The sequence below is a fragment of the Moraxella sp. CTOTU48717 genome (assembly GCF_032057165.1).
Taxonomy (GTDB): Bacteria; Pseudomonadota; Gammaproteobacteria; order Pseudomonadales; family Moraxellaceae; genus Faucicola; species Faucicola tetraodonis.
Genome location: NZ_DAMBBC010000003.1, coordinates 57,672 through 115,342, shown reverse-complemented (window position 1 = coordinate 115,342; position 57,671 = coordinate 57,672). Strand labels below are relative to the sequence as shown.

The following is a 57,671-nucleotide window of genomic DNA, read 5'->3' as shown; positions in this document are numbered from 1 at the left end:
ATACAAGTACCTGACCGTTTTCTACTTGAGCCTGAGTGACTTTGGTATCAATACGGATGTCCATACCTTGGGCTTTTAGTAGTTTTGCCGCTTCTTTGCTCACGGCTTTGTCTGCCGCTGCCAAGAATTCTGGCATGGCTTCAAATACCACCACTTCACTACCCAAACGACGCCATACCGAACCCAGTTCAAGACCGATTACACCCCCACCAATGACGCCTAGACGCGCAGGCACTTCGGTAAAGTCTAACGCACCGGTTGAATCAACGATATATTCGTTATCAATCGGGGCAACAGGGATATCAATGGGCACAGAACCAGACGCTAAAATCACATTTTTAGCGGTAATAGTGGTAGGCGCAGAACCATCTAATGGGGTAAATTCAACTTGTTTATCCGCACCTTTACCATCAAGTAATTTACCTGTACCTTGCAGCCAGTCAGCACCATTACCTTTTAACAATGCAGCCACACCACCGGTTAATTGTTTAACGATAGCGTCTTTACGACTTAACATTTTGCTGATGTCAATCGCCACTTCACCTGTGGTGATACCGTGGTCGGCTAAATCATGTTTGGTTGCTTCATAACGATGTGAACTGTCTAGCAATGCTTTTGAAGGAATACAACCGACGTTCAAACAAGTACCGCCTAACGCTGGCTCGCCTTTATTAATACGTTTTTCGATACAAGCCACGCTCATACCCAATTGGCCTGCACGGATTGCGGCTTCGTAGCCACCAGGGCCACCACCGATAATTACCAAATCATAGCTTTCTTTCATAATCTTCACCAAAAATTTGAGTTGTTATTGTTAAAGTTGTTAAACAAAAAAGCCTGTATCAACCTTTGCCAATACAGGCTTTTTTCATTATAAATCGAGAAGTAGCATCGCTGGGTTTTCAACCAATTCTTTGATAGTGACCAAGAATTGTACGGCTTCTTTACCATCAATTAAACGATGGTCATACGACAATGCCAAGTACATCATAGGTAGAATTACTACTTCACCATTAACAGCCATTGGGCGTTCTTTTGTCGCATGCATACCCAAAATCGCTGTTTGTGGTGGATTGATGATTGGGGTTGACATCAATGAACCAAATACCCCACCATTGGTAATGGTGAATGTACCACCCGTCATGTCTTCAATGCCTAATTTACCTTCACGCGCTTTTGATGCATAGTTACCAATCGCACGTTCGATATCTGCCATACCCATTTGATCAGTGTCACGTAATACCGGCACCACAAGACCACGGTCGCTAGATACCGCAACACCCACATCATAATAACCATGATAAACGATATCGCTGCCATCAATAGAGGCATTTACCGCTGGAAAACGTTTTAACGCTTCAGTAGCAGCTTTTACAAACAATGACATAAAACCTAGTTTTACACCGTGACGTTTTTCAAAACGCTCTTTGAACTCACTACGTAAGTCCATGATAGGTTTCATGTTCACTTCGTTAAACGTGGTCAACATCGCAGTTTCTTGGGTAGCGGCTAACAGACGCTCAGCAACACGGGCGCGTAAACGTGTCATTGGCACACGTTTGTCTGCCCGTTGACCGACGGCATTGGCAACCACTTGACCGTTGTCTGCTTTAATTGCATTGTTGGCTTTCAAGGTTGGGTTTGCCATGTCTTCTTTAGTCACACGACCGCCACGACCTGAACCTTCAACATCTGCAGGATTGACGCCTGTGGTATTCGCTGCTTTACGAACCGCTGGACTTTGGTCTTTATAATCTGCTTCAGCAGTCGCTTGAGCGGTAGGCGCTTGTTGTGCAGCTGCAGGCGCGGCTTCAGCTTGGGCAGCCGGTGCTTGGGTTTCAGCAGGTTGGCTTGCTGGTGCAGCCGCGGTTGCGCCTTCAGTCAGCTCACCGATGACTTCAGCAGAAAGCACTGTGTCATCAACTTGTTTGAGAATTTTGCTAAGCACGCCGTCAGCTTGTGCCACCACTTCCATCACAACTTTATCGGTTTCGATTTCACACAATACAGCGTCACGGCTTACTTGATCGCCTTCATTAAAATTCCAAGCAACAATTGTACCGTCAGCAACGGATTCTGGGAAAACGGGGACTTTAATCTCACTCATGGAAAACTCCTAGTTAATTTCACATTCTTTCATTTTTAATGGGTTAAATTCATTGTTGTCTTAGCACTCGGCGCAATTGCCTATACCAAAAACCAAGAAGGATTAGTACGCATCTATTAAGTACTAATCCTTTAAAACGCTTAGTCAGTCGCTTGTTTTTCTGCGATTTCCGCTTTAGCTTCTAGCTTATCTTCGGTTGAATCTTCATTCTTTGGCAAACCCAATGCTTCGTTGATAACTTTTTGTTGTTGGGCAACGTGCATTTGCATCGAACCTGCGGCAGGTGCTGCTGATGAAGGGCGAGCTACTGGCTCAAGCAAGTAGGCTTTAGTCGGACGAGTCGCGGGTTTTGGCGGTGCAATCAAACGGAATAAGTGCGGTGCTAGATAGTACCAAGCACCTTGGTTACGTGGCTCTTCTTGTGTCCAGACAATGCCTTCAAGGTTTGGATATTTTGCCACTTCTTCCAAAATACGCGCTTCAGGTAATGGATAAAGCTGCTCGATACGTACAATCGCCACATGGTTGAGACCCAATTCACGACGTTTTTCAAGCAAGTCATAATATACTTTACCGCCACACAACACTAAACGCGTCACTTGGTTATTATCAAGTTGGTCAATCTCTGGAATCACGGTTTGGAACTGACCTTGCGCAAGCTCTTCAAGCGTTGACACTGCCAATTTATGACGTAGCAGTGATTTTGGTGACATCACAATCAGCGGTTTACGCGCTGGGCGAACCACTTGTCGACGCAGGGCATGGAAAATCTGTGCAGGTGTAGTTGGGGTCATCACTTGCATGTTGTCTTCGGCACATAGCTGCAAAAAACGCTCTAGGCGCGCTGATGAGTGCTCAGGACCTTGACCTTCATAGCCGTGTGGTAACAGCATGGTCAGACCACATAGACGTTGCCATTTGGTTTCACCTGAAGAAATAAATTGGTCAATGACCACTTGTGCCCCATTGACAAAGTCACCAAACTGCGCCTCCCAGATCACTAGCGCATTAGGTACCGTCGTTGCGTAACCATATTCAAACGCCAACACTGCTTCTTCTGACAACAATGAGTTAAAGGTGTCAAAGCGTGCTTGGTTAGGGCTCATGTTGGCAAGTGGGACATACATACTGCCGTCTTTCATGTTGAAAATTTCTGAATGGCGATGTGAGAAAGTACCACGACCCACGTCTTCACCCGTAATACGGACAGGATAGCCTTCTTCGACCAGTGACGCATAAGCCAAGGTTTCTGCTGCACCCCAGTTCAATGGCTCTTGACCGGTTTGCATGGCTTTGCGCTGTTCAACCACTTTTTGCACTTGGCGTTGTAGCTCATAGCCTTCCGGCATTTGCGCCATTTTTTCACCATAAGCTTTTAATTGATTGATATCAACGCTCGTATCCCAATTGTCTTCAAGCTTATGACCAATATAGGGTGTCCAATCTACATACAGCGTTTTATTTGGCTCACGCACGAGTGCGCTAGCAACATATTCGCCTTTATCGAGTGACTCACGGTAGTCATCTTCAAATGCCACACTTTCAGCTTTGCTAATAACGCCTTCAGCAACCAATTTATTGGCAAATAGCTCACGAGTACTTGGCAGTTTTTTGATGACCGAATACATAAGTGGCTGAGTGGCGGAAGGCTCATCCGCTTCATTGTGACCGTTACGACGGTAACAGTACATATCAATCACGATATCTTTATGGAAAGTTTGGCGATAGTCGTGGGCAAGCTGTGCCATAAATACCACGGCTTCTGGATCGTCACCGTTTACATGAAAAATCGGTGCGTGTACCATCTTGGCGATGTCGGTACAGTATTCAGTTGAACGCGCATCTTCTAAGCGGCTGGTGGTAAAACCCACTTGGTTATTGATAATAATATGCAGCGTACCACCTGTTGAGTAGGCACGGGTTTGTGACATTTGGAAGGTTTCTTGGTTGACACCTTGACCGGCGAACGCGGCGTCACCGTGTACCACGATTGGCAAAACGGCATCACCCGTCTTATCTTGACGGCGTACTTGGCGGGCACGCACTGAACCAATCAATACAGGCGATACAATCTCAAGATGCGAGGGGTTAAATGCCAAGGCTAAGTGTGCTTCGCCGCCCGGTGTCATTACGTTAGATGAATAACCATTGTGGTATTTTACGTCACCTGAACCCACGGTCGGTTGTTTTTTACCATCAAACTCATCAAACAAATCTTTAGGGTTTTTACCTAAGATATTCACTAATAAATTTAAACGCCCACGGTGTGCCATACCGATAACCATTTCTTTGGTACCGTTTTCACCCGCACGCTGAATTATCTCATTGACCATCGGGATAAAGCTCTCGCCACCCTCAAGACCAAAACGTTTCACACCGGTATATTTACGCGCTAAGTATTTTTCTAACCCTTCCGCTGCTGTCAAACGCTCAAGGATAGATTTACGTTTTTCGTTGTCAAATTTGACATAGCCAAGATTTTGTTCAAGGTATTTTTCAATCCAGCGTTTTTCTTTGGCGGTGGTCACATGGAAATATTCTGCACCGATGCTGCTACAATAAACTCGCTCTAACACTTGGATAATTTCACGCAGTGTGGCTTTTTCTTTACCGATATTTAGGTCACTGACAGGGTATACAGTGTCTAAATCCGCTTCAGAAAGACCATAATACGCCAAAGTCAATTCTTCAACTTCTGGACGTGGCATGAGTCCTAAAGGATCTAGATTAGCAATACGATGACCACGACGGCGGTAACTGGTAATCAGTTTTTGCACGCCCATTTGGTTGTCCGCAAATTCGCGAATTTCAGAAGGGCTGACGGTGCCTGCCGCTGATTGACCGGTAACTTTGTGGGCAGTGGTGTTGCGAGCTAATAGCAAAAATTGGTCTTGGATAGTATGGTGAAGGGCGTTTTTATCATCATCTTTGGCAAACTGCGCAAAATAAGGAATGTATTTTTCATCAACGCTTTGTGGATCTTGAAGATACTGTTCATAGAGTGATTCAAGATAGACTGCGTTATCTGCTGACAGTTCAGTAAACTGAGCAGATGAGACAGAAGTTTGGTTTTGGTTAGCCATGATTCTTTCTACTGTAGTATTTAAAGGTGGAAATAAAAATTTTAGGGAATAGCCTAGCATTTTTATAATTAACAAAAAATTTTGTTAAGGTAATAGTTACCATTCATTTACTAAATATAGCAACTCACGCCGCTTGGCGTGTGGAGAAATAGCTATCAAATGGTAGTAAAAGAAGAGTAATGTGAAAGTTAGTTTTCTCCTTCCTTAGAAAATCTAAATGAATATTCCCTATAGATACCTATCGTATATTATACAAAATTCATGATAATTTATCTCATTCATTAGGCTGAAAAGGTATAAAAAATATTATGATATTGGGATATGATTTATTACTTTAATTAATAGATAGCCAATTACTATGAATTTATCACATCTCAATAAAAAAAGCCCTGTCGATACAGAGCTTTTTTGTCACCAAACTGTGGTACTAACCTGCTTGGTCTAACAGCATGTTACGTAAGTGACCAATCGCTTTGGTAGGATTCAAGCCTTTTGGACAAACCGACACACAGTTCATGATGCCACGGCAACGGAACAAGCTAAATGGGTCGTCTAAACGTGCTAAACGCTCCTGTGTGCTAGTATCACGGCTATCTGCCACAAAGCGGTAGCCATTCAACAAGGCTGATGGACCTAAGAACTTATCTGGGTTCCACCAGAATGATGGACAGCTGGTTGAACAACACGCACATAAAATACATTCATATAGACCGTTTAACTTTTCGCGGTCTTCAGGTGATTGTAGACGTTCAGTCGGTGGTGCTGGCTGGTCATTGATCAAGTAAGGATGAACTTTTTCATATTGCTCATAGAATTGGTTCATATCTACCACTAAGTCGCGCACCACAGGTAAACCAGGTAGCGGGCGTAAAGTAATTTTTTGTGGTAGCGTGTTCATGTTAATAAGACATGATAGACCGTTTTTACCATTGATGTTCATACCGTCAGAGCCACAAATACCTTCGCGACACGAACGGCGGAAACTGATGGTTTCGTCCATTTTTTTCAAACGGACAAGTACGTCTAATAACATACGGTCAGAGTCTAAAAGCTCAATTTGGTATGTCTGCATACGGGGTGCTGCGTCTTTATCTGGATCGTAGCGGAAAATCTCGATGGTGCGAGTACCTCTGCTCATAATGCTAAACTCCACACGTTTATGGTATTGGTTTATAGGGTCTTTACAACAGTTTGCAAAGACCAAAAAATATTAATTAGAATGTACGCACTTTTGGCTCAACATAGTCTACAGTCAGTGGGCTCTTACGAACAGGTTTATAGATAACACGGTTACCTTCAGAGAACCAAAGGGTATGTTTCATCCATTCGTGGTCATTACGACCAAGCGGCGCATACGAATCATCTGCCGCACGTTCGTAGTCAACGACGGTGTGCGCGCCACGACATTCTTGACGCAGGGAAGCTGAAATCATTGTCGCTTTGGCAACTTCATAGAGATTCGCCACTTCAAGCGCTTCAATACGGGCGGTATTAAACACTTGCGATTTATCAGCTAGGTGAAGACTATTGACCTTACTTTCAAGTGCCAAGATTTTTTGTACGCCTTCATTCATTGACGCTTGGGTACGGAATACACCTGCATGTTGCTGCATGGTACGACGGATTTCGTCAGCCACATCTTGCGCATTGAGACCTTGCGTAGATTGCTGTAACACATTCAAACGCGCCAAGGTTTTGTCAAGAACACGCGGTGATAGTGGCTCATAGTCATGACGGTCAGCGGCGTGGAACTCATCAATGATATGCTGACCCGCTGCACGACCAAATACTACCAAGTCGAGTAGTGAGTTTGTACCTAGACGGTTGGCGCCGTGAACGGATACACATGAACATTCGCCGATTGCATATAAGCCTTTCACGATTTTTTGCTGGGCGTATAAACCTTCCGCATCCGTACCTGCCTCAAGATCTGGCATGACAACCTGACCATGAATATTGGTCGGGATGCCGCCCATTTGGTAATGGATAGTCGGTACAACTGGGATTGGCTCTTTGGTAATATCAACGTTCGCGAAGTTTTTACCAATTTCATAAACCGATGGTAAACGCTTCATGATGGTATCCACACCTAAGTGCGTCATATCAAGTACTACGTAATCACCCTGTGGACCACAACCACGACCTTCTTTGATCTCTTGGTCCATTGAACGTGATACAAAGTCACGCGGTGCCAAATCTTTTAGGGTTGGTGCATAACGCTCCATAAAGGCTTCGCCATCTTTATTACGAAGTAACGCACCTTCACCACGACAACCTTCGGTCAATAATACGCCCGCACCTGCGACGCCTGTTGGGTGAAATTGCCAAAATTCCATATCTTGTAGTGGAATACCGGCACGCACTGCCATACCTAGACCGTCACCGGTGTTAATAAAGGCATTAGTAGATGCAGCGAAAATACGACCTGCACCCCCCGTTGCTAGGACAGTTGTTTTTGCTTGAAATACCGCAACACGACCTGTTTCTTGCTCCAGCGCGATAACGCCGTTAATGTCGCCTTTGCTATCTTTGACCAAATCTAGCGCAATCCACTCGATAAAAAACTCTGTACCTTGCTCAAGATTTTTTTGATATAAGGTATGCAATAATGCATGACCTGTACGGTCAGCTGCCGCACACGCACGTTGTACCGCTTTTTCACCATAGTTGGCAGTATGACCACCAAAGGGACGCTGATAAATCGTACCATCCGCGTTACGGTCAAATGGCATACCCATATGCTCAAGTTCATAGACTACTTTTGGTGCTTCACGGCACATGTATTCGATGGCGTCTTGGTCACCTAACCAGTCAGAACCTTTGATGGTGTCATAAAAGTGAAAGTGCCAGTTATCATCACTCATGTTACCCAAACTTGCGCCAATACCACCTTGCGCAGCAACCGTGTGAGAACGCGTTGGGAACACTTTGGTTAATACCGCAACATTCATACCGCCACGCGCCAATTGTAACGACGCACGCATACCAGAGCCACCGCCGCCAACGATAACCGCATCGAAGGTTAAGGTTTGAATATTGCTAATGGTGTTGTCTTGTTTTGTTGCCATTGCTTTAATTTCCTAAATGATGGTTCGATTTTATCCCCATAAATGCTTAAAAGCCCTGAGGTAGAAATCGATAAATACGTTAACAAAATTTATCTAACAGGATGTTTAGAAGAAAATCATCACGCCCCAAAATAAATAAACCAAGACTGCAAGAATCATGGCAGATTGCAGCACAAAACGTAAACCATTTGACTTAACGTAGTCTGTTAATACAGTCCACATCCCTACCCACGCATGACCCACTAATGCTAGTATCATCAATAGCGTAAATAAGCGCATCGGTAGGCTTAGCATAAAGCCTTGCCATAATTCAAACGTTGGTTGGTGGGTTAAGAACCAGCCCAACATCACCAATGAATAAACTGCCAATACAACCGCACTAATACGTTGTACCACCCAATCGCGAGAGCCTGAGCCTGTTAAACCTGTTGCACTTTTCATTAGAACATCACCCATACAAATGAACCCACAACCCAAAGCGCTGCAAGTACAAAGCCAATGAATGTCGCAGTGCGACCACTGTTTAATTCTTCATTCATGCCCATGTCGGCAAATAAATGTTTGAAACCCATCACAAAATGGTAGCCTAATGCAGCCACAAAGATCCAAGCCAAAAACTTCACCAATGGGTTGGTGAAAATATCTGCAAAGCCTTCAGCACTGGCAAGCGACGTTTGAAAAATCCATAACATCACAGGAATTAGGAGAAATAGCACCACACCAGAAACACGGTGGGTAATTGAAGCCAAAGCAATTGGGTTTTTTGAATTAACATTAATTACTTGGCTTAAAGGAAGGTCAATCGGTCGGTTGCTTTTCACAGCGGGCATCCTTTATTCGCAGTTATAACTTACCTGTGTTATCGCTATGCCAATATCCAAAATATCAAGCACGAACTTCAAATCACTTGCAGGGTTTGATGAATCACATAGCCTGTCAAAAAAACAGGTAAATCGAAGATAAGGAATAGCTAGCGTACTTTGGATTATTCACATAATAAATAGTTATTAGCCGCAAACCTAATCGTATCTCACAATTAAAAACTAATAAATTACAAACTAATAATCGACAAAAAGCCACCCACAATTTACTTTTTAATTTTGTTAAATCACAAAGCTAAAAAGTAAATTATGTTTAGCAAATATTAATAATACAAAGCTAGCCACCAGTAAAATTTTTATAATTATAAGAGTCTTTGATTACAAATACAAACAAAAACAGAAAAAAAACCATCTTTTATCAAACCACTGTAGCGCACTATTAAAATTCAGAAATAATTTGATAAGATTCAGCGTTTTGCCACCCACTCTTCTAGATAGTTAACCGTATCAAGGGTTGATAGAATGTCAGTAGCAGAGAGCATAGTTTTAGCTAACTCCTGTTAATTATAACTAACTGTTTGTACGCGTAAGGCGTAAATTTACTTTCATTTTTGGCAAAAATGCTGTTAATATAGATATGTTTTAGTTTTGGGTTTTCGCTATTTTTTCGCTATTAAAGTCGCCCTGCACGTCTCTGTGTGGCGGGGCAGTCACCTATCCTTGTCATTGCGCCAATGCATTTGAGCAAGTATAGGTCTTCTTTTTTTTACACGTCTGAGAGGATTTTATGTCAGAGAAAGACAATATTGCAACCTTGCACGTCAATGGCCAGGACTATGAGCTTCCTATCATTGAAGGAACATTAGGCGATCCTGTACTCGATATTAAGGCCGTACCCCAAGCTGGTTTTTGGACATACGATCCAGGTTTCATGTCAACCGCTTCCACTGAATCAAAAATCACCTTCATTGATGGTGACAAAGGTATCTTATTACACCGTGGTTACCCAATTGACCAATTAGCTGATAAAGCAGAATACTTAGAAGTTGCGTATGCACTCATTCATGGTGAACTACCCAATGCTGAGCAAAAAGCTGACTTCTACGAAAAAGTTCGTAAACATTCAATGGTGAATGACCAATTACGTCGTTTCTTTGAAGGTTTCCGCCGTGACGCTCATCCGATGGCGATTATGGTTGGTGTGATGGGTGCATTATCTGCGTTCTACCACAACAATCTTGATGTCAGCAAACAAGACCATCGTGAAATCACCGCGATTCGCTTGATTGCAAAAGTCCCTACCATCGCCGCCATGTGCTACAAATATAGCAATGGTCAACCATTTATGTATCCGCGTAATGATTTAAACTACGCTGAAAACTTCTTACACATGATGTTTGCAACCCCAGCGGATGTCAACTATCAAGTCAATCCAATCCTGGCAAAAGCGATGGATAAAATCTTTACCTTACATGCTGACCACGAACAAAATGCCTCGACCTCAACTGTACGTCTAGCAGGCTCTACGGGCGCTAACCCATACGCTTGTATTGCGGCAGGTATTGCGGCTCTTTGGGGACCTGCACACGGTGGCGCCAACGAAGCTGTACTTAAAATGCTTGATGAAATCGGCAGCGTAGACAACGTTGACGAATTCATGGAAAAAGTCAAACGTAAAGAAGTGAAATTAATGGGCTTTGGTCACCGTGTTTATAAAAACTTTGACCCACGCGCCAAAGTGATGAAAGAAACTTGTGACGAAGTATTAGGCGAGCTTGGCATCAAAGATCCACAACTTGAACTAGCGATGAAACTTGAACAAATCGCCTTGAATGACCCGTACTTTAAAGAGCGTAACCTATATCCAAATGTTGACTTCTACTCAGGTATCATCCTAAAAGCCATCGGTATTCCAACCTCTATGTTTACCGTAATCTTTGCTTTAGCACGTACTTCTGGTTGGATCAGCCACTGGTTAGAAATGCACTCTGCACCTTACAAAATCGGTCGTCCACGTCAGTTATATACTGGCTATACCCAGCGTGATTTTGTGGCTGTTGAAGACCGCGACTAAGCCAATGCTTCAAAAATGCTTCGAACCAAAACCCAGTGTTACACTGGGTTTTTTATTATTAGATGTTAATCAATAAAAAAGGACGTTTTGCAACGCCCTTTTCATTTAACTATAACTTGCTAATCACTTCACCTTACTTATAAAACGCATTGGCAGTATACGTATGGTCGGTCTCATCAATCACTTGGGTTAATTCTGGTATTTGCTGTTTTAGCGAGACTTCAACCCCTTGTTTTAGCGTCATATCAACTGCAGAGCAGCCCTGACAGCCGCCGCCAAATTTAAGCACTGCGGTGATACCAACCCCTTCTTCATGTACCAAATCCACCAATTGCACGTTACCCCCATGCGCCGCTAGATTTGGATTGATTTCCGAAGACAACACGTAATTGATACGCTCCTCTAGGCTCGCATTTTCACCCAGTTTTGGCACTTTTGAGTTGGGCGCACGAAATGTCAATTGACCGCCAAAACGGTCTTTATTGTAATCAATCACCGCATCTTCAAGATAAGGAATAGATGGGGTGTCTATATAAGCAGTGAATGTCTCATAATCCAATTTTAAATCATCAGGATTGTGTTCATCTGGCTGGCTGTATGACATACAGCATTCTGCTCGCGGCGTGCCTGGATGTTCAACAAAAATACGTACGCCGATGCCGTCAGTATTTTGTTTTGCCAACAACTCAGTCAGATACCCTTGCGCTGAATCGGTAATTTTGATATTTGTGCTTTTTTCTGTATCGCTCATATGTCACCCTAACTTGTCATCAATTTTTACCCATATTTTAGCATAAACTTGAGTAATTTACTCGGATTTTATTGGGGGTCGTTGTTTGGCTTATCAAGGGTCGTCACAATATTTTTTAGTCAAGCTAAAAATTGAATCTAGCCATTATCTTTAACCAAAAATCTTTAACCAAAAATAACTTGGCATTGGTTGAAAGTTTAGGCAAGATAGTTAAAAAAACATGCTTTATCACCGAACTTTATCACCAAAACGCTATTGGATAGACCGAGGGCGTTATCATTCGCAAGGAGTTTGCGTCATGCCAAATAACACGACTGACACTATCACGGTTACTAAAAACGACTTTAACGAGGATAAAGGGCGTTTTAGCACACCCAAAAATAAAAAAGGTTATCAATATGATTATTTGGTATTTATCGGGCGTTTTCAGCCGTTTCATTTAGGTCATAAATCGGTTGTCGATGAAGCATTAAAGCTTGCTGAAAATGTGATTATGCTCATTGGCTCTGCCAATTTGCCAAGTAGTATCCGCAATAGCTTTAGTGTCGAAGCACGTAGCCAAATGATTTTGGGCGCCTTTGACAAAAAAGATACCAAACGCATCCATTGTGTCGGTTTGGATGATGCCTTATACAATGACACAAAATGGCTTCAATACGTGCAGCAGTGCGTGAAGTCGGTTACCGGCGATTTAAACGCCAATATTGGTCTAATTGGACATTCAAAAGACAGCTCATCATATTACTTGTCACTTTTTCCAAATTGGCAGTCAGTGGCTGTGCCCAATTTTCATGAGTTGTCTGCCACGCCAATTCGCGAAGGCTTTTTGCTGGGTGCCGATCCGCTAACCGACGCGGTACCGCAATCGACAACCGATGTCATGAAGGCATTTAAAAAGACCGAAGCATTTAAACGCCTACACGATGAGGCTGGCTTCATCGATAAATACAAAAAACAATGGGAATCAAGCCCCTATCCACCCACCTTTATGACGGTTGATGCCGTGGTCATTCAATCAGGACACATTTTATTGGTGGAGCGTCGTGGTATGCCAGGTCAAGGGCTATGGGCATTGCCTGGTGGCTTTATTGACCCTAAAGAGACGCTATTTGACGCCTGTATTCGTGAGCTACGTGAGGAGACACGGTTAAAAGTGCCTGAAGCGGTTCTGCGCGGTTCGCGCCATAGTCAACATACCTTTGATGACCCGTATCGCTCGGCTCGTGGTCGTACCATCACCCAAGCGTTTTACTTTATGCTCAAAAATGACCCCAAAGGCTTACCGTCGGTGAAAGGTGGCGATGATGCCAAAAAAGCGTTTTGGCTACCCTTGGCTGAATTAAGAGCCGATAAACTGTTTGAAGACCATTATGCCATTATTTGCAAAATGGTCGGTCTCTGATTTTTTCCCGCCAAACTGATAGACGGTTTGGTTTTAACCTGCGCAAGCAATCACCAGAGGAGTTCTGTGATGTTTAGTCAAAATTTTGACAATTTTATTTTAAATACCGATAGCTATAAGACGTCGCATTGGCTGCAATATCCGCCAAACACCGAGTATGTATCTAGCTATATTGAAGCGCGTGGCGGCAATAGTAACTTTGAAAATGTGCTATTTTTTGGTCTACAAGCTTTTTTAAAACAGTATCTTACCAAACCCATTACTCACGCTGATATAGACGAAGCCAAAGTGCTACTTGCGGCTCATGGCGTACCGTTTAATGAAGCAGGCTGGCGACAATTAGTCGCCAAACATGGCGGTCTATTACCGCTGCGCATTCAAGCGATACCAGAAGGCATGGTGGTACCAACGGGTCAAGTATTGTGTCAGGTGGTGAATACCGACCCTGAGTTTTACTGGTTGACGAGCTATATCGAAACCACGCTATTGCGCGCTATTTGGTATCCTAGCACTGTGGCAAGCCTTTCTTATTATTGTAAACAAATCATCAAAGCAGGCTTGGAAAAATCGGCCGATAACTTGAATAATCTACCGTTTAAATTGCATGATTTTGGCGCCCGTGGGGTGTCTAGCCTTGAATCGGCTGCGATTGGCGCTCTTGCCCACTTGGTAAATTTTTCCGGTACGGATACCTTAAGCGCGATTGTGGCTGCCAATCGTTGGTATGGTATGCAAAATGACATGACGGCTTTTTCCATTCCCGCAGCAGAACATAGCACCATGACCACTTGGGGTCGTGAGCATGAGGCGGATGCCTATGGCAATATGATTGCCAAATTTGGCGGTGAAGGTAAAACCTTTGCGGTGGTGAGTGATAGTTACGATTTATGGAATGCCATTGATAATATTTGGGGCGGTGAGCTAAAAGAAAAAGTAGCGCAAACAGGCGGCACGTTGGTCATTCGTCCTGATAGTGGCGATCCGATTAAAGTGGTGCGTGAAGCCCTGCAGCGCCTTGCAGCAAAATTTGGTACCACCACCAACTCAAAAGGCTATAAATTACTGCCGAGCTATGTGCGACTCATCCAAGGGGATGGTATTAATCCCACCAGCATGGGTAAGATTATTGATGCGGTGATTAAAGCAGGCTTTAGTAGTGACAATATTACCTTTGGTATGGGTGGCGGGCTACTGCAACAAGTCAACCGCGATACTTTGAATTTTGCGATGAAGACCAGCAGCGCACGGGTGGACGGTTTTTGGCGAGATGTGTATAAAGACCCAATTACCAGTGTGAGTAAACGCAGCAAACGCGGGCGTTTAGCCTTGGTCAAACATCAGGGTAGTTATATGACGCTGCGTGAAGATGAGCTTGCTGAGCAAAATAATTTGTTGCAAGATGTATTTTTGAACGGTGATTTATTAGTTGATGATACACTGACTGCGATTCGTCAACGCTCGTCGGTAAAATCATAATTTAACTTGTCGCAATCTCAACAGCCGTCTTTATCAGACGGCTTGTTATCGTTAAAGCTAATTAACCCCTGCCATTGCCAAATATTTTTGGTGCAACTGTTCAAGTTTTAAATACAAATCGTCTAAGCTACCATTGTTGTCGACAATGTCATCGGCTTGTCTGAGCCTATCATGACGCGACAGTTGATTTGCCATAATATTTTGAATACGTTCAGGTGTTTGACCATCACGCTGACTGGCGCGCTCAATCTGCAAGGACTCATGACTATCGACCACCAATACTCGCTCACACAGATTGGCTAATCCTGCTTCGGAGGCTTCTAGCAGTAAGGGTGCTACCAAAATTACATAGGGCGACTGGGCAGCTCTTAGTAATTCTTTGGCACGGCTGCGAATGGCAGGATGGGTGATTTGTTCCAAATCCATTAACGCTTGCGCACTGCCAAATACATGCTCTCGCATAGCACGGCGATTAAGCTCACCTGCCTCATCAATCACCCAGTCACCAAATTTGGCGACAATTTTTTTTAGCGTTGGCGAACCTTTGGCAACGACTTCACGTGCCAATACATCGGCATCAATAATAACAATTCCATGCTCAGCAAACCAACGGCTCACTTGTGATTTGCCGCTACCGATGCCACCTGTAAGCCCCACTACCAACATCGCAATCCCTCCTTGATTCACGGATAATTGACCCATAAATGACTTCACGACATTTTGCCTAGATACCACGACATTATTGATTGCCCATACAACAGGGCTATCATGCCAGCAATGGCGATATAGGGTCCAAAAGCAAAAGGTTTGCTTTCACCTGAGCGCTTCATCAATATTACACCCACAACCGAGCCGACAAACGCAGATAAAAGCACAATTAAGGGTAGCATCAAAGGCCCTAGCCAAGCCCCCAAAGCCGCTAATAATTTAAAATCGCCATGCCCCATCCCGTGCTTGCCCGTAATCAGCAAAAACAGTTGATAGACAATCCACAAGCATAAAAACCCAAACACATAGCCAAAAATAGCCGCTGTGGGACTGACAAACAAGCCAAAGGCATTGACGAATAATCCTAATCCCGCTAACGGCAATGTAAATCGGTCAGGCAACAATTGGGTATCAAAATCAATGCCTGTCAAAGCCACTAATGTCCATGTGAGTGCTAATCCTGCCAGCGCTTGCCAAGTAACACCAAATTTCATCACCACCAGTACAGACAAAATAGCGGTGATGATTTCTACAAGCGGATAACGATAACTAATGGCGTGATGACACTGACTACATTTTCCTTTTAGCAGTAGCCAGCTAATAACAGGCATATTTTCAAACCAACGTATTGAATGCCCACAATGCGGGCAACGAGAAGCAGGACGGCTTAAGGTAATGGATTCATGATGGTCAACAATGGTTTCTGGATGGAGCAATAGCTGGCATTCGTTCTTCCACTGCTGCTCCATCATCAAAGGCGTGCGATAAATCACCACATTGAGAAAACTGCCCACGCATAATCCCAATAAAGCTACGATAATCAACGTCAGCCATTGTGACTGTTGTAACAACAACATAAAATCTGAAAAAATCCCCATCGTATTTAGCCCACCACCGAGCCCATTTGGAAAATTGGTAGATACATGGCAATCACCAGACCCCCTACCAGCACCCCCAAAATAGCCATAATCATCGGTTCCATCAGACTTGTTAACCCATCTACGGCGTTGTCTACTTCATTTTCATAATAAGTCGCCACTTTATCAAGCATCTCCTCTAGACTACCTGACTCCTCACCAATACCGACCATTTGGATAGCCATACTGGGGAAAAGATTGGTAGAACGCATCGCAAACTGCAGCTGTTGACCCGTCGCAACATCGCCTTTAATTTTTTGCGTGGCATTATAAAATACCACATTGTTGGTTGCCCCAGCGGTTGAATCTAACGCATCAATCAGCGGCACACCTGCGGCAAAAGTGGTAGACAAGGTACGGGAAAAACGGGCAACCACCGCTTGATAAGCAATATTGCCAAAGATTGGTAATTTTAAGGTAATTCGGTCTAAAAAGTCATTAAAGGGCTTACTACGTTTTTTAGCTTCAGAAAAACCAACCACAGCGCCTGCAATGCTAAATAGCAATAACCACCACCATTTTTGCATCCACTCCGACATACTGACTACCATTCGGGTAAACGCGGGTAACTCTGCGCCAAATGAATTGAATAAATCAGCAAACACCGGTACCACTTTGACCAGCAAAATAATGGTAACGATAATCGCAACCACGATAACCGCAATCGGGTATTTCAAGGCTTTTTTAATTTTTGCTTTTAGTAGCTCGCTTTTTTCTTTGTACGTCGCGACACGCTCAAGCATAGTTTCAAGCGCGCCCGACTGCTCACCTGCCTCTACCAATGAACAAAATAGGTCATCAAAATATCTGGGATGTTTGCGCAGCGCTGCAGCAAAGGTGCTTCCTGATTCCACTTCTGACTTGACACTAAGCACCAACTCTTTCATCGAGGGGTTATCGAGCGCATCTGCAACGATCTCAAACGACTGAGTAAGGGGGACGCCCGCTTTCATCATCGTAGCCAACTGCCGCACAAAGATAGCAATATCGATTGCCTTGATGCTTTTTTTCATTTGAAAAATAGGCTTAGGTTTTTTCTTAATCGTCTTGACTTGGATGCCCTGCTTACGTAGTTGCGCCTTTGCCAGCTCAATATTGCGGCTGGTGGTTTCGCCTTTAACTTTCTCGCCACGGCGATTCACCCCATCATAGACAAAGTCTAATAACATTTCTGTTTGGACTTTTGCCATACCCTTAACCCCTTACTATCTGAACTAATCTTAAATAAAGACGGATAAAAAACGCCCTATTCGCTAGTAACACGATACATCTCTTGGATGCTGGTCGTGCCTTGTAGGACCTTTAAAATGCCAGAGCGCCTTAAATCCCTAAACCCTTGCTTTAAGGCAGCGTCTTTAATTTCAATAGCGTTGCCGTCTTCCATAATAATTCGCGCAATCTCTGGTGTTACTTTCATCACTTCATAAATACCAACACGTCCTTTATAGCCATCGCGGCATTCAGAGCAGCCAACGGGCTCATAAATGACATTGCTGGGATCTGCCAAATCTTCTTCAGTAAAGCCCATTTCAAGCAAGCTATGTTTTGGTACATCTGTCGGTTTTTTGCAGGATTTACATAGGCGACGTGCTAAGCGCTGTGCGATTACCAAATTGACTGAGGTGGCAATGTTAAAAGATGCCACACCCATATTCCGCAGACGCGTTAAGGTTTCTGGCGCTGAGTTGGTATGCAAGGTTGACAGCACCATATGCCCTGTTTGGGCAGCTTTGACTGCAATTTCCGCCGTTTCCAAGTCACGAATCTCACCGACCATCACAATATCAGGGTCTTGACGCAAGAATGATTTGAGCGCACTGGCAAAGGTCAAGCCAACTTTATTGTTCACGTTGACCTGATTAATGCCTTCAAGGTTAATTTCAACGGGATCTTCTGCGGTAGAAATATTGGTCTCAACTGTGTTTAAGATATTAAGACCCGTGTACAAGGAGACGGTTTTACCCGAACCAGTAGGGCCGGTAATCAATAACATCCCTTGCGGTTTTGCCAGCGCATCCATAAATAGCTGCTTTTGGTCCGGCTCATAGCCGAGTGCATCAATGCCTAGCATTGCTGATGATGGGTCTAAAATACGCAGTACGATTTTTTCACCAAATAAGGTTGGCAATGAGTTGACACGAAAATCAATCGCCTTATCCTTGGAAATTTTTAATTTGATACGACCATCTTGCGGCACGCGGCGTTCAGAGATGTCCATTTGTGACATGACTTTCAGGCGGGCAGCAATTTTACCCGCTAGCTGCGTCGGTGGATTTGCCATTTTTTGTAACACCCCATCAATACGAAAACGCACGCGATAAGATTTTTCATAGGGTTCAAAGTGTAAGTCTGAAGCGCCCATGGTAATGGCTTTGATGAGCATCCCATTAACGAACTTGACGACAGGCGCTTCATCATTGACATCTAAATGACTGGTGGCACTATTGTCGTCATCGGCGCGGGTTTCATCAAACTCCACCGCTTCCATATCATCAAAATCAGCTAAATTGGTGGTAGTAAAGATTTTTTCGATGAGTGATTTTATTTTATGGTGTTCGGCAACCACTGTTTCTACAGTAAATCTTGTACCAAATCGCAGCGCGTCTAAAGCATCTACCCGCGTCGGGTCACTCATGGCAACAAATAAGCGACTACCTCGTTGAAAAATCGGCAGAATATTAAATTCGCGAATAATTTTCTCATCAACCGCTTCTTTTGGAATATAGTTGACATTGATGGCATCCAAATCAATGAGGGGATCGCCAAATTCTCGCGAAATCACCCACGCTACCGCGTCTGGTTGCGCAAGCTTATTATCAACCACATAGGCGATTAAATTTATTTTTTGCTGCTGCGATTCTGCCAATACTTTTTGCATTGACGCTTCGCTAATTAGTCCTTCATGCACTAATCGTGACGCAATGCCACCAAAACCAGGAAGTGATGCTGCCATTGTTTTTCTCGTTCCCTCAATATTGATTCAAATGGGCTAATGTTTGTTAGTGTAAACTATTCATTTATATATTAACAAATCATTCTCGACAAATCCGTGAATTCAACGATAAATATTTTTTTAACGCATTTTATCTCCATCAACCTTCATAAAACTGTTTTATACTTTATACCTTCTTTAAACCCCTCACTTGCGTGACCCAATAATTTATTCGGCAAATCGCGGCAATTGCTTATATAATACGTACCATTTTACGCTTGATATTTTAAATACTCCTATTTTCATATCTTGATATCTTTAAATGGTGATGTTTTACATCATGATATGTTAAATAGCGTTACTTATATTTTAATGTTATCTTGACATTTATACTTTGCAAATTCATAGATAACCACTTACCTCAATTGACAGGGACATTATGAAAGCATCTGATTATGTAGCAAATTGGCAGAATTCTTGGGTGATTGCTAATTGGAAAATGAATCCTAGCACACAGCTGACTGTCACAGCCCTCATGACCGATTTACAGCAGCAGCTACCCGCAGATGCACTGCAACGCTGTAACGTGGTTGTCGCCCCAAGTTTTATACATTTATCGACCACAAAACAAGCCATCCAACATGGGTCATGCAACATCGGGCTAGCTGCGCAAAACTTATGCGCACAACACGCCGATACAGGCGCGTTTACTGGGGAGGTTTCGGGTGCTCAGCTCAAGGACGCTCAAGTAAATTATGTTTTAGTCGGACATTCAGAACGCCGTCAATATTTTAATGAAGATGACACTTGTTTAATCCAAAAAATTCGCAATGCCTTTGCACATGATTTAACCGTTGTTTTTTGTATCGGTGAAACACAAGCCCAGTATGAGCAAAATCAGACCCAAGATGTGCTATCAGCGCAACTAACGGTGGTTAAACAACTAGCCGCCGAATTTGCTAATACCCAATTGGGTAACTTAGCATCGCGATTAATTATTGCTTATGAACCCGTTTGGGCAATTGGTACAGGTAAAATCCCAACGATAGAAGAAGTACAAAACATTCATGCCTTTATCAACACCACCTTAACGGACATCGATGCCTCTTTAGCGACCACACCGATATTGTATGGCGGCAGCGTGAAAGCGGATAATGCTGCAGAAATCGCCCAATGCCCAAATGTAAATGGGGTGTTGGTAGGCGGGGCGTCACTTGACGCGACTGGCTTTACACAAATTATTCAAGCATTTGCCCAAATTTAAGGTAAAATATCACCCATTTAAAATTTTTACTTTTGCCGCTGACAGCGTTCTTGTTGGGCATCAGTGCTATCAAGTTTTGTAGAGATAAGTATGTATAATGCAATTTTAGTGGTTCATATCATTGTCGCGATTTCGATGATTGGTCTGATTTTGGTCCAACATGGTAAAGGTGCCGATGCCGGGGCTTCATTTGGTGCAGGTGGTTCGGCAACCGTATTTGGTGCGTCTGGCTCTGCCAATTTTTTAACGCGCTTGACGGCGGTTTTAACAGCAATTTTCTTTATCACCAGTATGACACTGGCAGTATTTGCTAAACAGCAATCGGTATCTAGTCGTACCCTTGATACCAGCCTAGCGACTAATACTGCGCCTGCAAGCCCTACACCTGCCAAATAAGTTATTAAAAAAAATGTTGCGTTATTGGTAGTTTTGACCTAGAATACAGCGTCTATTTTAGAGTGTTGTTATTTAAAAAACAGCTTGGTTAAAGTAGTTTGGTTTTTTGCGATTGTGGTGGAATTGGTAGACACGCTACCTTGAGGTGGTAGTGCCGCAAGGTGTGAGGGTTCGAGTCCCTCCATTCGCACCAACTAAATTAATTTTAAATAACTATTGACAAGGTTAATATCTCACTCTATAATACGCTCTCTAAATTGTTGCGGGGTGGAGCAGTCTGGTAGCTCGTCGGGCTCATAACCCGAAGGTCGTTGGTTCAAATCCAGCCCCCGCTACCACTTTTCTAGTAGCATTGCTTTGGTATCATTACTAGAAAAATCAATTTAGACACACTTTTATTGATTTAAAAGCCCACCAATTAGTTTGTGGGTTTTTTTGTATCTGTTGGTTTCGAAAAAACTTAAGTTTTGCTAAATTAGCGGTTGCGTTTTAGTAATGTGCCAATTTTTAAAATTAGCTTTTAAAATCAACAAAGATGTTAATAATCAACTCTAAAGGATATCATGAAACTATCAACGAAAGTTGCTGAACTGACCCAAATCATTGAGCCAGCAGTAACTGCCTGTGATGTGAGCTTGTGGGGTATTGAGTTTGTACCACAAGGTCGACGCTCTCTTCTTCGTATTTATATTGAAGCCCTACCTGAAGACCGTGCCGAAGGCAAACAAGTCACCATTGAAGACTGTGCTGCGGTCACCCACCAAGTCGGTGGTGTGTTAGACTTACACGACCCGATTGCAGGCGAGTATCTACTTGAGGTGTCTTCACCTGGTTTAGACCGCGCGTTTTTTTCTGCTGAGCAGCTGCATGACTATGTGGGGCAAACAATCAGTTTACGATTGATTCATGCGATTGGACAAGGTAGTGATAAGCGCCGTAAAGTAACAGGCGAATTGGTCAATATTGACGAGCGCCAGTTGACGGTCAAAACTGAAAATGATCAAGTCAATGACCAACTTTTAGCCATCGAGCTTGATAATATTGATAAAGCCAATTTGGTCTACCAATTTTAGCTTTTAAATTTGGGGTTAACGCCTTTTTTACGCTATGTCTTCTAGCTAACTCTTTTCTAGCTAAAAGCAAGATTTTAAAGAATAAAGTCTAGAATGACTTAAATTATAGGTGATTACATGAATCGAGAAATTTTAACGGTCGTTGAAACCGTCAGTAATGAAAAAGGCTTAAATCCTGAAGATATTTTTGAAGCGATTGAGCAAGCCTTAGTGGTATCGACCAAAAAGAAAGTTTATAGTGAGCAGCCTGAAGTTGCCGTTCGCGTGCATATCAATCGCAAAACAGGTGACTATGACACTTACCGTTATTGGACAGTAGTGGCAGATGAAGATCATGAAATGCCTGCCTGTCAACTAGCGATTAGCGATTTGGATGAAAACGAGTGGAAAATCGGCGACGTCAAAGAAGAACAAATCGAATCCATTGAATTTGGTCGTATTGCTGCTACCCAAGCCAAACAAGTCATCATTCAAAAAATCCGTGAAGCTGAACGTTCACTGGTGGCAGATGCGTTTGAACATCGTATCGGCGAGATGATTACGGGTGAAGTCAAAAAACCGGCGCGCGATGGTTATATCATTGATTTGGGCGATAATGTCGAAGGCTATCTACCACGCGATAAAATGTTGCCCCGTGAGCAGCTGCGCATCAAAGGTCGTATCAATGCGATTTTAGAGCAAGTCAATCGCGATAACCGTGGTGCTCAGCTCGTATTGTCTCGTACCTCACCACAAATGCTAACGGCACTCATGCAAAAAGAAGTACCAGAGATTGCTGAGCAAATCATTGAAATTCGTGATGTTGCGCGTCAGCCTGGCTTACGTGCTAAGATTTCAGTCAAAACCAATGACCATCGTATCGACCCTGTCGGTGCTTGTATTGGTATGCGTGGCACCCGTATCCAAGCAGTACAACAAGAGCTTGAGGGCGAGCGTATCGACGTCGTGGTATGGTCGGATGATGCGGTGCAGTACATTATCAGCGCTTTGGAACCTGCGGATGTTGATCGTATTATTCTTGATGAAGATACCAAAACTGCAGATATCATCTTTGCCACTAACGATCAGTTGGCCCGTGCGATTGGCTCACAAGGTCAAAACGTGCGCCTTGCATCAGAATTAACAGGCTATCGTCTTAACATGATGCTCGAAGACGAGTACAATGCACAACAAGAATCAGAAACCAAAGTGTATCGCGACCTATTCTACACACGTCTTGAAGTCGATGAAGATTTGGCACAAGCCTTGGTGGATATTGGATTTACCTCACTTGAAGAAGTTGCGTATGTCCCTGCTGAGACTTTCTACGACATCGATGGGCTAGATGATGACGCCATCGACGCAATCCAAGAACGTGCCAAAGAGGCGGTGATCGCCGATGAATTGGTCAAACAACAAAATATTAAAGAGCCAAGCCAAGAGCTTCTAAACCTTGAAGGCATGACTCAAGCATGGGCCTACAAGCTTGCCGAACGTGACGTCATCACCGTCGACGACCTTGCCGAACAAGCCATCTTTGATATCCAAGATATCGAAGGTCTTGATGAAAAGACCGCAGGTGAGCTCATTATGAAAGCCCGTGAATCATGGTTTAATTAAAAAAGGTGTATGAATGGCAGATAAAACCGTAAAAGAACTTGCAGCAATGACCAAAAAGACCGTTGAAGCAATTAATAATCAACTGGTCAAGGCAGGGCTGTCTGCGCGCGGTGACAATGACATCGTCACCGATAGCGAACAACAAAAACTGGTCAGCTTTTTACAACAAAGTCATGGTCAAAATGACAAACCTCGCATTAGCTTAAAAAGCAAAACCACTTCTACTGCGCGGGTGACAGGCACTTCTGGTAAAGCCAAAAGTGTCAATGTTGAAGTACGCAAAAAAATGGTATTTGATAAACCAAATCCCAATAAAATTGCTGAAGAACTAGCGTTGCGTGAAGCAGCGGCCAAAGAAGCTGAAGAAAAAGCGCGTTTGGCGAAAGAAAAAGCCGCCCAAGAACAAGCTGAAAAAGACAAAGCCAAACAAGCCGCTGAAGCGCGTCAACAAGCCACTTTAGCTGCCATGCGCGCTAACTTAGGTGGTGGTAGTCAAGCTGCCAAAGAGCACACAACCACCAGTGTGGTAGTGAAAAAAGGCAACAAAACTGCTGCAATTGAAGTCAAAAAAGCTGACAAAAAACCTGCGCCGAAAAAAGAATCGGATAGTGAACGCAAAGCGCGTGAAGCAGAAGAAGAACGCTTACGTCAAATCGAATCAGAAAATCGCCGTAAAGCCGCTGAAGAAGCTCAGCAGCGTACCCTTGAGCAAATGCGCCAAATGGCGAGTAAATATAGCGAAACCGATACTGAAACTACGATGGTTGTCAAAAAAGATGAACCATTAGCAGAAGGTTTGGTGGGCGCAGCGCTTGAAGACTCATTTGAACAAGAACGCCGTGAAATTAAACGCGGCACCGCAAGCACTGCCAACAAAAACCGTCGTCGTCGCCGTGACGATGAAGGTGAGCAAGAGATTAAGAACCGTAGTCGCGGCTTAAAATCATCGCAAGCCAATAGACACAAATTTGAAAAACCGGTTGAGAAAATCGTGCATAACGTTGAAATCGGTGAGACCATCGTGGTGTCTGAACTTGCCCAAAAAATGGCAATCAAAGTACGCGAAGTCGTCAAAATGTTAATGAAAATGGGCGAGTTGGTCCGTGAAAACGAATCCATCGACCAAGAAACCGCTGCCCTACTTGTTGAAGAAATGGGTCATAACCCCGTGCTTGTGAGTTCGACGCAAGTTGAAGACTCACTACGTGAGGCGGTGGGCGAGAAAAGTAGCAATGTCCAAGCGCGTCCGCCTGTGGTTACCATCATGGGTCACGTTGACCACGGTAAAACGTCCCTGCTCGATAAGATCCGTTCAAGTAAAGTGGCATCGGGCGAAGCAGGGGGTATTACTCAGCATATCGGTGCTTATCATGTGCAGACTGACCAAGGTGTTATTACTTTCTTAGACACCCCAGGTCACGCCGCATTTACCGCGATGCGCTCTCGCGGTGCCAAAGCAACGGATATCGTGGTGTTAGTGGTCGCAGCTGATGACGGTATGATGCCGCAGACGGCTGAAGCGATTGACCATGCGCGTGCCGCAGGTACCCCGATTATCGTGGCTATCAACAAGATGGATAAAGACAGTGCCGATCCAGACCGCGTCCTCAACGAACTGACCACCAAAGAAGTCGTTCCTGAAGAATGGGGCGGTGACACACCGGTAGTCAAAGTCTCTGCGTTAACAGGTCAAGGTATCGATGAATTGCTTGAAGTGATTAACCTACAGGCAGAAGTGATGGAACTTGAAGTCGCTACTGACGGTGCAGCGCAAGGTGTGGTGATTGAATCACGTCTTGAAAAAGGACGCGGTGCAGTGGTCAGCCTACTGGTCAAACAAGGTACTTTAAATCAAGGTGACTTGGTACTTGCTGGCGAATATTATGGACGCGTCCGTGCTATGACCAATGAAAACGGTCAAAAAATTACCTCAGCGGGTCCTTCTATCCCTGTTGAAATCCTAGGTCTGCCTGATACGCCAGCAGCTGGTAGCGAGTTTATGGTGGTCTCAGATGAGAAACGTGCGCGCGAGGTTGCAGAATATCGCGCAGATCGTGAGCGTGAAAAAGTGCTTGAACGCCAAGCCAAATCACGCTTAGAAAACTTGTTTGACCAAATGAGCGATGCCAAACTGCCTTCCGTTAATTTGATTCTTAAAACTGACGTTCGAGGTTCACTAGAAGCCTTGTTAACCGCGCTTGATGAATTATCTACGGACGAAGTTAAAGTCAAAGTCATCTCATCGGGTGTCGGTCCAATCACCGAATCGGATGTGGTACTCGCTGAATCAAGCGAAGCGGTATTATTAGGCTTCAACGTTCGTGCTGATACCGCTGCCAAACGTAAAGCGGATGAAGCAGGCCTAGATATTCGCTACTATAGTGTTATCTATGGGTTGATTGATGATGTGAAGGCAGCGATGAGCGGTTTACTTGCGCCAGAACATCGTGAGCAAATCTTGGGGATCGCAGAAGTACGTGAAGTCTTCCACTCTAGTCGCTTTGGTTATGCAGCCGGTTGTATGGTGACGGAAGGTAATATTATCCGTAACAAGCCAATTCGGGTATTGCGTGATGACCAAGTTATTTTCACCGGTCAATTACAATCATTACGTCGCTTTAAAGAGGATGTTAATGAGGTGCGTGCTGGTATGGAGTGTGGTCTAGCGGTGAAAGGTTATGAAGTAAAAGAAGGCGATAAGATTGAAGTCTTCGAGATTCATGAAGTCAAACGTACCTTATAAGCTAATCTGACAACCTAATATTGCCAGCTTGCTATTAGCAACCTTCCCAGAGGTCTAATTAATCTAGGTTAATTAGACCTTTTTTTACTATAAAAAGGATTACCAATGAATCAACGTTTACAACGTCTTGCCGATCAAATTCAGCGCGACCTAGCGGTTTTGATTCGTGACGAGATTAACGACCCCCGCTTGACGGGGTTTGTGACCATTTCTAGTGTCAAAATCAGCCCAGATTTGGGTTATGCTGATATTTATGTCACCATCATGGAAAAGTCGATGGATGATGCCATGGCAAAAGATTATCATACCGAGAGCTTAGAAGTGCTGAACAAAGCATCAGGTTTTTTGCGTACTGAGCTCAGTCATTTGCTAAAAACCCGCACTACGCCACGTCTACGCTTTCACTATGATGAAGTGACCGCTAACGCTAACTATATGATGAATCTGATTTCTAAAGCGGTACAAAGTAGCGAAGGTCAGCCATCAGACGACTGATGCGTTGCAGGCTATAATAAGCTTATTTGTCACTTTGAGCCATTAACAGGGATGTTGAATGCAGTTACTTTGGGGTATCATTAAGTTTATCGTCATTATTCTCTCAAGTCTGTGGCTTGGGGTGTTCGTGTGGACGCATCAGCCCTTAGGCAGATATGTCAGTCTGGCACTGATTAGCGTATGGGTATTTTTTACCCTCGCTGTTTTGGTCAGTATCATCAAACCGACCCTGTTTTCATCCCTACTTTCTCATCATTCTTTATTATTGATTTTTTTTGCGGTGGTGGCGATTGCCATTGCATGCTTTTTTTCGATGTCAGCTAGCAATGAGCGGGATTGGAACCCTGAAGTTGCCCAAATGTTAGACTATCGGCTTGACCGTGATGGCAACACACTCACCATTAGCAATGTTAGAAATTTTGATTGGCAAGATAAAACCCATTTTCAGCCGCGCTGGGAAACTAGGCAATACGACTTGGCAAAACTGCAAACTGTCGATTTTATCGCCTCTTATTGGATGGGCGATGCCATTGCCCATACGCTAGTGAGTTTTGGGTTTAGTGATGGAAAGCAGCTTGCGTTATCTATCGAGATTCGCAAAGAAGTCAATGAACAGTTTAGTACGCTGGGTGGATTTTTTCGCAAGTTTGAATTGGTGATTATCGCTGCGGATGAAAAAGATATTATTTACACCCGTAGTAATATCCGTCATGAAGATGTTTATATTTATCCCATCAATATGCCAAAACACCATATTCAAGCGTTGCTGCTTGCGTATCTAGCGAAAGCCAAGTCCTTAAAAACGCAGCCGGCATGGTATAATTCATTGGTAAATAACTGTACCACGGCAATTTATGAGCTGATTGACGATATCCAACCTTTGCCATTTGATTATCGTATCTTGTTATCAGGCTATATTCCCAGTTATCTGTATGACCAGCAATTGATTGATAACCGCTATAGCTTGCAACAGTGGCAACAACGGGCACACATTAACCCAAAGTCAAAGCCTTATTCTGTCAACCACCCTATTAGCGCAGCAGATTACTCGCAGCTAATTCGAACCGACTTTTAATAAATTGATAAATCCACAACATGATGACCCAACCAAAAACAGCCAAATCCATCGTCTCTGGCGTCTTACTGATTGATAAACCGCAAGGGATGACTTCCCAGCAAGTGGTATCGAAAGTCAAATACTTGCTCAAATCTGATGTGCACGACAGTAAAAAAGCGGGTCATACCGGTACCCTTGACCCTATGGCAACAGGGTTGCTGCCGATTTGTCTGGGAGAAGCGACCAAATTTAGCCATTATCAACTCGATGCCATCAAATCTTACCACGCCATTATCAAACTTGGCGAGCAAACCGATACCGGGGATGCTGAGGGTGAGATAATTGCCACGAGCCCTGTACCGCATGTGACACAAGCGATGTTACAAAGCGTCACTGAGCAATTTTTGGGTGAGATAATGCAGGTTCCGCCCATGTACTCCGCGCTCAAAAAAGACGGCAAAAAACTGTATGAACTGGCGCGTGAAGGTATTGAGGTGGAGCGAGCAGCACGTCCTCTCATCATTTATGAGCTGTCACTTACTCCCCTATCCGCTCAACAATTGCAATTATCCGTCACTTGCTCCAAAGGCACTTATGTGCGCGTGCTGGCTGAAGATATTGCCAAAGCGCTGGGTACGCTAGGACATCTGACAGCGCTTAGACGTATACAGACGGGTGATTTTGAGATTGCTAATGCCATCACCTTAGCCGATTTTGCAGCGCTCGATGTTGCAGCGCGGTTTGATAAGCTATTAGCGGTGGATGCCTGCGTTCACTCACTACCAAGCTTAGTATTAGACGATAGCCAGTCAAAGCGCATCCGACAGGGTCAACGCTTAAACGTCAAGGCGACCATGTTAAATCAGCATCTCATCTTAACTGCCAATCAAACGTTTCGCTTGTTTGACGACCATCAGCAATTTTTGGGCACGGGACTACTTGAACCCAATGGTCGTTTACAACCGATGAAGCTGGTCAATTTAAATTAGTCACGATAAGTCAGTAAACCTACCATCTTGCTAATTTTTTGCTGTATTCACATAATTTACTCAATGAGCGATGCGATGTCACAAAGCGAGTACGTTTTTTATGCATTGATACAAAACGTGACGCTTTGCTAGCAGTTTTCACCCGTCCAGTGATTTATTCTTAGTGGTGTTGATTCACTTGCTTATTTCTTAGCAAGCTTTGCTAATAAAGAGCAAACAGCGGTTTATTGAGATAACTTTATACAATTAATTGAAATGTTATTAATAAAATAAAAATCAAATAGAAAAATCAAATAATAATCTCAAAATAAAGCGCCCAACTTACAAAAGACGAATCAATAAGAACAACAATTTTTTTCTTTAACTATCTTTAACTTAAATAATGAAATAATAGGATATTTACCATGGCTAAGATTGCTATTTTACTTGATACCGACTTTGAACAAGTCGAATATACCCAAACCAATGACCTCCTTAAAGCTAAAGGTCACCAAACCACTTTAATTACCACACAACCACAAAAACAAGTACGCGGGCTCAATCATACTGACCCTGCTGACACCTTTACCGCTGATTTATTAATTGGTGAAGCCAACGAAGCCGATTATGATGCAATTGTATTACCAGGTGGCGGTGCCAATGCCGATGTGTTGCGGGCAAATACCGATGCACAAGCGATGGTAAAAGCATTCATGAGTGCGGGTAAACCTGTTGCAGCGATTTGTCATGCCCCGTGGATTTTTGCAGATACCGAAATTGCCCGTGGTAAAAAATTAACTGCTTATAAAACCATTGCCACTGACCTAAAAAATGCCGGTGCGCAGTTTGAAGACAAATCAGTGGTGATAGATGGTAATTTGATTACCAGTCGTCAACCTGAAGATATTCCAGATTTTGCTGAAGCGATTGACCAAGCATTGACTAAATAAGCGTGAATAACTATAAAAATCATAAGAAAAGGAGATTGCCATGCAACCAACTACCATGACAGATATTGAAAAAATGGATAAGAAAGCGCCTGAAGCGACATTTGTTGCCGATACTACGCCTAATGATGCGGACGAAGTGACTTCTGATAAACTCACCACCGCGCCACAAGAGCAGCTTGACCGTCTTCATAGCGAAACACCCAAACAGCCTACGGGCAATCAGTAAATTGAAAGCTTGAATCTATTAAAAGCCTTAATAAATTCAACACCCTAATGCAAATTAGGGTTTTTTTATTGGTCAACATTTGCTAAAATAATGCTCCTTTTTGACGGTTAACTACTGAGAAGCGTGGTTATCCTGATTTTTTTACACTAATCGACTCGACTGATAGCCGATTAGGCTTCTCATTTTATGCTAAAAAAGCTAGGAAAACATTATGTTGACTAACCAAGACCGCGCAGATGTAATCGCAAAATTCAAACGCTCTGAAAATGACACAGGTTCTCCAGAAGTTCAAGTGGCGTTATTAACCGCACGTATCAATGACTTACAAGCACACTTTAAAGCACACAAAGCTGACCATCACAGCCGTCGTGGTTTGATTCGTATGGTTAACTCACGCCGTACGTTACTTGATTACTTAAAACGTAAAGATGCAGACCGTTATACTGCATTGATCAATGAATTAGGCTTACGTCGCTAATTTATCAGCACGTTATTCGCTTTATTCAATCAGCGGCTGCTTTTGGGTAGCCGCTTTTTTATGGGTTCAATATTTTTAGCCAATTTTGTTTTCACTTTTACCCTCGCTGTTAGCTTAGTCATTCCCCATCGTTTGCTATTAGTGGTTAAAGCGCAGTGAAAAGGTGGTGATTCACCGCAAAACTAGGTAAAATAGACAACGCATTGTGCCTGCACAATTGCAGTTTACACTTACTTTTTTCAAAGTATTTTTTAACTTAGGCTGATTTAAGTCTGCTATCAGGCGAATTGGTAGATTGCTTCTAACGTTTGTATTTTTTGAAAAGAACACAAACGTTAGGGGCTATTACTAAAACTTAAATCGCCCTATTTCATCACACTAAGGATAAAACCGCATTATGTTTAATATCATTACTAAAGAATTCCAATATGGTAATCAACAAGTTACGTTAGAAACGGGTCGTATCGCACGCCAAGCTAATTCAGTGGTCGTGCACATGGGCGGCGTCTCTGTGCTAGTCGCTGTTGTGGTAAAAGACGAGGCGCAAGCGGGTCAAAACTTTTTTCCATTGACCGTCAACTACCAAGAAAAAATGTACGCTGCTGGTAAAATCCCAGGTGGCTATGGCAAACGCGAAGGTCGCCCATCTGAGATGGAAACCTTGACTTCACGCCTCATTGACCGCCCGATTCGTCCATTGTTCCCAGAAGGCTACTTTAACGAAATCCAAGTGACCGCCACGGTGATTTCGTCAGACAAAAAACAAGATGCTGATATCGCAGCGATGATTGGTACTTCAGCGGCATTGGCAATTTCATCAGCGCCATTTAATGGTCCAATTGGTGCGGCACGTGTCGGTTTTATCAATGATGAATATGTGCTAAACCCAAACCATGAAGCGCTAAAACAAAGCTCGCTCGATTTGGTGGTCGCGGGTACGTCATCTGCGGTATTGATGGTCGAATCTGAAGCCAAAGAACTATCAGAAGACCAAATGCTTGGCGCGGTACTATACGGTCACGCCCAGCAACAAGTCGTGATTGATGCCATCAATGAATTTGCCAAAGAAGTTGGCGTACAAAAAACCCAATTCGTTGCTCCTGCCGTCAATGAAGCCTTAGAAACTGCCCTACAAAATCAATTTGCTGCAGCGATTTCAGAAGCGTATACCATCAGCGAAAAAGCCAGCCGTTATACTCGCCTTGATGAAATCAAAAACCAAGCGCTTGAAGCCTTAGCCGGTGACGCAGAAGCCGAAGGCTATGCCGACAACGTGGCACAAATCAAAGAGCTATTTGAAACCCTAAAATACCGTACGGTCCGTGACAATATTTTGTCTGGCAAACCCCGTATCGATGGTCGTGACTTGCAAACTGTCCGTGCCTTAGACATCCAAGTTGGCGTACTGCCTTACACGCATGGTTCAGCGCTATTTACCCGCGGTGAAACACAAGCGCTCGTTACCACCACGCTTGGCAACAGCCGTGATGTGAACATGATTGACACCCTTGCGGGCACCAAACAAGACCACTTCATGCTGCATTATAACTTCCCAAGTTACTCAGTGGGCGAAACGGGTCGTGACAGCGGTCCAAAACGCCGTGAAATCGGTCATGGTCGCCTAGCACGCCGCGGTGTACAAGCCATGCTGCCAGATAGTGACCGTTTCCCATACGTGATTCGTATCGTATCTGACATCACCGAATCCAATGGTTCATCATCAATGGCATCTGTCTGTGGCGCATCACTGGCGTTAATGGATGCCGGCGTACCACTAAAAGCGCCGGTTGCGGGTATCGCAATGGGTTTGGTTAAAGAAGGCGAGCGTTTTGCCGTGCTGTCTGACATCTTGGGTGATGAAGACCACCTAGGCGATATGGACTTTAAAGTCGCGGGTTCTGCCAATGGCGTGACTGCACTACAAATGGATATCAAAATTGAAGGTATCACCCCAGAGATTATGGAAAAAGCCTTACACCAAGCGCATGCGGGTCGTATCCATATTTTAAATGCGATGAATGAAGTGATTTCAACCAGCCGTAAAGAAATCAACGCCCATGCACCAAACTTTGCGGTGATTGATATCGACCCTGAAAAAATTCGTGACGTGATTGGTAAAGGTGGTGCAACCATTCGCCAATTGACTGAAGAAACAGGCGCGGTGATTGATATTGATGACAATGGTACTATTCGTATCTTTGGTGAAAACAAAGCAGCGACTAAAGCCGCGATTGCTAAAATCGAGGCGATTACGGCAGAAGTAGAAGTCGGCAAGACTTATACAGGTAAAGTGGCTCGTATTGTTGAGTTTGGTGCGTTTGTCAATGTATTACCTAACACTGACGGTCTGGTGCATATCTCACAAATCTCTGATGCGCGTATCGAGAATGTGAATGATGTGCTAAAAGAAGGTCAAATGGTGAATGTACTGGTACAAGACATCGACAACCGTGGACGTATTAAACTTACCATGAAAGGTGTGGATCAAACCATGAATACCGAAAGCCCAGCAGAAGAAACGCCTGCTGAATAATTCGATTTATGTGAATAAAAAAACCGTCTTTCTTAAGGCGGTTTTCTATCTTAATTTATCAAGCAAATAGAAAGGTCTTTGGGTATGACAGTGAATGTCATTGATGCCATCATCAATTTATTAAACAACCCCATAATTAATTTACAAGCTACTTATCTTGGGCGTAACCGAATTAATAATGTAGGCGACGCACTAGAGCGTTACGTACAAGATTTATTTATTAACGGTTTTGACCTAGATGAGAATCAAAGAAACTTTAGAATTAATGAGCATTTTTCTTATCTTGGCAATACCAGTAATCCACCTGATATGATGCTTAGGGGCGGTGATGCGATTGAGGTTAAAAAAATTGAAAGCCGTAATTCAGATTTAGCACTCAATTCAAGCTATCCTAAAGCCACCCTAAATGCTAGTAGTACCATGTTAACCACGGCTTGTAGAACAGCTGAAGAATGGACACAGAAGGATATGCTCTATGCTGTTGGCATCGTTAATGGTGAAAATTTACAATCATTAGCCTTTGTTTATGGTGTCGATTATGCTGCTGATGAAAGTATTTATGAAGCTATTAAGCAACGTATCAAAACAGGAGTTGAGACAATTGAAGGTGTGGAATTTACTCCTACTAAAGAACTTGGCAAAATCAAACGCATTGACCCATTAGGTATTACTAATCTGCGAATTCGCGGAATGTGGCATATTGAAAATCCATTTAAAGTTTTTGATGATGTTTATGAACGTAATTTTAGCAATGCCTTTAACTTTATGTCTATTATCAATGAAGAAAAATGGCAAACTTTATCGAATCGTCAAAGCTTAATATCGCTGATTGCAAATAACTCAAATGCAAAAATTACCGATATTTATATTAAGAATCCTAATAACCCTGCACAATTAAAACCCGCAAAATTGATTCAATTTTTTGTTGGAGCTATTACATGAAAGCAAAAATTATCAGCTTATTTGCGGGGGCAGGTGGGATGGACTTAGGTTTTAAGCAAGCTGGGTTTGATATTGCAATAGCCAATGAATATGATAAAAATATTTGGGCAACTTACGAAAAAAACCATGATAACCTATTGTTGAAGGGCGATATTCGTCAATTTCACGCCAATGATTTCCCAGAGTGTGACGGTATTATTGGTGGACCACCTTGCCAAAGTTGGAGTGAAGCAGGCGCGTTACGTGGCATTGATGACGAGCGTGGACAATTGTTTTTTGATTACATCCGTATCCTAAAAGCTAAGCAACCCAAATTTTTTGTTGCTGAAAATGTGTCTGGCATGCTTGCTAAACGCCACAGTACGGCTGTGCAAAATATTGTGCAGCTATTTGAAGACGCTGGCTATCATGTTTTTATTAAATTACTTGATGCTTATGATTATGGCGTGGCACAAAATCGCAAACGAGTGTTCTATATTGGCTTTAGGCATGATTTAAACATTACCAATTTTGAGTTCCCAGAGCCGATAGCAAATGATAAAAAACTCAATTTGAAAGATGTGATTTTTGACATAAAAGACAACGCAGTGCCAGCGTTAGAAAATAACAAAACTAATGGCATAAATTGCAAATTATTAAATCATGAATATTTTATTGGCAGTTATTCACCAATTTATATGAGTCGAAACCGTGTGAGAAATTGGGACGAGCCATCTTTTACTATTCAAGCAAGCGGAAGACAAGCTCCACAACATCCCCAAGCCCCAAAAATGCAAAAGATAGCTGAAAATATATTTGAATTCGTAGTAACTAAGAAGGATTTGTACCGCAGGTTGTCGGTCCGTGAATGTGCTAGAATCCAAGGCTTTCCTGATGATTTTGAGTTTGTCTATAACTCAGTGAATGATGGCTACAAAATGATAGGAAATGCTGTGCCTGTTAAATTAGCTTATCATGTAGCAACTGAAATCATGAAAAATATTTATCGATAAACCACCAAATTCAAACTACTCACAGGCTGAAGGTATTTTTCAAACAGTGGTAAAATATCTTCATCAAAAATTTTGTCTTTTGGCAAAATGAGTTCATCACTTGCCAATATTGCCACACGGCGAATACCTTGATACCGTCCCCAATCAAACAGCACCTTATTAAGTGACTGAAATGCCGATACGATATATTCAAGATGCGGCGAATTCTCAGCAAACTCAGTCACTGCCATATCCACGATATATTTCGGCTTGGACAATGCCCCACCGACTGCCATACCCGCCAAATCACGCTGCGGCGTAAACTGTAACACATCACCGAGTAACAGCTGCGAACGCTCACAGGCTTGCTTATAAACGGTGTAATGCTCAGGATACAGCGATTGGTACTTAAGTAAGGCGCGATGACGAAAAATACCTGACACCGGGACGGGCATGATGAGCGCTTGATAGCGGTCTTGAAACAAGGTTTTTTTATCGACTTGGGTCAGCACTACTTAGCGTTCCAGTTATTTGTTGGTCGTTATTTGTGGGTGGTTATTTGTTGGCGGCTTTTTGCTGTTCAAGCTGTGCAACTTGCTGTTCTAGCAGCTGGATACGCTCTTCTTTTTTACTACTCAGCTCATTCATCATACGCAGCTGGTCTTGCATCATGGTTTCTTGCTCTTTTAGCTGCGCGCTCTGCTCTGACAATCGACTTAGCTCTTCTTTGGCAATCGCCGGATCTTCAGGCAGTGTCGGTGCAAGAATTTCTTCTGGCGTGATTGCCGGTAGCGCTGCGGTCGCATGGGCTGAGCTAGTGGTTGCATCCACTGTGACGGTTGACGCGGCAGGCAAGCTAGCGCTAGCTTGTGGTTTTACCACAGGTGCTGCAGTTTTGGGTATTGCGTGCGCTTGGGTCTGCGTCTGTGTCTGCATCTGTGACTGCGCGGTGGATTTGTTCGGCTCGTTTGACTGCCCTATAAAAAACCATACCAAGGCAGCTAGAGCCAACCCTGCACCCACTAGCAACCCAAGTTGATTGCGTTTTTTTAACGTCCGTTTCGCTAGTGGTTGACTTGGCGGTCTTAAAAATGGGTTTGCTATCTGGGCGATAACCGCTTTAATTTCGGGTTTTGTTTTGGTTAATACAACCGGTGGCGTCGTTTCAATAGCCTCGATAGTCTCAATAATTTTTTTATCACTACTTTCGTCAGTATTTTCATCACTACTTTGTGATGCGATGGGCTGTGCTTGCGCGCTATGGGGGTTTGGTTCTAGGTTTAGGTCTGGGTCTGGCTTAGCTGCTAGCGGTAGGTTATCAATATCAAATGTCAGCGCGTTATCGGTTGTCTGTGACGGTACAGGCTGTGACACTGTCGATGTATTAGCAGTGTCTTGGAGAGTCACAGTGGTATTGGGTTCAACAACGCTGGGTAGCTCATCCAAATCAAAATCATCAAAACTCAGCTTTTTAGGCGCGACAGTATCAGCCGCTTTTGTATCATCTGCGGTATAGTCGGTTTTGCCATGAAGTAATTCGTCTTCCAACTGGTTTAAATCAATGGTATCTAGCGAAAACGCATTTGTGATTGCTGTCGTTTTTGGGGATGTGTCTGGGTAGTTAGTCGCTTGCATCGGCGCCTGAGTTGTATCAAGCTGCAACGCATTATCTGACACCCCTGTCGTTGGATTTTCAGCCAGCTGTGATGATGGATTGACATCTTTGCTAGTCGGGGCTATAGAGTCATTGTTTTTTTTTAGGCTAAATAATTTCATGTTGGGTCAATATCCCTATCCATGTCGGGCGGGTCAGATGTCTGTACGATTTCATGCTAGCGATGTATATGCCAAGCTGGCATGAAAATGATGGTGTACATTCGTTTGCTTGTTACTATAACAAACCGCAATCAAAAATAACAACTTTTGGCACAAAAACCTACTTTGAACGCCATAATTTGACCACCCTAATTGTATCAGGGACGCTTAAACTCGTTAACCTTGCCAAAATTTACCCAAACCGCTTAAACTTGGCTTATTTAAACCTAACAATACCCGCGCCATCGTCGCCATAATGAACAGTTTCCTGATGATTGGATTGCTGAATGTCAATGACATCATCGGGTGTTGGGCGACGCTCGTTATAGCCACATGCCGTACACTCGATATACTCATCATACTCGGGCTGATATAGCTGAATCTGAACAACTTTATCCAGTGCTTTGCAGCTTGGACAAGCCACCCCTGCCAAAAATTGACGTTTGGGGCGATTGGATTGATATCTCATAGTTTCTTCTTTTTAATAGCCTGTATTTTGACAACCGTGTTACCAAGCTTGGGTGTTGGCGTTATCAGTGTCATCGCTCAGCAGTTCATCATAGCTGCTGGTTAAAAATCCCGAGTGACGTAACAGCGCATCAATACGGGCTTCACGACCGCGAAATGCCTCAAAGTTGGCTTTTGCAGATTGGCTACCGCCTTTGGCTAAAATGTTATCACGGAAGGATTTGCCAGCGTTTTTATCAAAAATACTGGTTTCTTCAAACTTGCTAAACGCATCGGCTGACAACAGTTCTGCCCATTTGTAAGAATAATACCCTGCCGCATAGCCGCCTGCGAAAATATGGCTAAAGCCATTGGCAAAACGGTTATAACTGGCGGTCGGCATAATCGACACATCGGCACGCACGCTATCGAGTAACGCCAGTAACTGGTGATAGTCGGGTGCTGGGGTTTTGGCATGCAATAACAAATCAAATAGCGCAAACTCTAGCTGGCGCAGGGTTTGCATGCCGCTTTGGAAATTTTTGGCAGCGAGCATACTTTGTAGCATGCTCTCTGGCAACGTTTCACCGGTATCGACATGACGGCTGATTAATGCAATCCCTTCAGGGTGCCATGCCCAGTTTTCCATAAACTGACTGGGTAGCTCAACTGCATCCCACTCGACGCCATTCACGCCTGCCACATCGCCAACATTCACTTCAGTGAGCAGATGGTGCAACCCATGTCCAAACTCATGAAAAAGGGTTAACACTTCATCATGGGTTAATAAGCTAGGTTTGCCGCGCTGTGTACCCGTTGGCGCAGGGCTAAAATTTGCCACCATAAAACAAACAGGTAACTGCTGATAACCGCTATCATCGTGTTGATAACGCGCTTGAAAACCACTCATCCATGCGCCACCGCGTTTGCCAGGACGGGCATATAAATCAAAATAAAAACCACCGATAAGCTGCTGATGTTCATCAAAAACTTGATAAAAACGCACGTCATCATGCCAGCGCTGGGTGCTTGCAGTTTTATCTTCAATCTGAATGCCATACAGTTTTTGCACAATCTCAAATAAGCCTGCGATGACTGTCGGCACTGGGAAGTACGGACGCACTTGTTCTTGCGATAGATTAAATTGACGTTGTTTGACTTTTTCTGCCAGATACGCCGTATCCCAAGGTCGCACCTCATCGCCCTCATCACCGATGCCAAACGCCAAACCTTCAACTTGCAGTTGTTTTAAATCCTGCATGGCAAAGGGTCGTGCCTTGTCTGCCAAATCCCGTAAAAACTGCTCTACAGTGTCGACATTGTCCGCCATTTTGGTGGCAAGTGATAATTCAGCAAAATTGTCATAGCCCAATAATTGGGCTTTTTGTGCGCGTTTTGCCAAGATATCCGCCATGATATCGGCATTATTAAATTCTGGCTGCGCTGACAATTCAGAGGCACGAGTGACATACGCACGATACAAGGTTTCGCGTAACTCGCGGTCATCGGCATAGGTCATCACCGCAAGATAGACTGGGATATCAAGTGTCGCGACATAAGGTGTTGCCAATACTTGCTCAGGGAATTTTTCTGTGTATCGCCTGCCCGCATCTGCCAGCATGGCAAGCGCAGATTCAGGCAGTCCTGCCAGTTGCGATTCGCTTAACGGTAAAAAGTAGCTTTGGGTAGCATCGAGCACGTTATCGGAGAATTTAGCCGATAGCGTAGATAACTCGCTGGCAAGGGTAGCAAATTGCTGTTTTTGCGCCTCCGCTAAACCCACACCAGATAACTCAAAACTCTGTAGCGCCAAAGTCAACGAGCGTTGTCTTGCAGGCTCTAAACGCTCAAAAAATGACTGATCGCTCACCACACGCTGATAGCGTTGATACAGCGGGAGATGTTGACCAACCGCCGTACCGTAGGCAGAAAGCGCGGGCAATAATGCATGGTGCAGTTCACGGATTGGCTCATCACTGACCACGCTATTTAAGTGCGATAGCAAGCCCCAACTGCGGTCTAATGCTAAATTCACATGGTCAAAAGCGATGATATCATTGAGCGCTTGTTGGCTGCTGAGGTGTGCATCGTTAACTTGACTATTAGCTTGCCCAGCTTTGTTATCGAGGTCGGCTTCATCATCAAGCATAGTCAAAAACGCATGTCCATTCGCCAACGCCTCATCGATTGCCGTTTTGAGTCGCTCAAGCGCTAATTGATTAAATTCAACAAGGTGTAAATTTTTTGTCGGATTTTCTACATCGTTGGTCATACTGTTTTCCAATTTTTTATCGCTCGTTGATGATTGAAAGTAAAAGTCGTCATTGCCCAAAATTTTAGCATAAAAACCGCAACGCTTGGCAAAGCTACCCCATTTTGCTACACAGCTTTGCGACATAAATGTCGACAATCATTATATTGTGACAATTTTTTGTCAAAACAAGCCAGCGGTACAATTTCACGTTAAAATAATGCCATGTTTATCACTGTGATTTTATTATGCGCTCACTAACACCTAAAAAAATAACACCTAAGCCAGTAGCATCTAACGAAATAGTGTCTAACCAAGTATCAGGCGCCAAACAACCAAAAAACAGCCTAATCATCACCAGTTATAACATCCATAAAGGCATGTCACCCCTCAATCGTTTTGTCAAAATGGAAGGCATCGCTGCTGCACTTGACCAAGTGCAATCTGATATTATCTGTTTGCAGGAAGTCCAAGGTCAAAATCTCAAACGGGTGGTGAAATACAATGAATTTCCCGACCAGTCCCAACATGAATGGTTTGGCGAGTATCTACAGCTTGAAAACAGCTATGGCAAAAACGTCGAATATAACCACGGTCATCATGGCAATGCGGTACTAAGTCGCCATCCGCTCGACCCCAAACACAATGTCAATATCACAGTGAGCCGCCTTGAGCAGCGTGGTGTATTGCACTGCGAAATCCAGCCCAAAGGCTGGCATACGCCCATCATCGTGCTTTGCGCGCATCTAAACTTAAGGGAAAATGACCGTGAAAAACAATATGAGGTGATAAGCCAGTATATCAATAACGAAATCGACCAATCCACGCCGCTGATATTGGCAGGCGATTTCAATGACTGGAAAAAGTTATCCTGTCAAAAGCTTGGCTGTGACCTTAATTTACAAGAAGCCGTGCTGACCCACCATGGCAAATTACTGCCCACCTTCCCTGCCAAGCTTCCGGTATTAAGCCTTGACCGTATCTATGTCCGTAACCTACAAGTACACCGTGCTTGGGTGCATAAGGGACAACCTTGGTCAAATCTCTCTGACCATTTGCCGGTTAGTGCCGAAGTCAGTCTGCTGCCAGATTAGACATTAAAAGATTAACAGATTAAACTTGCATGATTTTTGCAGCAAGGTAGCCTAGCAATTTTTATAGACATGACTGTCAATTTTTGTCCTAGCGAAACCCGATTTGACGTTTTAAGCCACAGACTTTAGACGTCAGGCTTTAGACATCGGTTAGCCAAATTGACGCTACACTGGAAATCCTCATGCAGCCAAAATTACTCATTATTTTTGCGATATTAGGCATCACCGCACTCGCCATTTTTAACCTAATATCATCACATCGTACCCAGCAAGTCATTGCATCCAATCAAGCCAATAGTAGTGCCGCCTCGGCGCCCTTAGCCATAGCATCAAACGATACGTCATCGATTGGCGAGCAGCCTAAACAAGTGCTTGATAAGGCAACAACAGATTTGAATCAAACCGCTCAGACCTCATCCAACAACTTGGCGAGCGCAGAGAAAACCACGCAATAATAACTTGGCGTATTAGCTGCTAGCACCGCCAAGCAAGACTGGTTAAAGCGCATCAAGTGGCTAATATTAAGTCGCTAACATCAAATGACTAAGATTAAGTGGACAAAGGCGTTTTTTGTTTTAGTAGGTATTTGTTTCAACGATAAAAAAAGGGCAAATTATATTGCCCTTTTTTTCATTAACGAGATTTGTTGCGCGCGTTACTTTTATTTTTAGCGCTTTTTGCTTTCCTGACGTTCTCATTTGGCTTAGATGGCGCGTTAGGATTAGATGGCGCGTTGGGATTGGATTGAACAGAATTAGAGGCCGCTTGCGATTGACCGCGACTTTTGCCTTTACCGCGATTATTAAATGACGATTTTTCCAGCTGTGCCACCAAATCAAAATCAATCTGCCGGGTCTCCATATTGACGGCAGCGACTTTGACACGGATTTTATCACCCAGTCCAAACACCAGTCCTGATTTTTCACCAAATAACTGCTGCGCCTTGTCATCATATACAAAGTAATCTTCGCCCAAATGCGAGATATGAATCAAGCCATCAATGAATAAATCAGTGAGAGTCACAAACAAGCCAAAATTGGTCACTGTGGTAACCACTGCATCAAACGCTTCACCGATATGGTCTTTCATATAATGGGCTTTGAGCCACTGCTCAACAAAACGGCTGGCTTCATCGGCACGGCGCTCTGTCATTGAGGTCTGCTCACCCGCATCTTCTAGTGACCAATCTGGCAGCGGCGCTTTTTTGCCCGTCACTTTGGCTTTGATGGCACGGTGTAGCATCAAGTCGGGATAACGGCGAATCGGTGAGGTAAAGTGGCTGTATTCCTCATACGCAAGCCCAAAGTGCCCGATATTGGTCGCTGCATAGTTGGCTTGCTGCATGGAGCGCAGTAGCACACTATGGATACTAATCGCATCAGGGCGCTCGCGTGTCGCTTCAATGATACGCTGATAATCTGCCTGCGTCGGGTTTTCTTCAGGAAATGACAAACCAAAATGCTTCACAAAGTCACTGACGCGAGCGGCTTTTTCTGCCTCTGGGGTATCATGATTGCGATACAAGACCGGCAATTCATGCTTGAGCGAAAACTCAGCCGCGCAGGTATTTGCCAATAGCATCATCTCTTCGATGAGCTTATGCGAGTCACCACGCGTCCGTGCCACGATGGCGCTGATTTTGCCTGCTTCATCAAACTTGATATAAGTCTCTTGGGTTTCAAACTCCATCGCATGGCGCTGTTCGCGTTTGACCAATAGCACTTTGTACAAATCATACAGCACATCGATTGATTTTTTGACCGCTTTATTACCGGTGATAGTGACAGGCACTTCGGATTTGGGCGTTTCCCCTTGAACTTGGGCAAAATAATCATTGACTTGGTTATAAGTCAATCGCGCTTGAGAGTGCATCACGCTTGGATAAAACTCATAGCTGGTCACGTTACCGCTACGCGATAGTATGATGTCGGCTACCATACACAAGCGGTCAACACTTGGGTTTAAAGAGCAAAGCCCGTTGGAGAGTTTTTCAGGGAGCATCGGCACCACAAAATGCGGGAAATACACCGATGTACCACGCTCATAGGCTTCTTGGTCAAGTACTGAGTTGGCAGTTACATAATGACTGACATCGGCAATCGCGACCACCAAGCGGTAGCCACCGCCGCGACGTTTTTCGGCATAGACGGCATCATCAAAGTCGCGCGAGTCTTCGCCATCAATGGTGACTAGCGGCAAGGCACGTAAGTCGATACGGTCTTGATAGTCTTTTTGTGTCGGCTCTTTGTAGGCATCGACTTGCTGCATGACTTTTGGGCTAAATTCATGGGGAATATCGTAATTTAGCAGCGTAGTTTTGATAATCAATTCACGCTCGTTATCATCGACCAAGCTTTCAGTAATTTTCCCCGTCGCATATTCATGTTGGGTGGGATAGTCAATGATATCGACTTTGACGGGGTCACCCATTTTGAGTTGTAGCGCTTCGACGTTTTCTTCCGTCACCGTAATCGGTTGATGATTGTTTGGGCTAATCAGTTCTACAAAGTAACCATCGTCATCTTTTGCAAGTTTACCAATATATTGTAGCTGGGCATGGGATACCACTGACAACACACGACCCATCATACGACCACGGTTGTCGGTACTAGTGGCGATAGCTTTTACTTTATCGCCATGAAATACCCAGCGCATTTCAGTTTCATTCAAAAACAAATCCGGCATATCATCAAGCACGACAAAGCCAAAGCCTTTGGCATGGGCAGCGACCACGCCAGTTACGGCATCGTTCTCAGTCAATGGGCGATAAATATAAGGATTGCCGCCGTCGGCATCACGGCTTAATTGTCCATCCCGCAGCATAGCTTTTAAGCGGTTGCCCAGTGCGTCGTACTCATCGTCATCCAAATCAAAAATCGTCGCAAGCTCGTGTTGGGTAGCTTGTCCGCGCTCAAGTAGGGTTTGTAAAATCAGTACACGGCTTGGAATCGGGTTGTCATAGTTGGCTGCTTCAACAGCGGCATTGGGGTCTTGCCAATTTTTCATATTGTTGTCGTCTTTTCTTATCATTTAAAATTTGTCATTTAAACTTTGTCATGCAAATTATTTTATCACCTTCGTTAAATGCTAGGGGAAGTATTATCCATCACAGCGATAAAATCATGTTAAAATTTTGTTGCTCAGCTTAGTTTTAGTTCAGGCTTTGGCTCAGCTTAGGTTGTTTTAGGCTTTATCGCATTGTATATGGGTGCGTTGCAAGCGTTTTTAAATGGTTGGTTTTTAAATGGTTCGTTTTAAGCTTTAATATAGCTGGAATTAAGCTTTAATATAGCTGGCTTCGATAGCGAAAATATAGTTGGCTTCGGTAATGAGTGTTCAATGGCTAACGGTGAATCGCCACAGTGATATAGACAGTGACATAGATTGGTCAAAAAACTAACAGAGGGGAACCCATGAAAGCAAGAATTTTAGCGGTTGGACAAAAAATGCCAGCTTGGGTGCAGACGGGATTTGACGACTATCATAAACGTATTCAGCCCATGCTCAGCACCGAAATCGTTGAAATCCCCGCCTGCAAACGTACCAAAAACCCTTCGTCTGCCGAACTTGAAAAATATGCCATCACCGAAGGCGGGCTAATTCTGCAAGCGCACCAAGCCAAAAATTCAGCAGGCAAACGTGAGCAGCTGATTTGTCTAGACGTCCGCGGTAAGAATTTATCAACCGAAGATTTAGCGGCTAAAGTTGGCGAAGCCATGCAGTTGGGTGATGACATGGCGTTTGTGATTGGCGGTGCTGATGGCATTTCAAAAGAGGTTTTAGCCCATGCGACATTCAAATGGTCGCTGTCCAATCTTACCTTGCCGCATCCGCTCGTACGCGTGCTACTGATGGAGCAGCTGTACCGCGCTATGACCATTATCCATCATCATCCGTATCATCGCGGTGATTATTTTTAAGTTTTTTTAGTTAACCTTTTATGTTTGATTATGTATGAAATCGCTGACATGGCTTGTTTTTGCGAATTTTTCCCTTATTTAACCTATTAATCCTTTTTAGTTAATCCTTATTAATTCATTAGCATTTCTATTTATCACTGCAACTTTAAGAAAATTGATGGAAAAAACCGAGAAACAACCAATCAGCCTGCAGCCATTTTTACCCAAAACACCGTACCAGCTTTATACCTTGCCCAGTTTGTTTATCTCACATGGGGCGCCGACGATTGCGATCGAAAACAACCGTACTACCCAAGCGCTGAACAAATTTGGGCAAAATCTACCAAAACCACGCTTGATTATCATCATCTCTGCGCATTGGCAAAGCCAGCATCTAGAAATCAATGGCAATGCGGCGCCCGCTACTTGGCATGATTTTAGCGGCTTTCAAAAGAAACTGTATACAATCGATTATCCTGTCAAAGGCGATAGCCTGATTGCTGAGCAGCTGGCACAGCAGTTGCAGGCTTTGGGTGTTAGCACGTCGGTCAATCGACTGCGTCCCTTTGATCATGGGGTATGGTCGCCGCTAGTGCATTTGTATCCGCAGGCAGATGTGCCGATTGTGCAGCTTTCGCTGCCGCAGCATTTTGATAGTTATGCGTGTTTTCAGCTGGGGGCTTTATTAGCGCCGCTACGGGCAGAGCAAGTATTAATCATCGGCTCTGGCAGTGTCACCCATAATTTGGCGCAGGTACAGTTTGATAGTGGTGAGGTGGATGCTGAGGCACGTGAATTTAAATATTGGTTGATTCATCAACTCAAACAACATATGCCAACGGCTTTAGATTGGCGGTCACATCCATTTGCTCATCACAATCACCCCACCCCTGAGCATTTATTGCCGTTATTTTTTGCGGCAGGCGCAGGCTCAAAGATGAGTATCGTGCATGAAAGTTTTGCCCATTTTAGTTTGGGTATGGATGTGTATCGGTTTGACTAACCCTTAGTCCACATCCGCCACATCAAGATTTTTGTCGATTTGAAATACCAAAAATGCGCCGATAGTCATGAGCATAAACATGGTAATACCTAGCTTGGCGACGGGATTAAAGGGCAGGATATTTAATACTAATCCGCCAAAAATACCGACGACAAAGTTAAGAGAGCCTTGCAAGGCACTCGCCATGCCAGCGCGGTGTTTTTGAAATGCCAAAGCAATGGCACCTGAATTGGGCTGAGTGAGTCCTAACCCTGCAATACAACAAAAAATACTGGCGAGCACCAACGGCAGCCAAGCTTGCGTGCCAAAGACTAAGCCTAGCAGCATCAAACACGCTGCCGCGATTACTTGCATCACCGCCCCAAAGCGCAGCAAGCTGACTAGACGATAACGGTTCACCAACCATTGGTTGACCTGTGTCAACCCAATAAAACCTGCCGCATTCATGCCAAAAATCCAGCTAAAATGCTGCGGCGTCACCCCATATCCTTCCATAATTAGCTCAGGTGCCGCGCTGATATACACAAACATCGAACCCATCAGCAGCCCTGCGCCAATCGCAGGATAATTAAACTGGGTATCTTTGAGCAAATCCCAGTATTGACTGAGCACGTCATTCATCGGACGGTTGTTGCGAAACTCATCGGTCAAGGTTTCATGCAAAAACAGCCGGGTCAGCACGATATTTAAAATACCAAACCCCGCCAAAAACCAAAAAATCACCCGCCAACTGGCGACTTTTAACAACAACGACCCTAGGCTTGGTGCCAAAATCGGCGCAATCCCCATCACTAGGACCATCAGCGAAAAAGCCTTTGCCATTTGCTTAGGATGCAAGCGGTCACGAATCATCGCCCGCGACACCACCGTTCCCACACACGCACCCAACGCCTGTAGCGTTCGTGAGACAAACAACACGTATTCATTGGTGGTGGTTGCACACATCACCGAGGCAATCACATACAATACCATGCCCACATACAAGGGCTTGATGCGCCCAATCCGATCCGAAATCGGACCATAAAACAACTGCCCGACCACCAATCCCACAAAATAGGCAGGTACCGAATTAGACATAAAAGCCGTTGCTACGCCAAAATCTTTTGCCATACTGGGCAAGGCCGGCAAATACATATCAATCGACAGCGGACCGATAGCAATAATCAACCCCAAAATCATAATCCAAACTGTCGGATAGTCTAAGTCGTGCGATAGTTGAGGGTGCGGTGTTTGCGGTAGGTTCATAGTGATCAGTTTAAATAAAAAAGCGCGTCTAAATAAAAAAGCAGGTAAAAATCATAAGTCGGCTATTATAAACAAATTTTCCTAAAATATTTTTCGTTATCGTTTAGTTTATGTGAGCAATCAACCATGTAGATTGGCTAAAACACAGCATAAAAAAGGCAGCCTTTGCCACCTTTTTTAGCCTATACCTTGACAGCTTACTGCAAAAAAGTACCCAGACGTTGACCCATTGTCACCGGCACTGAATTATAAAGACCTGCGCCCCAAGCCATGCCCGCTGATTTTGGTAACACCACAATCGCCGTTGAGCCCAAATAAAACCGCCCAAGTTCATCGCCTTTTTTCAATGTCATCTGATGGGTTTGACGCTGCACGCGATCGCTACGTTTGATTTTGCCTGTGGCCACTGTTTCAATCCCTGCTACAATCATCGCCCCGACTAGCACAACGCAGGCTTTACCAAATTCGGTATCAAACACACACACGCAGCGCTCATTACGCGCAAACAAATCGGTAATGTTTTCAGCGGTCTCGTTATTGACCGAGAATAGCTGTCCTGGCACATAGATGGTTTCTACCAAGGTACCGTCAAACGGCATATGCACGCGGTGATAATTGGTCGGTGCCAAATACACGGTGACAAAACTCCCCTCTTGCATGGCTTTGCCAAGTTCATAATCGGCGAGCAATTGCCCGACTTCATACGATTTGCCTTTGGCTTGCAGGATTTGGTCTTTATCGATTTGCCCCAATTGCGATATCATGCCATCTGCAGGACAGATCAGCGCATCTGAGTCATCATCAATCTTGCGCGCGCCGTCTTTGAGCTCACGAGTAAAAAAATCATTAAAACTGTCATACTGAGAAAAGCTACCGCGCGCATATTCCTCTAGCTTGATGCCATACACCGAAGCAAAGGTACGAATAAAGGTTTTTTTCACCATCGGATGACGGCTTTGGGCAAGACGACCTGCGATTTCACTGATTTTTTGTTGTGGGACAAGCGATTGTAACGTCGTAAACAAGGTCATAAGTTACTCGAGATTGGCATTTTAAAGTTGGCTTATTATAATCAAAATCCCCCTTAGAATCACGGTATATTAAACACTGGGCTACGAGCTAAGCGACAAGCTAGCTTTTAAGTTAAGCCGCTTACGCTCAAACTGACGGATAGGAAAAATCATGAAAGCAGTATTACAACGGGTGAAATTTGCCAAAGTAGCAGTTAACCACGCGCCTCACCCACAACAAATCGTCGGCGAGATTGCACACGGCGTACTGGTCTACCTTGGACTTGGACATGATGATACGCTCGCCATGGGGCAAAAAATGATTGATAAAATCCTCACCTATCGCGTATTTGAAAATGAGCTAGGCAAAATGGATAAAAATGTGCAAGAGGTTAATGGCGGCTTACTGTTAGTGTCGCAGTTTACCCTCCTTGCCAATACCCAATCGGGTAGACGTCCTGATTTTAAGCCCGCGATGGCGCCCGATACTGCCAAAGCTTTGTTTGCCCAGATAGTAGCGTATGCCAAGACGCAATATGCAACCGTGCAAACAGGCGAATTTGGCGCAGATATGCAAGTCAGCAGTTGCAACGATGGTCCAATAAATTTTATTTTTGAACTGTGATGCGACCTATGTTAAGTACCAAAAATTGAGTCAAACGCCGAATTTTTTACAACACCACAAATAAAAGCCCTAAAAACTTATCATTGTCATTTTTTTGTCATATTCTGAAGTTGTAATATGGGCATTGTAATATTGTTGTCATAAAATTATTTTGACAAACAGTTGCCTATTTTTATCGCTTGAGAAATTTATGAAAAATGAAACTATTTTGGTAGTGGAAGATGAGCCTGCCATTCGAGAAATGATCGTGACCACACTAGAGATGGCAGGATTTGATTGTTTGCAAGCCTCAGAAGTCTCTCAAGCCCATCATTTGGTGGTCGATCATCGCCCTAACCTCATCTTATTAGATTGGATGCTACCCAATGGGCTATCAGGCATTGATTTATGCCGCCGCCTAAAGAAAGATGAAATGCTCTCTGAAATTCCTATTATCATGCTCACTGCCAAAGGTGAAGAAGACAACAAAGTTCAAGGACTTGACGCTGGGGCAGATGACTATATCACTAAGCCGTTTTCCACCCGTGAATTGGTTTCCCGTATCAAAGCGGTATTGCGCCGTAGTAGCGCATTGTCAGGCGAAAAACCCATTGATGTGGGCGGCTTGTCGCTAGACCCTGCCAGTCAGCGCGTGAGTGCCAATAACAAAGCGGTAGATATCGGACCGACAGAGTATCGGCTACTGGCTTTCTTTATGAGTCATCCCGAGCGGGCTTATACCCGTACCCAGCTACTCGATCAAGTTTGGGGTGGCAATGTGTATGTCGAAGATCGTACCATTGACGTGCATATCCGCCGCCTGCGTAAAGTGCTTGAGCCATTTGGGTTTGCGGACTATATCCAAACTGTACGTGGCACAGGCTATCGCTTTTCTAATAAAATCGACTAACAATAGTCTGATTAATCGCATTGAAATTTTTGCCAACTTATCCCAACTTCGCTATAGTAAGCTTTCTCAATGGACGCTAGAAAAATTAATATGTGGTCGAGCATTTTACCCGTGGTGACAGTTGGGGTTGCGGGGCTGTTGATTGGCGGGCTATTAGGGTTTTGGGGTTGGGGACTGGCGATAGGGCTTTGCCTGTATCAGCTATATTTTTTATGGTCGATACAACGCTTTAAAGCATGGTACAACAAAAACCCCGATGAGCCGCCGCCTGCATTTGAGTCCAACCTTAGTGTCGTTGCCAGCAATATCTACCAAGTCAATCGCCAAGAGAAATTGGCGCATCAGCAAACCGTTTCGCTGGTGCAAAAAGTGCGTGACTCGCTGAGCGCATTGCAAGACTCGATTATTCTGATTGATAAAAACGACTGTATCGAATGGTGGAACAACTCTGCCGAGCGGCTTTTTCAATTTAAAGCGCCCGACCAAGGTCGCAATGTGTTGACCATTATTCGCAACCCGCTTTTTCATCAATATTATCACCACATTGAAGACTATCCAGATGGTGTGCGTATCCATAACCCGTCTAATATCGAGCGCTATGTGCAGTGCAAGATTACCAAATTTGGGCAAGAAAAATTACTGCTGATTTATGATGTCACCCGTTTTCAGCATTTAGAACAGATGCGAAAAGACTTTGTGGCCAATGTTTCGCATGAACTTCGCACACCGCTTACCGTCATCATGGGGTATGTGGAGACTTTGAGTGAACAGCCTGATTTAGATCCGCGTATTGCTCGCGCGTTTACTCAGATGATGCAGCAAAGTCAGCGCATGAATAACATCATCAATGACTTACTGTTATTATCTCGACTAGAGAACGATGAAAAACCTACTGAGCCCAAAGACATTGATATTCCCAAAATGCTGATGCAATTGTTTGACGATGCGCAAATGTACAACAAGTCATACGACCATATGATTCATTTGCATATCGACAGCACGTTACATATTTTGGGTTATGAAGATTATCTGCGAAGTGCGCTCAGTAACCTGATTACCAATGCCATGAAATACACCCCCAAAGGTGGGGAGATTAGTATTAGCTGGCATGAGTGTGACGCGGGGGTATGTTTTAGCGTGACCGACAATGGCATTGGTATCGAGCAGCGCCATATTCAGCGCTTAACCGAGCGTTTTTATCGCGTGGACACGGGTCGAAGCCGTGACACAGGGGGTACTGGTTTGGGGCTAGCAATTGTTAAGCATGTCTTGTATCAGCATCATGCCACCTTGGATATCACCTCCACAGTTGGCAAAGGCTCGACCTTTACTGTGACCTTTCCAAAATCTGCTAGTATCCCAACCCAATCCCTTAATCCTGCAAGCCCACAAAGTTAAAATTTACTGGTGGCTGACGCCCTTGCATGATATCAGCCATCGCTTTTGCTGAGCCGTTCGAGTGCGTCCAGCCCAAAGTGCCATGTCCGGTGTTGAGATACAAATTATCAATACGTCCTTGGCGATTGACCGCGCGACCGATAATCGGCACATTTGACGGTGTCATCGGTCGCAGCCCTGTCCAATAATTCGGCTCGGTCAAATCTACCGCATCTCCAAACACCTCTCTCACCCGCCGCGTAATCGCTTGGCAACGAATGGGATTTAGCTCAAGGTTAAAACTGTTAAATTCAGCCGTTCCTGCTACTCGCAAGCGATCGCCTAAGCGCGAGTATACCAGTTTAAACTCATCATCAATCAAGCTTACATAAGGTGTCTCATCGGGTCGCAACACAGCATAAGTGGCTGAATAGCCTTTGGCAGGATAGATGGGTAGATTGATACCCAATGCTTTGACTAAGGCAGGACTATAGCTCCCTAACGCCAGTACATACGCATCGGCGGACAGTATCTGTGACTGCGCTGGCAAAGCGGTATTGTCTCTACTATCAACGGAGATTACTTCCACACCATCAATGTGTTGGTTATGATAAATAAGTCGTTTGATAGCAGTATTAAATAAAAATGTTACCCCTTGCTGTTGACAAAGTGCTGCCAAGCGATGAGTGAATTTTTGGGCATCCCCTGATTCATCAAGTGCCGTATAAGTCGCTCCAACCAATTCTTTGCCAATACCAGTTAACGCAGGCTCTAATTCTATCGCTTTATCCACACTAATCACTTGCCGATCACAACCCAATTGCTGCATCCGTTTAGTGGGTGCTATCGCTGCCTGAAACTCAGCATGATCGGTATAAAAATGCATAATACCGCGTGTCAGACAGTCATAATCAATGTGTGTTTGCGCCCTAACCTCCCCCAGTATCTGCCGAGAGTATAATCCTAAATTGACCATCTGCACCAAATTAGCATCGGCACTTTTCGCATTGCATTGCTGCAAAAACTGCCAACCCCATCGCCACAGTGCCATATCAGGGGCTGTATCTTGCGCTGTACTGCCGGGCAAACCCAACAACCGACGCCAGCGAAACAACAATGGGGCATCTTCTCGAAATAACCATTTTAGCGCTTTATAGGGTGTATCAGGATTTGCCCAAGGCGTGGCATGTGACACAGATATTTGCCCACCATTGGCAAACGATGTTGACAATGCCGCACTACTTTCGCGCTCGATTACCGTTACCTCAAACCCTGCTTGTCGAAGCTGCCAAGCAGTAGTGACACCCACCACCCCCGCACCAAGCACGATAACCTGCTTTGTCATAACTTGCCTTACTGTCGTTAGCTGATGAATATGTATAGATAAAAAATGTAGATTGACTAGCAATCAATAAAAAGCCCCCAGTTATCATGGAGGCTTTTTTTCATTTATAAATAACATGGGCTGAAATTTTAATCTATCAGCGTGGGCACAAAGCGTTATTTGCTTAATTTACTGCTGATTTCACGTAGCAATAGTACTTCTTCTGAAGGTTCTGGTGCAGCCGCTTCTTGCGCTTCGCTTTGACGGCGTAGGCGGTTCATGGCTTTCACCAACATAAAAATGATAAATGCCAAAATAATAAAGTTGATTAAGATGGTGACAAAATTACCATATGCAAATACAGGCACACCCGCTTTTTTGAGCGCATCATACGTCATAGCGGTGCCTGCAGGTACATCACCTAACACCACAAACATATTGGTAAAGTCGATTCTGCCGCCCATAATCGCAGAGATAATCGGCATAATAATATCTTCTACCAACGACGTGGTGATTTTACCAAATGCGCCGCCGATGATGACACCCACTGCCAAATCCATCACATTGCCTTTGAGGGCAAACTCTTTAAATTCTGACATCATACTCATATAACTTCTCCTATTTCAAAATAATTGCTACAATCGTTGACTAAAAAACCCTTATCATCATAAGGAATTGTGTAAAATTTTAAATCTTTGCTTTGCCAGTGTGTAGATTAAATTAAAAAAGCTTGTAACAGGTACAAGCTTTTTGTAAATAAATGTTAGGCTTTTTCAAAATTTTATAGCTTAGACCCGCTATTATTTACGACCGTTACGTTTACGCTCATTTTCAGTCAAGTATTTTTTGCGTAGACGAATTGATTTTGGTGTCACCTCAACCAGCTCATCATCTTCAATAAATTCAAGCGCTTGTTCAAGGGTAAAAATGATTGGCGGCGTTAAAATAATCGCATCATCGGTACCACTGGCGCGCACGTTCGTCAACTGTTTTGCTTTGGTTGGATTGACTACCATGTCATCGCTACGTGAGTTTTGACCGACAATCATACCTTCATAGACTTCAGTTTGTGGTGATACAAACATACGACCACGTTCTTGAAGATTAAATAGCGCATAGCCCAATACAGTACCATTCACCATAGAAATCAACACACCATTTTGGCGTTTTGCCACATCGCCTGTTTTGACAGGACCATAATGTGAGAAACTTGAAGTCATGATACCAGTACCTGAGGTAATGGTTAAGAACTCAGAGCGAAAACCAATCAAACCACGTGACGGCACCACCGCTTCAATACGGATACGGCCTTTGCCGTCAACTTCCATATTGGTCAATTCGCCTTTACGGTAGCCCATTTGCTCCATTACCGCGCCTTGGTGCTGTTCTTCAACATCAAAAATCACATTTTCAAACGGCTCTTGTTTCTCACCTTCGATTTCACGAACAATTACTTCTGGACGTGATACACCCAGCTCAAAACCTTCACGGCGCATATTCTCAATCAATACAGACAAGTGAAGTTCTCCACGACCTGAGACTTTAAATTTATCAGGACTGTCGGTATCTTCCACGCGAAGTGCCACGTTATGAATTAACTCACGTTCTAGGCGCTCACGAATATTGCGTGACGTCACGAATTTACCTTCTTTACCCGCGAATGGTGAGTTGTTCACTTGGAAAGTCATCGATACGGTTGGCTCATCGACACTTAGCGCTGGTAAGGCTTCTACGTTTTGTGGATCACAGATAGTATCAGAAATATTTAACGCATCGATACCCGTGATACAGACGATATCACCGGCCTGCGCCATAGGTACTTCGATACGGTCAAGACCATGGTAACCCATAATTTGTAGGATACGGCCGTTACGTTTATTACCTTCTTTATCCACAATTGTTACAGGCGTATTGGTTTTAACTGACCCACGCTGAATACGACCGATACCAATCAAACCTTTGAAGTTATCATAATCAAGGCTTGAAATCTGCATACGGAATGGACCGTCCGTATCCACCTGTGGTGGCTCAACGACATTAACGATGGTTTCAAACAATGGCTGCATATCTTCTGCAAGCTCGTCAGGCGATAACCCTGCAATACCATTCATGGCAGAGGTATAAACGATGGGAAAATCTAGCTGCTCATCTGTCGCACCCAAATTATCAAACAAATCAAACACCTGATCCATGACCCAGTCTGGACGGGCGCTTGGTTTATCAATTTTATTAATCACCACGATTGGCTTTAAGCCACGGGCAAATGCTTTTGAGGTCACAAAACGGGTTTGTGGCATAGGACCATCAACGGCATCAACTAATAACAACACACAGTCAACCATCGACATCACACGTTCAACTTCACCACCGAAGTCAGCGTGACCGGGGGTGTCGACGATGTTAATACGGTATTCAACGCCGTCTTTAGGATTGGTCCATTTGATCGCCGTATTTTTGGCTAAAATGGTAATACCACGCTCTTGCTCTAATGCGTTAGAGTCCATGACGCGTTCAACTTCTGCGGCACGCTCACCAAAAGTACCTGATTGTTGTAACAGTTTATCGACTAGAGTAGTTTTACCATGGTCAACGTGGGCAATAATCGCAATATTGCGAAGATTTTTGATTGAATCTGACATAAAAAAATAGCTCTTGAAAATTCGGCTAGGAAGGAAAATTAAAACACGCGGTAGTATAACATCTTATCGTTAAAAATAGATTAAATTTATCTAAGTTGAGTTTATAGCTGATAATAAAAATAAAAAAAGCTACCAACGAGGGTAGCTTTTTTTATTTAATAACTAATTATTGTACGTTCATGTCTTTAGTTTGAACAGTTGTGCCAGAGTTGTTACCAGTGATGATAGCATATACACGACGGTTCATTGCACGGCCTTCAGCAGTGTTGTTGTCTGCGATTGGGCGGTCATAACCGTAACCCACTGTGCTAATACGTTGTGGTGCAACACCAAATTGGTTAACTAACATTGATTTAACCGCATTTGCACGTGCTTCAGACAAACGTTGGTTGTAACGCGCAGATGGACCAGTTTTTGAAGCGTGACCTTCAATTGAAGCTGTTGAATTTGGATATTCATTCATTTTTTCAGCAACTTTTTGGATTTCTGGTTTGTACTGATCTTTGATGACAGTTTTGTCATTGTCAAAGAATACACGTAATTCCATACGTAATGAATCATCAAATGGGATTTCACGTGGGCAACCGTCAGCATCTACAACAACATTTAATGGAGTGCCTGGGCATTTGTCAACGCTATTTGGTACGCCATCTTGGTCATCATCACCATCAGTCAAAACGATTGGCTCAACGGGAGTAGGTTCAACCAATGGTGCTGCTGGTGCCAAGTGACCACCTAGAACCACGTTAAGACCTGCTAACGCTAGACCTTCCCACCAATCGTTATCGAAGTTATAGATCGCACGACCTTCACCACGTAAGCTTAATGCGTCATTGATTCGGTAGTAAGCACCAAGACCTAAGTTACCGATAGTGTCTTTAGAAGTTGCTTTGCTGCCATCATCAAATGCCATTGAGGTTTTTGATTGACCTGCACCGATTAACACATATGGCTTGAATGGGCTGTTAGTATAGCCACTAAAGGTTTCAGTACCGATAGTAAAGTTACCTGAGTATGATTTTTGTTCAAACTTATGTCCGTTAACTTTATCGCCATTGGCATACAATGCGTCAGAATCAGTTTCACCGTACTCTAATTCAAGTGCGATAGTAGGTGTCAATTCGATACCAATACCTGCACCAGTGTACAAGTCGTTACGTTGATGAGTACCTGCGAATTGCTCACCTTGTTTATCTTCAGTTTTGCTGATACCGTCTACATAATGATAACCTAGTAGTAAAGGTGTAACAGTAACGCCTGCGTTAGCGGCTACTGGCATAACAGCTGCAGCAACAACTGCTAGAGCGATTTTATTTAGCTTCATAGAATTCCTCCAAAGGATTGGCTCATTTTAAATTAAAATAACCTGACAGTTAATTCACAAAATAACACATCAAAACACATGCAATTTATGAACTTGTTAAATATAGCTTAACGCCTAAAAATTGTGTTTACAACTCTTTTTTTTACATTGCTACACAATATTACACGAACATCACAATATGTTATATTTTTATTTTTTAGTAGCTAAGCTAATCACTTTCGCCCGATACTAAAAATTCAACAACCATCATGATTCGACATTACACATCAGAACTATACACTTATCTTGAGAAGGATTTTAATACAGTCTATTTAAATTTACCATATCTTAAATTCATACTGTCACTAAATGATACATTCTAGTGACATTCATTTACTTAATGTGTGAGTGATACATTTGCCATACCACTAAAACAGTTTCGTCTAGATAATGGCTTAACATTAATAACATCGTATAGATGATTTAACATGTAAACCCATCAATCGGTTTTGAAGACTTCAGCAGGTCAGACAGTACCAGTCTTTTGGTCGCTTTTATTAGCGTTATAACCAGCTAATCCTATCTTTTATATCAATATTCGTTTGTTAATTTATCAAAACTCTCTATAATAATGAACTAAAATCGTTTATTGTGTTATTCCATCATGATCTAGCCGGTAGCTCTAATAGCATGAATGATTCGAAATCCAATGTGTTCTCAACAAAAAGACAGGGGTTTACTTTGATTGAAACAGTTGTCGTTGTGGCTGTTTTATCTATCATCGTAGCGATGGCTTCGATTACTATTACCAACAGCTTAAAGCAAATGGAAGCAAAAAGCACCGCTTCAAGCTTAATGAATTTTTTAAGCAGCGCAAAACAAGAGGCGTTGATTTATCAAAACCCTGTGATAGCCTGTGTCGCTAATGATAACTTGGCTTGCGTGACAACTGGCGGTCATCAGCTGATTAGCTTTATCGATAAAAATAACAATAACAGCTATGAGGCAACGGTAGACAAACTCAATCATCAGCTTACGTTAGATTTGTCCTGGGGGGTGCTGACGGCAAATATCTCGTTGAATAACAACTATATTATTTTTAAGCCAGAAAACGCTAGACCCATTGGTTATATGGGTAATATTCAATACTGCCCTTTAGATGGTAAGGTCGATAATCGACTAAAGGTAAGTTTCAGTAAAACAGGCATTATTAAATATAAGCCCTACTCAGTTGAACAATTTAATTGCCCCTAATAGCTAGGCTTTTGCTGTAAATGCTTTTCTCATTGCGCTCACCGCTTCGCTAAGTCCCATAAACACACTGTCTGCAATAATGGCATGACCGATGTTTAGTTCATGGATGCCACCCATATTAGCAATGGGTGCAACGTTGTCACGGGTAAGACCGTGCCCTGCATTGACCAGTAAACTTGCTTTTGACTCGTGGGCATGAGTCACGGCTGTTTTGATACGGTTGATTTCATGGTTAATTTTAACTTGGTCATGTTGCAAACAATAGTCAGCATAGGCGCCCGTGTGTAGTTCAATGGCATCTGCCCCGAGCGCAATGCTTTTATCAATTTGCGCCAACTCTGGATCAATGAATAGTGACACTTGAGTGCCGACCTGATGTAACTGTTGAATCGCACTGGCTATTTTGTGCTGATTGCCAATCACATCAAGCCCGCCTTCGGTGGTCAGTTCTTGGCGTTTTTC

At 43.7% G+C, this 57,671-nt stretch carries 49 protein-coding genes and 2 tRNA genes (2 of these 51 cut by a window edge); 27 read left to right on the top strand and 24 right to left on the bottom strand.

Annotation, left to right across the window (positions count from 1 at the left end; all coding sequences use genetic code 11):
* The 7 genes from lpdA to sdhC form a co-directional block, all read right to left on the bottom strand.
* Positions 1 to 784: the 5' portion of a dihydrolipoyl dehydrogenase gene (gene lpdA / locus RT084_RS03410; RefSeq protein ID WP_239743391.1), read on the bottom strand. The gene continues 665 nt to the left of window position 1, outside the view; only the first 784 of its 1,449 coding nucleotides appear in the window; it begins with the start codon at positions 782 to 784; the stop codon falls past the left edge of the window.
* A gap of 87 nt (positions 785 to 871) precedes the next feature.
* On the bottom strand, positions 872 to 2,107 hold the full coding sequence (gene odhB, locus RT084_RS03405) for a 2-oxoglutarate dehydrogenase complex dihydrolipoyllysine-residue succinyltransferase (protein WP_007115064.1): 1,236 nt from the start codon (positions 2,105 to 2,107) through the stop codon (positions 872 to 874).
* Positions 2,108 to 2,247: 140 nt separating this feature from the next.
* Complete coding sequence (locus RT084_RS03400; RefSeq protein ID WP_313097663.1) at positions 2,248 to 5,190, bottom strand: 2-oxoglutarate dehydrogenase E1 component; 2,943 nt, start codon at positions 5,188 to 5,190, stop codon at positions 2,248 to 2,250.
* A 427-nt stretch (positions 5,191 to 5,617) separates the two neighbouring features.
* Positions 5,618 to 6,328, bottom strand: a complete 711-nt coding sequence (locus RT084_RS03395; protein ID WP_007115066.1) for a succinate dehydrogenase iron-sulfur subunit — start codon at positions 6,326 to 6,328, stop codon at positions 5,618 to 5,620.
* 76 nt (positions 6,329 to 6,404) lie between these two features.
* Positions 6,405 to 8,267 carry a succinate dehydrogenase flavoprotein subunit gene (gene sdhA / locus RT084_RS03390; RefSeq protein WP_172823599.1) on the bottom strand — a complete coding sequence of 621 codons (1,863 nt, stop codon included), beginning with the start codon at positions 8,265 to 8,267 and terminating at the stop codon, positions 6,405 to 6,407.
* A 96-nt stretch (positions 8,268 to 8,363) separates the two neighbouring features.
* Positions 8,364 to 8,699 carry a succinate dehydrogenase, hydrophobic membrane anchor protein gene (gene sdhD / locus RT084_RS03385; protein WP_036594948.1) on the bottom strand — a complete coding sequence of 112 codons (336 nt, stop codon included), beginning with the start codon at positions 8,697 to 8,699 and terminating at the stop codon, positions 8,364 to 8,366.
* Complete coding sequence (gene sdhC / locus RT084_RS03380; protein ID WP_071586266.1) at positions 8,699 to 9,088, bottom strand: succinate dehydrogenase, cytochrome b556 subunit; 390 nt, start codon at positions 9,086 to 9,088, stop codon at positions 8,699 to 8,701. Before sdhC ends, sdhD begins: the two co-directional genes overlap by 1 nt.
* A gap of 778 nt (positions 9,089 to 9,866) precedes the next feature.
* Here sdhC and gltA point away from each other — a divergent pair.
* Positions 9,867 to 11,153, top strand: a complete 1,287-nt coding sequence (gene gltA / locus RT084_RS03375; protein ID WP_050324880.1) for a citrate synthase — start codon at positions 9,867 to 9,869, stop codon at positions 11,151 to 11,153.
* 133 nt (positions 11,154 to 11,286) lie between these two features.
* Here gltA and nfuA read toward each other — a convergent pair whose 3' ends face one another.
* On the bottom strand, positions 11,287 to 11,904 hold the full coding sequence (gene nfuA, locus RT084_RS03370; RefSeq protein ID WP_095356557.1) for a Fe-S biogenesis protein NfuA: 618 nt from the start codon (positions 11,902 to 11,904) through the stop codon (positions 11,287 to 11,289).
* A gap of 298 nt (positions 11,905 to 12,202) precedes the next feature.
* Between nfuA and RT084_RS03365 the strand changes: the two genes are divergently transcribed.
* Complete coding sequence (locus RT084_RS03365) at positions 12,203 to 13,306, top strand: bifunctional nicotinamide-nucleotide adenylyltransferase/Nudix hydroxylase (protein ID WP_312384752.1); 1,104 nt, start codon at positions 12,203 to 12,205, stop codon at positions 13,304 to 13,306.
* 69 nt (positions 13,307 to 13,375) lie between these two features.
* On the top strand, positions 13,376 to 14,782 hold the full coding sequence (locus tag RT084_RS03360) for a nicotinate phosphoribosyltransferase (RefSeq protein ID WP_312384750.1): 1,407 nt from the start codon (positions 13,376 to 13,378) through the stop codon (positions 14,780 to 14,782).
* 57 nt (positions 14,783 to 14,839) lie between these two features.
* Here the strand turns inward: RT084_RS03360 and coaE are convergent, their stop codons facing one another.
* The 4 genes from coaE to pilB are packed head-to-tail and all read right to left on the bottom strand — an operon-like array spanning position 14,840 to position 19,360.
* Positions 14,840 to 15,484 (bottom strand): dephospho-CoA kinase, encoded by a 645-nt coding sequence (gene coaE, locus RT084_RS03355; RefSeq protein ID WP_312384833.1) that lies wholly within the window; start codon positions 15,482 to 15,484, stop codon positions 14,840 to 14,842.
* Between the two features lie 8 nt (positions 15,485 to 15,492).
* Positions 15,493 to 16,347: a prepilin peptidase gene (locus tag RT084_RS03350; RefSeq protein WP_312384749.1), complete on the bottom strand. Its 855-nt coding sequence runs from the start codon at positions 16,345 to 16,347 to the stop codon at positions 15,493 to 15,495.
* A gap of 26 nt (positions 16,348 to 16,373) precedes the next feature.
* On the bottom strand, positions 16,374 to 17,597 hold the full coding sequence (locus RT084_RS03345) for a type II secretion system F family protein (protein ID WP_312384747.1): 1,224 nt from the start codon (positions 17,595 to 17,597) through the stop codon (positions 16,374 to 16,376).
* Positions 17,598 to 17,653: 56 nt separating this feature from the next.
* Positions 17,654 to 19,360 (bottom strand): type IV-A pilus assembly ATPase PilB, encoded by a 1,707-nt coding sequence (pilB, locus tag RT084_RS03340; RefSeq protein WP_312384746.1) that lies wholly within the window; start codon positions 19,358 to 19,360, stop codon positions 17,654 to 17,656.
* A gap of 418 nt (positions 19,361 to 19,778) precedes the next feature.
* Here pilB and tpiA point away from each other — a divergent pair, with 418 nt between their 5' ends.
* The 16 genes from tpiA (at position 19,779) to RT084_RS03260 (ending at position 35,055) form a co-directional block, all read left to right on the top strand.
* Entirely contained in the window at positions 19,779 to 20,603 is an 825-nt protein-coding gene (gene tpiA / locus RT084_RS03335; RefSeq protein ID WP_312384744.1) for a triose-phosphate isomerase, read from the top strand.
* Between the two features lie 90 nt (positions 20,604 to 20,693).
* A complete protein-coding gene (gene secG / locus RT084_RS03330; RefSeq protein WP_050324874.1) occupies positions 20,694 to 20,999 on the top strand; it encodes a preprotein translocase subunit SecG in 306 nt (101 codons plus the stop codon).
* 108 nt (positions 21,000 to 21,107) lie between these two features.
* Positions 21,108 to 21,192, top strand: a tRNA-Leu gene (locus tag RT084_RS03325).
* Between the two features lie 68 nt (positions 21,193 to 21,260).
* A tRNA-Met gene (locus tag RT084_RS03320) sits at positions 21,261 to 21,337 on the top strand.
* Between the two features lie 225 nt (positions 21,338 to 21,562).
* Entirely contained in the window at positions 21,563 to 22,072 is a 510-nt protein-coding gene (gene rimP / locus RT084_RS03315) for a ribosome maturation factor RimP (protein WP_007115081.1), read from the top strand.
* Positions 22,073 to 22,189: 117 nt separating this feature from the next.
* The gene (gene nusA / locus RT084_RS03310; protein WP_007115082.1) at positions 22,190 to 23,671 is read left to right on the top strand and encodes a transcription termination factor NusA; all 1,482 of its coding nucleotides are present in this window, start codon (positions 22,190 to 22,192) and stop codon (positions 23,669 to 23,671) included.
* A gap of 13 nt (positions 23,672 to 23,684) precedes the next feature.
* Complete coding sequence (gene infB / locus RT084_RS03305) at positions 23,685 to 26,414, top strand: translation initiation factor IF-2 (protein ID WP_313097654.1); 2,730 nt, start codon at positions 23,685 to 23,687, stop codon at positions 26,412 to 26,414.
* A 105-nt stretch (positions 26,415 to 26,519) separates the two neighbouring features.
* Positions 26,520 to 26,909, top strand: coding sequence for a ribosome-binding factor A (locus tag RT084_RS03300; RefSeq protein ID WP_007115084.1), 390 nt, complete (start codon positions 26,520 to 26,522; stop codon positions 26,907 to 26,909).
* 58 nt (positions 26,910 to 26,967) lie between these two features.
* Entirely contained in the window at positions 26,968 to 27,984 is a 1,017-nt protein-coding gene (locus RT084_RS03295; protein ID WP_312384743.1) for an Lnb N-terminal periplasmic domain-containing protein, read from the top strand.
* A gap of 20 nt (positions 27,985 to 28,004) precedes the next feature.
* Entirely contained in the window at positions 28,005 to 28,955 is a 951-nt protein-coding gene (gene truB, locus RT084_RS03290) for a tRNA pseudouridine(55) synthase TruB (RefSeq protein WP_007115086.1), read from the top strand.
* A 404-nt stretch (positions 28,956 to 29,359) separates the two neighbouring features.
* Positions 29,360 to 29,884 carry a type 1 glutamine amidotransferase domain-containing protein gene (locus RT084_RS03285; RefSeq protein ID WP_313097650.1) on the top strand — a complete coding sequence of 175 codons (525 nt, stop codon included), beginning with the start codon at positions 29,360 to 29,362 and terminating at the stop codon, positions 29,882 to 29,884.
* A gap of 40 nt (positions 29,885 to 29,924) precedes the next feature.
* Positions 29,925 to 30,110, top strand: a complete 186-nt coding sequence (locus RT084_RS03280; RefSeq protein WP_309594964.1) for a hypothetical protein — start codon at positions 29,925 to 29,927, stop codon at positions 30,108 to 30,110.
* A gap of 208 nt (positions 30,111 to 30,318) precedes the next feature.
* A complete protein-coding gene (rpsO, locus tag RT084_RS03275) occupies positions 30,319 to 30,588 on the top strand; it encodes a 30S ribosomal protein S15 (protein ID WP_095356547.1) in 270 nt (89 codons plus the stop codon).
* A 397-nt stretch (positions 30,589 to 30,985) separates the two neighbouring features.
* Positions 30,986 to 33,121, top strand: a complete 2,136-nt coding sequence (gene pnp / locus RT084_RS03270; RefSeq protein WP_313097646.1) for a polyribonucleotide nucleotidyltransferase — start codon at positions 30,986 to 30,988, stop codon at positions 33,119 to 33,121.
* An 84-nt stretch (positions 33,122 to 33,205) separates the two neighbouring features.
* Positions 33,206 to 34,063 (top strand): NgoPII family restriction endonuclease, encoded by an 858-nt coding sequence (locus RT084_RS03265; protein ID WP_313097643.1) that lies wholly within the window; start codon positions 33,206 to 33,208, stop codon positions 34,061 to 34,063.
* Positions 34,060 to 35,055: a DNA cytosine methyltransferase gene (locus RT084_RS03260; protein ID WP_144918476.1), complete on the top strand. Its 996-nt coding sequence runs from the start codon at positions 34,060 to 34,062 to the stop codon at positions 35,053 to 35,055. Before RT084_RS03265 ends, RT084_RS03260 begins: the two co-directional genes overlap by 4 nt.
* Here RT084_RS03260 and RT084_RS03255 read toward each other — a convergent pair.
* From RT084_RS03255 to RT084_RS03240, 4 genes are all read right to left on the bottom strand, one after another.
* The gene (locus tag RT084_RS03255) at positions 35,046 to 35,546 is read right to left on the bottom strand and encodes a hypothetical protein (protein ID WP_313097642.1); all 501 of its coding nucleotides are present in this window, start codon (positions 35,544 to 35,546) and stop codon (positions 35,046 to 35,048) included. The genes RT084_RS03260 and RT084_RS03255 overlap by 10 nt on opposite strands.
* Positions 35,547 to 35,589: 43 nt before the next feature.
* Positions 35,590 to 36,810 (bottom strand): hypothetical protein, encoded by a 1,221-nt coding sequence (locus RT084_RS03250; RefSeq protein ID WP_313097640.1) that lies wholly within the window; start codon positions 36,808 to 36,810, stop codon positions 35,590 to 35,592.
* A 256-nt stretch (positions 36,811 to 37,066) separates the two neighbouring features.
* On the bottom strand, positions 37,067 to 37,318 hold the full coding sequence (locus tag RT084_RS03245; protein ID WP_312384734.1) for a YheV family putative metal-binding protein: 252 nt from the start codon (positions 37,316 to 37,318) through the stop codon (positions 37,067 to 37,069).
* 39 nt (positions 37,319 to 37,357) lie between these two features.
* Positions 37,358 to 39,568 carry a M3 family metallopeptidase gene (locus RT084_RS03240; protein ID WP_312384732.1) on the bottom strand — a complete coding sequence of 737 codons (2,211 nt, stop codon included), beginning with the start codon at positions 39,566 to 39,568 and terminating at the stop codon, positions 37,358 to 37,360.
* A gap of 284 nt (positions 39,569 to 39,852) precedes the next feature.
* On the opposite strand from RT084_RS03240, the gene RT084_RS03235 reads away from it, so the two are divergent.
* Positions 39,853 to 40,641 (top strand): endonuclease/exonuclease/phosphatase family protein, encoded by a 789-nt coding sequence (locus RT084_RS03235; protein ID WP_284035078.1) that lies wholly within the window; start codon positions 39,853 to 39,855, stop codon positions 40,639 to 40,641.
* 182 nt (positions 40,642 to 40,823) lie between these two features.
* Positions 40,824 to 41,096, top strand: coding sequence for a hypothetical protein (locus tag RT084_RS03230; RefSeq protein ID WP_203172435.1), 273 nt, complete (start codon positions 40,824 to 40,826; stop codon positions 41,094 to 41,096).
* Positions 41,097 to 41,274: 178 nt separating this feature from the next.
* Here the strand turns inward: RT084_RS03230 and rnr are convergent, their stop codons facing one another.
* On the bottom strand, positions 41,275 to 43,671 hold the full coding sequence (gene rnr, locus RT084_RS03225) for a ribonuclease R (protein ID WP_409519589.1): 2,397 nt from the start codon (positions 43,669 to 43,671) through the stop codon (positions 41,275 to 41,277).
* 383 nt (positions 43,672 to 44,054) lie between these two features.
* On the opposite strand from rnr, the gene rlmH reads away from it, so the two are divergent.
* Both rlmH and RT084_RS03215 read left to right on the top strand, forming a co-directional pair.
* Positions 44,055 to 44,561, top strand: coding sequence for a 23S rRNA (pseudouridine(1915)-N(3))-methyltransferase RlmH (rlmH, locus tag RT084_RS03220; RefSeq protein ID WP_203172436.1), 507 nt, complete (start codon positions 44,055 to 44,057; stop codon positions 44,559 to 44,561).
* A gap of 157 nt (positions 44,562 to 44,718) precedes the next feature.
* Entirely contained in the window at positions 44,719 to 45,543 is an 825-nt protein-coding gene (locus tag RT084_RS03215; RefSeq protein ID WP_219299572.1) for a DODA-type extradiol aromatic ring-opening family dioxygenase, read from the top strand.
* Between the two features lie 3 nt (positions 45,544 to 45,546).
* On the opposite strand, the gene RT084_RS03210 is transcribed toward RT084_RS03215, so the two are convergent.
* Both RT084_RS03210 and asd read right to left on the bottom strand, forming a co-directional pair.
* Entirely contained in the window at positions 45,547 to 46,788 is a 1,242-nt protein-coding gene (locus RT084_RS03210; RefSeq protein ID WP_312384726.1) for a multidrug effflux MFS transporter, read from the bottom strand.
* A gap of 197 nt (positions 46,789 to 46,985) precedes the next feature.
* Positions 46,986 to 47,819, bottom strand: coding sequence for an archaetidylserine decarboxylase (asd, locus tag RT084_RS03205; RefSeq protein WP_100274153.1), 834 nt, complete (start codon positions 47,817 to 47,819; stop codon positions 46,986 to 46,988).
* 151 nt (positions 47,820 to 47,970) lie between these two features.
* Here asd and dtd point away from each other — a divergent pair, with 151 nt between their 5' ends.
* The 3 genes from dtd (at position 47,971) to phoR (ending at position 50,710) form a co-directional block, all read left to right on the top strand.
* On the top strand, positions 47,971 to 48,423 hold the full coding sequence (gene dtd, locus RT084_RS03200) for a D-aminoacyl-tRNA deacylase (RefSeq protein WP_007115105.1): 453 nt from the start codon (positions 47,971 to 47,973) through the stop codon (positions 48,421 to 48,423).
* Positions 48,424 to 48,613: 190 nt separating this feature from the next.
* Positions 48,614 to 49,312 (top strand): phosphate regulon transcriptional regulator PhoB, encoded by a 699-nt coding sequence (gene phoB, locus RT084_RS03195; RefSeq protein WP_007115106.1) that lies wholly within the window; start codon positions 48,614 to 48,616, stop codon positions 49,310 to 49,312.
* Positions 49,313 to 49,402: 90 nt separating this feature from the next.
* Entirely contained in the window at positions 49,403 to 50,710 is a 1,308-nt protein-coding gene (gene phoR, locus RT084_RS03190) for a phosphate regulon sensor histidine kinase PhoR (protein WP_312384720.1), read from the top strand.
* Here the strand turns inward: phoR and RT084_RS03185 are convergent.
* The 4 genes from RT084_RS03185 to RT084_RS03170 form a co-directional block, all read right to left on the bottom strand.
* Positions 50,685 to 52,097 (bottom strand): D-amino acid dehydrogenase, encoded by a 1,413-nt coding sequence (locus RT084_RS03185; RefSeq protein ID WP_312115343.1) that lies wholly within the window; start codon positions 52,095 to 52,097, stop codon positions 50,685 to 50,687. The two genes, phoR and RT084_RS03185, sit on opposite strands and share 26 nt — an antisense overlap.
* 92 nt (positions 52,098 to 52,189) lie before the next feature.
* Positions 52,190 to 52,621 carry a large conductance mechanosensitive channel protein MscL gene (gene mscL / locus RT084_RS03180; RefSeq protein WP_036595296.1) on the bottom strand — a complete coding sequence of 144 codons (432 nt, stop codon included), beginning with the start codon at positions 52,619 to 52,621 and terminating at the stop codon, positions 52,190 to 52,192.
* Positions 52,622 to 52,813: 192 nt separating this feature from the next.
* Positions 52,814 to 54,652, bottom strand: coding sequence for a translational GTPase TypA (typA, locus tag RT084_RS03175; RefSeq protein WP_160000965.1), 1,839 nt, complete (start codon positions 54,650 to 54,652; stop codon positions 52,814 to 52,816).
* A 166-nt stretch (positions 54,653 to 54,818) separates the two neighbouring features.
* Positions 54,819 to 55,976, bottom strand: coding sequence for an OmpA family protein (locus tag RT084_RS03170; protein ID WP_312384717.1), 1,158 nt, complete (start codon positions 55,974 to 55,976; stop codon positions 54,819 to 54,821).
* A 669-nt stretch (positions 55,977 to 56,645) separates the two neighbouring features.
* On the opposite strand from RT084_RS03170, the gene RT084_RS03165 reads away from it, so the two are divergent.
* Entirely contained in the window at positions 56,646 to 57,209 is a 564-nt protein-coding gene (locus RT084_RS03165; RefSeq protein WP_312534084.1) for a GspH/FimT family pseudopilin, read from the top strand.
* A gap of 3 nt (positions 57,210 to 57,212) precedes the next feature.
* Here RT084_RS03165 and pdxJ read toward each other — a convergent pair whose 3' ends face one another.
* Positions 57,213 to 57,671: the 3' portion of a pyridoxine 5'-phosphate synthase gene (gene pdxJ / locus RT084_RS03160; RefSeq protein WP_312176325.1), read on the bottom strand. The gene runs 291 nt beyond the window's last position; only the last 459 of its 750 coding nucleotides appear in the window; its start codon lies beyond the right edge, outside the window; the stop codon is at positions 57,213 to 57,215.

Bases quoted from the DNA above. Each gene is read 5' to 3' on its own strand.
- truB (WP_007115086.1), top strand. From the start codon at position 28,005: ATGATGACCCAACCAAAAACAGCCAAATCCATCGTCTCTGGCGTCTTA.
- odhB (WP_007115064.1), bottom strand. From the start codon at position 2,107: ATGAGTGAGATTAAAGTCCCCGTTTTCCCAGAATCCGTTGCTGACGGT.
- gltA (WP_050324880.1), top strand. From the start codon at position 9,867: ATGTCAGAGAAAGACAATATTGCAACCTTGCACGTCAATGGCCAGGAC.
- RT084_RS03395 (WP_007115066.1), bottom strand. From the start codon at position 6,328: ATGAGCAGAGGTACTCGCACCATCGAGATTTTCCGCTACGATCCAGAT.
- pnp (WP_313097646.1), top strand. From the start codon at position 30,986: ATGTTTAATATCATTACTAAAGAATTCCAATATGGTAATCAACAAGTT.
- rnr (WP_409519589.1), bottom strand. From the start codon at position 43,671: ATGATAAGAAAAGACGACAACAATATGAAAAATTGGCAAGACCCCAAT.
- RT084_RS03165 (WP_312534084.1), top strand. From the start codon at position 56,646: ATGAATGATTCGAAATCCAATGTGTTCTCAACAAAAAGACAGGGGTTT.
- secG (WP_050324874.1), top strand. From the start codon at position 20,694: ATGTATAATGCAATTTTAGTGGTTCATATCATTGTCGCGATTTCGATG.
- RT084_RS03300 (WP_007115084.1), top strand. From the start codon at position 26,520: ATGAATCAACGTTTACAACGTCTTGCCGATCAAATTCAGCGCGACCTA.
- nusA (WP_007115082.1), top strand. From the start codon at position 22,190: ATGAATCGAGAAATTTTAACGGTCGTTGAAACCGTCAGTAATGAAAAA.
- asd (WP_100274153.1), bottom strand. From the start codon at position 47,819: ATGACCTTGTTTACGACGTTACAATCGCTTGTCCCACAACAAAAAATC.
- coaE (WP_312384833.1), bottom strand. From the start codon at position 15,484: ATGGGTCAATTATCCGTGAATCAAGGAGGGATTGCGATGTTGGTAGTG.
- RT084_RS03265 (WP_313097643.1), top strand. From the start codon at position 33,206: ATGACAGTGAATGTCATTGATGCCATCATCAATTTATTAAACAACCCC.
- RT084_RS03360 (WP_312384750.1), top strand. From the start codon at position 13,376: ATGTTTAGTCAAAATTTTGACAATTTTATTTTAAATACCGATAGCTAT.
- nfuA (WP_095356557.1), bottom strand. From the start codon at position 11,904: ATGAGCGATACAGAAAAAAGCACAAATATCAAAATTACCGATTCAGCG.
- RT084_RS03210 (WP_312384726.1), bottom strand. From the start codon at position 46,788: ATGAACCTACCGCAAACACCGCACCCTCAACTATCGCACGACTTAGAC.
- RT084_RS03245 (WP_312384734.1), bottom strand. From the start codon at position 37,318: ATGAGATATCAATCCAATCGCCCCAAACGTCAATTTTTGGCAGGGGTG.
- typA (WP_160000965.1), bottom strand. From the start codon at position 54,652: ATGTCAGATTCAATCAAAAATCTTCGCAATATTGCGATTATTGCCCAC.
- RT084_RS03285 (WP_313097650.1), top strand. From the start codon at position 29,360: ATGGCTAAGATTGCTATTTTACTTGATACCGACTTTGAACAAGTCGAA.
- RT084_RS03280 (WP_309594964.1), top strand. From the start codon at position 29,925: ATGCAACCAACTACCATGACAGATATTGAAAAAATGGATAAGAAAGCG.
- RT084_RS03260 (WP_144918476.1), top strand. From the start codon at position 34,060: ATGAAAGCAAAAATTATCAGCTTATTTGCGGGGGCAGGTGGGATGGAC.
- RT084_RS03230 (WP_203172435.1), top strand. From the start codon at position 40,824: ATGCAGCCAAAATTACTCATTATTTTTGCGATATTAGGCATCACCGCA.
- RT084_RS03240 (WP_312384732.1), bottom strand. From the start codon at position 39,568: ATGACCAACGATGTAGAAAATCCGACAAAAAATTTACACCTTGTTGAA.
- infB (WP_313097654.1), top strand. From the start codon at position 23,685: ATGGCAGATAAAACCGTAAAAGAACTTGCAGCAATGACCAAAAAGACC.
- tpiA (WP_312384744.1), top strand. From the start codon at position 19,779: ATGAAAGCATCTGATTATGTAGCAAATTGGCAGAATTCTTGGGTGATT.
- rlmH (WP_203172436.1), top strand. From the start codon at position 44,055: ATGAAAGCAAGAATTTTAGCGGTTGGACAAAAAATGCCAGCTTGGGTG.
- RT084_RS03215 (WP_219299572.1), top strand. From the start codon at position 44,719: ATGGAAAAAACCGAGAAACAACCAATCAGCCTGCAGCCATTTTTACCC.
- dtd (WP_007115105.1), top strand. From the start codon at position 47,971: ATGAAAGCAGTATTACAACGGGTGAAATTTGCCAAAGTAGCAGTTAAC.
- RT084_RS03365 (WP_312384752.1), top strand. From the start codon at position 12,203: ATGCCAAATAACACGACTGACACTATCACGGTTACTAAAAACGACTTT.
- phoB (WP_007115106.1), top strand. From the start codon at position 48,614: ATGAAAAATGAAACTATTTTGGTAGTGGAAGATGAGCCTGCCATTCGA.
- RT084_RS03250 (WP_313097640.1), bottom strand. From the start codon at position 36,810: ATGAAATTATTTAGCCTAAAAAAAAACAATGACTCTATAGCCCCGACT.
- rimP (WP_007115081.1), top strand. From the start codon at position 21,563: ATGAAACTATCAACGAAAGTTGCTGAACTGACCCAAATCATTGAGCCA.
- mscL (WP_036595296.1), bottom strand. From the start codon at position 52,621: ATGAGTATGATGTCAGAATTTAAAGAGTTTGCCCTCAAAGGCAATGTG.
- RT084_RS03350 (WP_312384749.1), bottom strand. From the start codon at position 16,347: ATGTTGTTGTTACAACAGTCACAATGGCTGACGTTGATTATCGTAGCT.
- RT084_RS03345 (WP_312384747.1), bottom strand. From the start codon at position 17,597: ATGGCAAAAGTCCAAACAGAAATGTTATTAGACTTTGTCTATGATGGG.
- sdhC (WP_071586266.1), bottom strand. From the start codon at position 9,088: ATGCCCGCTGTGAAAAGCAACCGACCGATTGACCTTCCTTTAAGCCAA.
- sdhD (WP_036594948.1), bottom strand. From the start codon at position 8,699: ATGAAAAGTGCAACAGGTTTAACAGGCTCAGGCTCTCGCGATTGGGTG.
- RT084_RS03295 (WP_312384743.1), top strand. From the start codon at position 26,968: ATGCAGTTACTTTGGGGTATCATTAAGTTTATCGTCATTATTCTCTCA.
- pilB (WP_312384746.1), bottom strand. From the start codon at position 19,360: ATGGCAGCATCACTTCCTGGTTTTGGTGGCATTGCGTCACGATTAGTG.
- RT084_RS03400 (WP_313097663.1), bottom strand. From the start codon at position 5,190: ATGGCTAACCAAAACCAAACTTCTGTCTCATCTGCTCAGTTTACTGAA.
- RT084_RS03170 (WP_312384717.1), bottom strand. From the start codon at position 55,976: ATGAAGCTAAATAAAATCGCTCTAGCAGTTGTTGCTGCAGCTGTTATG.
- phoR (WP_312384720.1), top strand. From the start codon at position 49,403: ATGTGGTCGAGCATTTTACCCGTGGTGACAGTTGGGGTTGCGGGGCTG.